Below are 56,098 nucleotides of genomic sequence, written 5' to 3' on the forward strand. Positions count from 1 at the left end.
TTCGAACAGTCCGCGTTCGACAAGAAGAACGTCCAGCCGTTCCTTTTCCGTTTTATCCGATGCCATGAACCTCTCCTACTCTGAACGTTACGCCCTTTGTCGTTTGCGGGGCACGAGCGCCGTCAATTCGGACACGAGACGTTCGGCGGTCAAACCGACTTCCTCCCGCTGTTGTCCGACCGAACCGTGCTCCACGAAGTAATCGGGAACGCCGATCGTCTTCACCCTCATACCGTAATGGTTATGGAGCGAATAATACTCAAGAACCCCGCTGCCGAAGCCGCCCATCACGGCACCTTCCTCGAGCGTAAGGACCGGGATATCTTCCTTGGCCAGCTGGTTCAGCATCGCTTCGTCCATCGGCTTGATAAACCGCGCGTTGACGACACGCACCTGTACGCCTTCCTTCGCCAGCGTCTCCGCCGCTTCGAGGGCGATCGGAATCATGGGGCCGACGGCTAAAATCGCCGCATCCTGCCCATGACGGAGCGTTTCCCATGTGCCGATTGGAATCGCCGTCAACTGCTCGTCGAGCGGTACGCCCAGTCCGTTAATGCGCGGATACCGGTATGCGATCGGGCCGTCTTCATAATCGAGCGCCGTCTTCATCATATGACGGAGCTCGTTCTCATCCTTCGGCATCATTACGACCATATTCGGGATGCTGCGCAAGTAAGCAATATCATACACCCCTTGATGCGTTTCGCCGTCGGGTCCGACGAAGCCGGCGCGATCTATGGCGAAAGTTACGTTCAGGTTGGCGCGGCATATATCGTGTACAACCTGGTCATAGGCCCGCTGCAGGAACGTGGAGTATACGGCAAACACCGGCTTCAAGCCTTCGGACGCCAAACCGGCGGAGAAGGTCGCCGCGTGCTGCTCGGCAATCCCTACGTCGAACATCCGTTCCGGGTAGGCCTTGGCAAACCCGAGCAGCCCGGATCCGCCCGGCATCGCCGGGGTAATGGCTACGACGCGCTTATCCTGCGCGGCGAGCTCGATCAGCGTACTGCCGAACACTTCCGTATACATCGGCGGACCGACCGGCTTCAAGACCTGACCGGATTCGATCTTGTAAGGACTGATGCCATGCCACTTGTGCGAATCGGCTTCCGCGGGCGAGTAGCCCTTGCCTTTCAGCGTAATGACATGGACGACGACCGGACCGTTCACCTTATCCGCTTGCTTCAGCGTTTCCATCAGCAGAGACAGATTGTGGCCGTCCACCGGACCGAAATACGTAAATCCGAGCTCTTCGAACCATACCCCCGGTACGACCAAATATTTGAAGGAGTCTTTCAACCGCTCGACCGTCTTGGCAAGCGTCCCGCCGATGGCCGGAATTTTCTTGAGCAATTGCTCGACCTCTTCTTTGGCCTTTACATAATGACGGTCGGAGCGGATGCGCGCCAAATAGTTGCTGAGCGCGCCAACGTTCGGAGCGATCGACATTTCGTTATCGTTAAGCACGACCATCAGCTTACGGCGCTCGTGTCCGATATGATTGAGCGCTTCGAGCGCCATGCCGCCCGTTAAGGCGCCGTCGCCGATCATAGCGATGACGCGGTTTGATTTCCCTTGCAGGTCGCGCGATACCGCCATGCCCATCGCCGCGGATAACGACGTGCTGCTGTGTCCGGCTTCCCAGACGTCATGTTCACTCTCGGACCGTTTCACAAATCCGCAAAGCCCTTTATATTTACGCAAAGTGTCGAATTGATTCATCCGGCCGGTTAAAATTTTATGAACGTAAGACTGATGCCCGACATCAAAAATAAATTTGTCTCTCGGACTGTCAAACAAGTAATGCAGCGCTAACGTTAACTCGACAACCCCAAGATTCGGCGCGAGGTGACCGCCGGTAACCGAAAGCTTCTCGACAAGAAACTGTCTGATTTCAGCCGCCAACGGCTCAAGTTGTTCGAAAGCGAGGCGCTTTAAGTCGTCTGGCTGTTGAATTTGTTCGAGCAGCATGCTTGTTCCCCCCGCTTTCCTTAGTGGATTTGTCGTGTGTTTCTATGTTGATGTCATTATAGCACAGCCGCTTTAGCCCACTCAATCGAACCGGACTCAATGATCCCTCTTCATGAGATAATCGGCCAGCTGCAAAAGCCGTTCCGGATAAGGAATCCCCGCCCCCGTTACCGCATCCCGCGCTTCACGGGTCAGCTGCTCGATCTTCGCTTGCGAAGCTTCGATCCCAATAAAGTACGGATAGGTTACCTTCTGCTGCTTCACGTCGCTTTGCACCGGTTTGCCGAGCTTCTGCTCGTCGCCGACAAGATCCAGAATATCGTCCTGAATTTGAAAAGCAAGCCCGATGCACGTGCCGAACCGATCCAGCGCAGCCAGCTGCTCCGCCGTAGCGCCCGCGATACGGGCGCCCGCCTTCAGCGAGAATACGATCAGATCGCTCGTCTTGTGCAGATGAATGTAATCAAGCTCTTCGAGCTTGGTTACGCCTTGTTCGCCCTGCATATCGGCCGCTTGTCCGCCGACCATGCCCGGCGCGCCGGAAAGCCTGGCCAGATCTTCGACGATATCGGCGATCGTGCCGCCGCTTACGCCTTGCTTCCTAGCTGCTTGAACGATCGTATAGAACGCGTGCGTGAGCAGCGCGTCTCCGGCCAAAATGGCCATCGCTTCCCCGTATACTTTATGATTGGTCGGTTTGCCGCGACGGAAATCGTCGTTGTCCATTGCCGGCAAATCGTCATGAATGAGTGAATACGTGTGGATCATCTCCACCGCAAGCGCGACCGGCATCGCGTCCTCGGCCCGGCCGCCCAGCGCCTCGGCCGAGGCGAGCACAAGAATCGGACGAAGCCGTTTGCCGCCGGCCATCAGCGAATACATCATCGATTCGCGCAGTGCGGCCGGAATGCTCCACTCCTGCGGAATGGAGCGCTCCAATTCATGCTCGACCCGCAGGGCCTGTGTTTGGATATAATCGCGAATGCTGCTTACGGCGCTCATCGGCTTTCTCCTTTATCGGCTTCGCCCGGATTGAAAGGCTTCCGCGTCAAGCCGCCTTCCTGCTCGAGCAGCACCTCGATCTTCCGTTCCACCTGTTCCAGCTTCTGGCCGCACAGCTGAGACAGCTTCATCCCTTCCTGAAACAGCTCGATCGCTTGCTCGAGCGGAACGTCGCCGCTTTCAAGCTTCGCGACAATACGTTCCAGCTGCTCCATCGCCTGTTCAAAGCTAGGCGTTGTTTGTTCCTGATTCGTCATCTCGTTTCTCCTCCATGGACCATACGTGACAATCAATCCGGCCGTCGGCCAGCCGCAGCTTAATAATATCTCCCAGCTGCACCTGCTGCACCGACTTGATCAGCTGCTTCTCCTTCTCGTCGTAAACGAGGCTGTAACCGCGCTGCATGACTTTCAGCGGACTAAGCGCATCGAGCTGACGGAGCGTCGACACCAGCTCCCGCTGCTTCGTCTTGAGCGCGGCCTGCATCGATTGCCGGAGCAGCCGGTCCGCTGCATCGAGCCGCTTACGGGAGTATACAACCTGTTCCTTCGGATTAAAAGCCGCGATTTTCCGATCCGACCGCATCAATCGCTCCTGCGATTTATTGACCCGGCCGCGCATTTTGTAGATGAGCTGCTCTTTTATCCGGTCCAGTCGCTCCGCCGGCTGCAGCATGAGCTGTCGGCGCGGATTCGTCAAATACGGCGAGCGCTGCAGCCGCTTCAATCGTTCGCGGCCGCCTTCCAGACGCGAGGTTAAGCCGCCGTACAGCCGCTGCTTCAGATGCGCGATCCGCTGCGCCAGCTCCAGATGATGCGGCACCGCAAGCTCGGCTGCCGCCGTCGGCGTAGCCGCCCGCAGATCCGCGACGAAGTCGGCTATCGTGAAATCCGTCTCGTGCCCGACCGCCGAAATAACCGGCAGGACCGAAGCGTATATCGCACGCGCGACGATTTCTTCGTTGAACGCCCAAAGTTCTTCCAAGGAGCCGCCCCCGCGTCCGACGATCAATACGTCCACTTCGTTTAATCGGTTCATCTCTTCGACCGCCCTTACGATCGAAGGTGCCGCCTGCTTCCCTTGCACAAGCACGGGATAGAGCAGCACCGGCACGGACGGATAACGCCGCTGCAGCGTAATGATAATGTCGCGCACCGCAGCACCGGTCGGCGACGTGATGACCCCGATCGCGTGCGGAAAAGCCGGGATCGGCTTTTTTCGTTCCGGTGCGAACAAGCCTTCGGCTTCCAGCTTTTTCTTGAGCTGCTCGTAGGCCAGATACAGGCTGCCGATGCCGTCGGGCTGCATCTGCGTCACGTAGAACTGATAAGCCCCGTCCCGTTCATATACGGATATATTACCGCAGGCGAGCACCTTCGTGCCTTCCTTGGGGATGAACCCGAGACGCTGGTTATACGACGCGAACATGATGCTCTTCAAGCGGCTGTCCGCATCCTTCAGCGTGAAGTACATGTGTCCGCTCGAATGATGCGTAAAATTGGAGATTTCCCCGCGCACCCATACGTTTTGCAGCGCGTCGTCGGCCTCCAATTTATTTTTAATAACCCGGTTAAGCTCCTTGATCGAGTAAATCGTTCGTCCGCTCATGGCTAATGCACTGCGCGCAAACCGGCCGCCCGCTGCGCCGCTTCCAGCGTATTGCGCAGAAGGATGGTGATCGTCATCGGTCCGACGACGCCCGGCACCGGCGTAATCACGCTTGCCGTATCGACCACATCGTCAAAGTCGACGTCTCCGGACAGCTTGCCCGTATCGAGCCGGTTCACACCTACGTCGATGACCACGGCGCCCGGCTTCACATGCCGGCGTTTGATCACCTTCGGCTTGCCGATAGCGGCAATCAGAATATCCGCTTGGCTCGTAATCTCTTCCAGGTTGCTCGTGCGGGAATGGCAGGTGGTAACCGTCGCATGCTCGCGAAGCAGCAGAATGCCCATCGGCTTGCCGACAATGTTGCTGCGGCCGATGACGACCGCATGCTTACCTGCGATGTCCACGCCGACCTTCTTCAAGATCTCGATCACGCCTGCTGGCGTACAAGGCGCCGGTCCCGGCTTGCCGATCATCAGGTTGCCGACGTTGACCGGATGGAAGCAGTCGACGTCCTTCTCGGGGGCAATCGCCTCAACTACCCGTTCTTCGTTGATTTGCTTCGGCAGCGGCGATTGCACCAGGATGCCGTGAATCGCCTTATCCGCATTCAGCTTGGCGATCAGTGCGAGCAGCTCGCTCTCTGACGTTGCTTCCGGCAGCTTGTACACTTCAGAGTGAATGCCCGCCTCTTCGCATGCGCGGTTCTTGTTGCGCACATAGACGTGAGAAGCCGGGTCTTCGCCGACGATGACGACGGCAAGACCGGGCTTCACCCCTTGGGCAATCAACCGGTCGACCTGATCTTTAATTTCGGTTCGGTAGGCGCCGACGAGCTCCTTACCGTTAATCACATGTGCAGACATCGCTTACGTTCCCCTTTCGTCTTCTCCGAACTTTCTTTACGATGAAGGCTTCGCTCTGAGTTGGCTCGAATCATATCAAGCTTCTGGCGATGACGATTGACCGCGAAGCGTATCCAAATCTTTGATCATTTTGCCCAGCACGCCGTTGACAAACTTCCCCGACTCTTCCGTTCCGAAATTTTTGGACATCTCGATCGCTTCGTTCACGACAACCTTCGGCGGCACATCGTCGCGGAACACCATCTCATAGGTGGCCAAGCGTAAAATTTCGCGGTCCACCTTCGACAGCCTGTCCATTTGCCAGCCTTTTAAATAGTCCACAAGCAGATGGTCGATTTGCGACTTGTGGCTAAGCGTCCCTTCGACCAGCTCCTTGACGTCTTGCTCGGAGATTCGATCCTTCTCCCGCGTCAGCTGTCCTTCGTCCTCGCCTCTCGCTTCCTCCACGACGTGATCGACGGCATCGCCCGTGCTCACTTCGTTCATGGCCATCTGGTATAAGCTTTGTAGGGCAAGTTCCCTTGCCAGTCTTCGTCTCATGTAATGAAAATCCTCCTGTTGGGTCGCTTGTCCCGGCTACAATCCTTCGCCCGACAAAAAATCCTTGGGCGTCTCCCAAGGATTTTAGCGGAACAGTCTCCATTTGTCCATTAGCCTACGCCAAGTGTCTTCTGCGGGAAACACCGGCTCGTTCCGGTCCAACTTTTTCCCTATGTAATATCCAGTATATACGATCAAGACAAAGATTAACATATGAAACAAGCCGAAGATCAAATAAATGATGCCCAGCACCACCCCGGCGATGACGCCGAAGGTCTTCCCTCTGTGCTGTTCGAGAAGCCGCTCCCAGATTTGCACCCACATGCGGGACACTCCCCTCTACTCCACCCGGCTTTTGAACGTGGGGGACGATTGCTGAATGTTCGCGATAAACACGGACACGAACGCCACGGGAATGCCGGTGATGTCTTCGATATGCCGTTTCACGTTCGCCTGCATTTCTTCCGTCAACGCCGGAATCGGGGTTTCTCCGTCCACAATCGCCCGAATGACGATCTCAAGGCCCGCTTGGTTCACTTTGACACGGGCACGCAGGTCTCGAACGCCGCGAGAGCGGGAAGCCGCCTTCAGGGACAAATTCTCAACCGTATCGAGCGAGATGCGAATATCCCCGAACTCCGTCCGCTGATCGATCGAAGGCACGGACGATTTGCCGCGCCGCGCCGACAAGTACAGAAAGCGAACGGCGAGCAGCAGAACGACAGCCGTGACAATAATGAAAGGAACGGCGACGTTAATCTCGTTGTATACGTCATGAACAAAATTTTGCGCATCGTTCAAAGGAATCAGCCCGAATGCCGCAATGAGCAGGACGAATGATGCAAGGAGTACGACGATACTAAAAATAAACAACAGCAGTTTGTCGAGTACTTTGGCCACGGGATCGGGCTCCTTTCGCAGGTATGGAGGAAACCCCCAGACGTGAACGTAAGGGGGTTCAACCTGACTATGATCGTTTATTTAACGCGCTGCGTGTTCGTTTCCGGCTCTTCCGGCGGCTTCTCCGCACCTTTAAAAATAACGTCATGGATATGCACGTTCACCTGAACGACACTTAAGCCGGTCATCGATTCGATCGCGTGTTTGACGTTCTGCTGCACGCCGCTCGCCACCTCCGGGATCCGGGTGCCGAATTCGATAACGACGGAAACATCGATCGCCGCTTCGCGCTGTCCGACTTCAACCTTTACGCCTTTGGACAAATTTTTGCGACCGAGCAGCTCCGCGATCCCGCCGGCGAAACCGCCGCTCATACCGGCAACGCCGGGAACCTCGATGGTCGCCATGCCGGCAATGATCTCAATCACTTCAGGAGCAATTTGAATCGTACCCATGTCGGTCTTTTCGTAATCGGCAGCAACTATACTCATGGTTAGGTCCTCCTCCAAGTTTTTGCTGAGGCAAAAACGGCTTCATTCACAACAATTTACATACGATCGTCGGTAGTCCTTCACTTTTGCCCGAATTAGCGACTGGTTCTGATGCCAGCCCGACCCTTGTCTGTATTGTATACTATACCATTTGGACAAAAATATGACAATGAACCGGCAATATTACGAGTTGGGGTCGTTCACGTCGTGCTCTTCCAGGAACTTAATGTCAAAATCGCCCGCCAAAAACTTCTTATGCTCCAGAAGCTTCAGGTGGAATGGAATTGTCGTATGTACGCCCTCAACGGCAAATTCGGCAAGCGCGCGCTTCATTCGCTGGATCGCCTCATCGCGATTTTTGCCCCAGACGATGAGCTTCGCGATCATCGAATCGTAGTGCGGCGGAATCGTGTAGCCCGGATAAGCGGCGCTGTCCACTCGAACGCCGAAGCCGCCCGGCGGCAAGTAAAACTTGATTTGCCCGGCCGACGGCATGAAATTGCGTTCCGAATCCTCCGCGTTAATGCGGCATTCGATCGCCCAACCGTCGATCTTCACGTCTTCCTGCGTAAACGAAAGCGGCTCGCCTTCGGCGACGCGGATCATTTCTTTTATAATATCGATTCCGGTGATAAGCTCCGTTACGGGATGCTCCACTTGAATCCGGGTGTTCATTTCCATGAAATAAAATTGGCCGTCCGCGCCGAGCAAAAACTCAAGCGTTCCTGCGCCGGAATAGTTAACCGCTTTCGCCGCACGCACCGCCGCTTCACCCATCGCCTCGCGAATTTCCGGCGTCAGGATCGGGCATGGCGCTTCCTCGACGAGCTTCTGGCGGCGTCGCTGCACCGAGCAGTCGCGCTCGCCCAGGTGGACAACGTTGCCGTGTTTATCGGCAAGCACTTGAATCTCGACGTGTTTCATGCCGGTCAAATATTTCTCCAAATAAACGCCGGCGTTGCCGAACGCCTTCTGCGCTTCCTGCTGGGCGGCCGTAATTTGCTGAATGAGCATTTCTTCATTGTCAGCTAAACGTATGCCCTTGCCCCCGCCGCCTGCGGTCGCTTTAATGATGATCGGGTATCCGATTTCCCGGCCGAGACGAATTGCTTCTTCCACATTCTCGACCAACCCGTCGGAGCCCGGAATGACCGGTACGCCGGCTTCTTTCATCGTTTGCTTGGCGACGGATTTGTCGCCCATCTTGCTGATCGCTTCCGGGGAAGGACCGATGAACGTTATATTGCAGCTTTCGCATATTTCTGCGAAATCGGCGTTCTCCGCGAGAAATCCGTAGCCCGGATGGATCGCGTCGGTTTCCGTCAGCGTCGCCACGCTCATGATGTTCGTGTAATTCAAATAGCTGTCCTTGGACAGCGTGGGTCCGATGCAATAGGCCTCGTCCGCCAAGCGGACATGCAGCGCGTCGCGGTCGGCTTCCGAGTAGACCGCAACCGACGTAATGCCGAGCTCGCGGCAAGCGCGAATGATGCGTACCGCAATTTCACCGCGGTTGGCAATCAAAATTTTATGAAACTTCAATGCGGCTCTCCTCCTACTTACTCCGGTTTCACCAGGAACAACGGCTGCCCGTACTCCACAAGCTGTCCGTTCTCCACGAGCACTTCTACGATCTCGCCCTTCACTTCGGCTTCGATCTCATTCATCAGCTTCATCGCTTCGATGATGCAAACGACGGTTTTCTCTTTTACCGCACTGCCCTTGGATACGAACGAAGCGGCGCCCGGCGATGGAGCGGCATAGAACGTGCCGACCATCGGGGACACGATTGTATGTAGACCTAAGTCGGCTGCCGCCGGTTTGGACGCGCTTGGCGCTTCCGCTGCAGGGGCTTGTACCGCCGCTTGAGGGGCAGGCACTTGCGCATACACAGGAGCGGCCGGAGCCGCGGTCACGACAACCTGTTCGGTTTTATTCGGTTTACGGATGAAAAGGCGCGAGCCTTCGCTTTCAATTTCCAGTTCTTGCAAAGAGCTTTGATCCACAAGCTTGATCAATTCTTTGATTTCGCTTAACTTAAACAAGTGCATTCACTCCTTTGGGCATCTGGCGCGCAGCAGGCGATCCATGGAAGGCAATCTTCGCCGCTGGCGATGTGAAACAAACGACGTTGTTATTATATCACAATATAATTTGAAGGGAAGAACTTATTAGTACTTGGTTCTACTTCATATTTTCAGCTGTCGAAATTCCTGATCCCTTTGCAATATCTACCATTTGTTTATGATTTATACTAAATATGGTCTTCCATCCAAAAAACATCAGATACATGATGTGTCATTTCAAAAGGATTAGCCATCCCCCTGCACCATGTTAGATATACGCACGCACTCTTAACTTGTACTTCATTCTGTTACTCCAAATAAATAAGAGTCCGCGGGAGCGGACTCTGTCACCGATGATTTAAGGCTTCATGACGACGGAAATTTGATCCGCCTGAACGCCGAGCTCCTGCATGGCTTTATCGACAATGCTGACGGCTTGGCTGCGTTCCAATTTATTCGACTGCACCGTAACTTTCCATTTGTTCGCGTCTTGCGTGACGACGACCTGCGGGAAGTCGCCGCCGAGGATATCTTCCAGACTGGTTACTTTCGCTTCCATGTCCTGGATCTTGTTGTATTCTTCCTGAGCTTTGGCCGCGGCTTCCGCCGTTTGTTTCGGATCGGTGATAATCGTCATCAAGCTTTCCACCTTCTTCGTCAGCTCTTCATTGCGCTTCATTTGGGCGCTGAGGAAGAAATCGGTGCCGGATGTCGCAGTCGCTTGCATTTTTTGTAAGATTTTAGCTTCTTCGCTCGAAGCGTCCGTTCCCGTATTCGATACGGGCTGCGCCGCTTTGTCGTCCGTTTTCGCAGTGTCGGAGGAAGGCGTATCGGTTTTCGTGCTGCTCTCTTTAGGATCGCCGGCTTTGGCGTTATCCGTTTTGGCGGCGTCCGCTTTCGTATCGGCGGCGGGAGCTGCGTCCGTTTTTGCATCGGCCGCTTCCGGCTGCTTCACATCCAATTGACCCGTGTTCACGACGATCTCGTTCGTTTTAACCCCGGTTGACGCCACTTCCAGCTCGTTCACGTCTTCCGTGAATAAATAGTAGGCGGAGAGGACGACCATCAAGCTCAGCATCGATACCAACCAAATCGTTTGTCTTCTGGAATTCATTTGTTCATTCCTCCTTGAGTTCATCGTTCGTATTTGAAAGACGTTTATTTATTGCTTGCGCGGCAGGATTGAGATCCGGTGCGCGGGAACATCGAGTCCACGCTCCACCGCTTCGACGATCATCTTTTTGACCGTAAGATTTTCCGCCCCCTTGGCAACGACGAGCACGCCTCGGATTTTCGGTTTAATCGTCTTGACGATCAGCGGCTGCTTGCCCCCGGATACTTCGTATAACACCACTTCGCCGTTCCGGGACACATTCGTGATATGCCGGGTTGCCCCATGCTGGTCTTTCTCGTTCGTTACCTGCTGCGTTTCGTTCGTGTTGCGCTCTACCTGGATCTCTTCGCTCGAGTCGATGGTGACCAGCACCTCAACCTCGCCGACCCCCACGATCTTGGTCAAAATGTCCCGCAGCTGCGATTGATACGCTTCTTCATATTCGCGAAAGCCCGTTTGCTCCTTGCTTCCGGAGCCGAACGCGGCTTCGGCCTGATCCGGCGGTGACCCGCGCCCTTCGTTGATCGGATCGACATCCTTCACCGTGATGAACGAATTCATGATCATCAGCGCCGCTCCGACGAGCCCAAGCAGCAGCAGCAGGCGAAACGTCTGCATCCGCTTCGGACCGCCGGGGCCTCCCTTGAACCAGGACAACCAACCTTTCTTGTCTTCTCCCACCGTTTCACCTCCCCGGGGCCGGTTCCAGCGTTAGTTCGATCTGTTCCTGCGTCAGCTGCCAATCTTGCTCCAGCATCCGGATAATTTGCGTCTTCGTTTGCAGCAATGCCGGGGATAGCGGCTCTTTATCGGGTCCGAACGAGGCGGATTGCGGCACTGATCTTGCTGCGGTTGCAGCCGAACCGTCCGAGATTCGAATGTCGGCCACAGGGACCACCGGTTCGATCGGCTTGACCGTTTCCATCGCAGCGACCGGCTTCGCCCGTGCCTGATTCGGGAGTTCGGCCGGACGCCCCTCCGCCACCTGCAGCGTGACCTTCCGGATCACCGGCTGTCCGGTCTCGTCGGGCGCCGTCACGACTTGAACGTTCCGTACGTCCACATCGGCCGATTGTTCAATCTTGCGTTTCATCAATTCTTCCACTTGGTTCTCAACGAGCGCCGACGTTTGCTCGAACTGTCTCGCTTGCAGGGCATTGGCGCGCTGCCGGATGGCCGTGAGCGAGTCCATCTCGCCGCCTGACACCGCCGCCAGGTCGGGCGACAGCGCTGCCGCCAGCCGTTCGTCCAGCGCCGCATCGGAGCGAAGCAGGCTTAGCAGGGGCTGGAGCAGCGTCAAGAGCAGGAACATGCTGATCACGGTCTTCACATAGCGCTGCATCGATTGATTCGGCAGCAGCAAGTCGACGAAGGTGGCGATCAGGATGACCAGCACGACCGACTTCAGCCAACCGCTCAAAAAGTCCAAGCGTTCTCCCTCCTTCGCTGGGCTCCGGATCAGCGCATCATGACCGAGACGTTGCCGGCGCCGATGATGATCGATATCGCGAGAAAAAACATCAGTCCGACGACGGCTAAAGCGGCGAATACATACATCATGCTTTTGCCAATGGTCTCCAGGCAGGTAATCATCGGGTTATCGCCGAGCGGCTGCATGACGGCGGCCGAGATGTTATATATGAAGGCTAACGCCATTATTTTCAGCGCCGGGAAAGCGCACAGCACCAAGATGACGACGACGCCGGCCAAACCGACGGCGTTCTTCACCAGCAGCGAAGCGCCGATGACCGTCTCCGAAGCGTCGGAGAACAGACGGCCGACAACCGGTACGAAGTTGCCTGCGATATACTTGGCCGTACGGATCGTCACGCCGTCCGCCACGGCTCCGGTTGCGCCCTGTACCGAAATGACACCCAGAAATACGGTGATGAATAAACCTAAGCAGCCCAGGCTGATCGTTCGCAGCAAGTTCGCCAGCTGTGTGACCTTGTATTTGTCAGACAACGAGCTGACGATGTGCAGCACGGCGGAGAAGAATAGCAGCGGAAACACCAGAAAGTAGATGGCCGTGCCGACCGCGTGCACCATAAACACGATCAGCGGGTGAAGCACCGTTACGGATACCGCGTTGCCCATCGACGCCAGCAGGGTCAACAGCAGCGGCACGACGGCGATCATGAAGTGTATCATGTCGGATATGGCCGATTTGGCGTAACCGATCGCTACGTTAAAGCTGTTCACCGCCATAATCATCAGGACGAGAAACGAAATCGCGTAAGCGATTTTACTGACCGCGTTCCGCTCAAACGAGCTTTGCAGCGTCTCGAGCAGCATGCTGAAAATCGTGAGAATGACGATGGAGACGAGCAGCTTGCCGTTATACAGCAATTCATGAAAAAAGTAGCGAAACAGGGCGGAGAAAACGCTGTCTATACTGAAGTTTTTGGCGCCGAGCAGCAGCTCCATGAACGTCGGGGCTTTGCTGTCGGGAAAATAACCGCCGTACTGCTTCATCAAGCCGCTCCAAAACTGTTCCACTTGATCGAGCGGCAGCCGTTCCGCCTGCTGGCGCACCAGTTCATCGGCGGGCGTGGCGGCCTGTACCTGCGCTCCGCAGCCGGTCAGGTCCGAGCAGCCGTACCCGACGCCTCCCGACAACAGGAGCACCGTCAGCACCGCGACGACAACGAGCCATCGCTTCATCTCGGCGGCGGAAGGGCGGCGCTGCAGCGGCAGCTCGCTTCTTGGCGGCGAAAGGCGACGATTAGGCAGCAGCATGAGCTTCATCTCCTGGTTGGTTTTGCTCGGGTAACGCTCGCTTAAGCCGGCAGCAGCTTGACGACCGTTTCGATGATGACGGATACGATCGGAATGGCCATGACCATGATCAGCACTTTACCGGCCAGCTCAATCTTGGAAGCGACCGCTTCCTGGCCGGCATCCCGCACGATTTGCGCGCCGAATTCGGCGATGTAGGCGATGCCGATAATTTTCAGAATCGTTTTCAGAAAAATCGTATTAATTTCCGCTTTATTCGCAAGCTCCTCCAGCACGCTGATCACGGTTGAAATTTTCCCGATGAGGAACAGAAAGATCGTAATGCCCGTGAACGCCGTGAGCAAAAACGCGAACATCGGCTTCTGCTCTTTGATGATCAGCACCAGCACTGTCGTGATGAGCGCAAGTCCCACCACTTGAATGATTTCCATGGCCGCACCCGCCTATTGGAACAAAAAAATCGTCTTGATTTCTTTAAACAGGTTGTCGAGCAGACTGACGACCATGAACAACACGACGACAAACCCGATGACCGTGACCCAGTGGGCCATATCCTCTTTACCCATCTGCTTCAGCACAGTATGAATCATCGCGATAATGATGCCGATGCCGGCGATCTGAAATATCGCATTAACGTCCACGTTCATGTGCGGCACCTCATTCTTGAACCTATCCCTTCACTGGCCAAATCGGAGCTAGTACATCAATATGACGACGAGCGCCCCCATCAACAAGCCGAGACTCTTCCACATCCGCTCGTATCGCTGCTGTTCGTCTTTGGCCAGCTCCTCTTCTCCGCGCAGTTGGTTGACGGCCAGACGCAAATGCTTCACTTGATCGTCCCGGTCGGTTAGGCCGAGCGTAGCGCCTAGCTGCTGCATGATCTCCTTCTCCCCCCGGCCCAGCGACAGCTCGCGCCAACCGGCGGTTAGCGTCTCCCCCCAGAGCTGCTGAACCGGTCGTCCCGCGGTGTGTCCCAGCTCCGCCGACATCCGGACGAATAACGCGCCGACGGCGGTCGCGCAAGCTTGCCCCGTGCAGCGCAGTGCCTCGGGCAGCGGGGTGAAGCCGTACAGGATCTCCGTTTCGAGCCGCTGCAGCATCCTGATCAGGTCGGCGATTTGACGGGGCCGCTTCGCCAGCTGTGAAGCTTGAAAGAACCCGAGCAGCGTGCCCGCGAGCAAGATCAACATCGCGCCGAGCAGCTTCAGCATGGCGGGCTTCCCCGCTTCCGCCTGTGCAGCGTACCGGCCCGTCTCATAGGCTGACGCCTCCACGCAGCGCAAGCCGCTCGTCCAGCCGCTTGCCCTGGGCGTCGTACACCGCCGTGCCCGGAGCTCCCGCGCCAGCGTTGGCTGCCGGTGCGCGCGACAGCACCACGAAGCGTTCGAAGACGCCGTCCGCCACCAGCTCCTTCAGAATCGGCCGCCCCTTGACATCCTGGGCGTCCCTTCCGTGTGCGGTGGCGATGACCGCGATCCCGGCGTGCAGCGCCTCGTGTACGGCCGCCGCATCTTCGGCCCGGCCGATCTCGTCGGCGATCAGCACCTCCGGCGACATCGAGCGGATCATCATCATCATCCCCTCCGCCTTCGGGCAGCCGTCCAGCACGTCGGTGCGCGGGCCGACGTCAAAGGTCGGAACGCCCCGCACGCAGGCGGCGATCTCCGACCGCTCATCGACGATGCCGACTTTGAACGCTCTGGACGGCGTCGACCCTTCGCCGCTTGCGAAGCCCTCGCTGAGCTGCCGCGCGATATCGCGCACCAGCGTTGTCTTGCCCTGCTGCGGCGGCGATACGATCAAGGTCCGCAGCACTTGTCCGGTCCGCGGTTCAAGCAGGAAGGGCAGCACCCGTTGGGCCGCGTTCTTCCATTCCCGAGCAAGACGGATGTTGAAGCCGCTGACGTCCTTGATGTATTTCACATGTCCATGCTCGACCACCGTTCTGCCGGATAAGCCGACCCGATGACCGCCTTGAATCGTTATGTAACCGCGCTTGAGCTCCTCCTCGAACGTATACATGGAGTGCTGCGTTAACAGCTCCAGCAGCAAAGCGCAATCTTGACGGGTCGGATGATAAGCTTGTTCCGTCCGGGAGCACGTCGCACCTTCCGCGGTGACGAAGGCATGGCCTGGTCCCCAGACGACCTCCAGCGGCCGATTTTCACGGATGCGAATTTCCTGAAGCGTCCGGCCAGGCGGCAGCCCCGTTGCTAGAGTTGCTAGAATGTGCCGCAGCGGAGCGGAGAAGAAAGGCAATATCGATTGCATCTTTGAGCCTCCCTGTCCATCTTTTACAATCATGTGTATGCCATATCTACTGAATTATGACAGATTTACTTTTTTAAGATTCCGATAAAAATGCAGCTCACCCCGGCAAGCACCCACAGCAGCTTTCCGGCCGAAAGTTTGTCGGCCATCCCGACCAACCCAATCGTAGTTGTCGTCAGCAGCACGAGCGGTCCGACGAGCGCCAGCCCCGAGTTGACCAGCAGCGCCTTCTCAATTTGGTTGAAGCGCAGCATAAGAAGCGCCGCCAAAATTTCGATACTGCCGGATAATACGCGGATCGTCGCCATGCTGAGCACAATTTTATTGATCATTGACACGGAATTCACCCCATCCCCTGGTTTCCTTATCACTGTATGCAAGCTCGTCTGCTTTTAGGCTATCCGGGCACAACCCCAGCAGGAAATGCATACGATGTTTCATGAATTTTATTATTTATACAGCGAGGCGATAAGTAATGGAGGTTAGAACACCGCTGCAATGGCATTTTCAGCTTTGCGACCCGACCGGTCAGCGTACGAGCAAACCGCGCATTGCGGGCAAAACGATGGTAATCGACAAAGGGCTCGGACTCCATGCGATCGAAGATCTGCTGCAGACGGCAGGCGACTACATGGATATGCTGAAAATCGGTTTCGGCACTTCTCCGCTTTATAAAACGGCATTGCTGAAGAAAAAAATCGAGATGGCCAAAGCGCACAACATTCTCGTGTACCCCGGCGGCACGTTCCTCGAAGTCGCGATCGTCCAACAAAACATCGATCATTTCTTTGATATGATTGCCTATCTGGGCTTTAACGGGATAGAAATTTCCGACGGTACGATCCATGTTCCGCGCGGGGTCAGAAGCGATTTGATTCGGCGCGGTGTAGATGCGGGGCTGACGGTTATTACGGAATACGGGAAGAAAGGCTGGGGCTCCGCTATTGAACTGGAGGAGCTGGTTGAGACCGTGACGATCGACTCCGAGCTCGGGGCGGCGCTCATTACGATCGAAGGCCGGGAATCCGGCAAAGGAATAGGGATATACAACGAAGACGGCAGCTGTAAGGATGAGGAAATCGAGCTCGTGCTCAGCGGGGTGCCCAGTCCGGAACTGTTGTTGTGGGAAGCGCCCCACAAAGACCAGCAGGTTCATTTATTGAAGCGGCTCGGCAGCGGCATTCATCTCGGAAATATCGCGCCGGCCGATCTGTTCTCGCTTGAAGCGCTGCGCCGCGGACTTCGCTCCGATACGCTGGCCGGGGAGGCTGACGTATCGGATGCTGCGCCGGTGGCGGCCGAAGCTAACGTTGAGGCTGCGCCTGTGGTGAGCTGGTATTACCAAATTTAGGCAAGGAGTGACAACAGGCCGTGCACATTCATGTCATATCCAGCGTAAACGAAGCGCGCACCGAAGAGCTGCAGCACAAAACCGTCATCGTCATCGACGTGCTGCGCGCGACCTCCACGATGCTGACCGCGCTTGCGAACGGATGCCGGACCATCGTCCCCGTTGAGACGGTCAATCAAGCCAAGAGCATGCAGGGGAAAGACGAGCTGCTCGGCGGCGAACGATTTTGCAAAAAAATACCGGGCTTCGATCTGGGGAACTCCCCGCTGGAGTATACCCCCGAGCTTGTCACCGGCAAAACGGTCATCATGACGACGACAAACGGCACACGGGCGATTCAGAAGGCGGCGAAAGCGAGTCATATTTTGATCGGCTGTATGCTGAATGCCGCCGCCTGTGCGCGCAAAGCGGCCAACCTGACGGGCGACATCGTCATCGTTTGTGCCGGCACGCAGGATGTCTTTGCGCTGGAGGACGGCTTGTGCGCGGGTCTGCTGATCGATGAGCTGCTGCGGCTCCATGCGGCAGGAGCGATCCGCGGAAACTTGACGGGGCCGAACGCACCTGCCTACGTGGACGACTTCGGTTTAGCCATGCTGCAGGCGTACCGGAACGTGCAGGACCGGCTATTAGACGCGCTACTGACGTGCGCGAACGGCAAACGGCTGACCAAGATCGGTTTCCATGACGATGTGGTCCACTGTGCCCAAACCCATGTGCTGGACCTTGCCCCCATGGTACGGCATGGCCGCCTGGAGGCTTAGTTAACGGTTCCCCGCCAAGCTTGTTCTAAAAAGGCCCTGCGCTCATACACATAAATGAAGACACTTCCGGACAAGGGGCCTGCATATGAACGGGGATATTCTCTTGGTTGCGCTTATCATTATCGGACTGCTGGGCCGGTCCCACATTATTACGACGGCCGCTTGCGTGCTGTTGATTGTGAAGCTGATCAGTCTGGAGCGATACCTCCCGACGATTGAACGGAGAGGGCTGGAGCTGGGGCTGTTGTTTTTGACCATGGGGGTTCTTGTGCCGTTCGCAAGCGAGAAAATATCCATCAAGGACGTCACCTCGATGTTTACGACTTGGCCCGGCATACTCGCCCTGCTGGGGGGAGCCGTTGCGACTTATATGAACAGCAAAGGATTGGAGTTATTAAAAATAGACCCGCAAATGATTGTGGGTCTTGTAATCGGTTCGATTATCGGTATCGTGTTCTTAAAAGGAATCCCGGTCGGCCCGTTAATGGCCGCCGGGATTACCGCCTTTTTGCTCAAGGCGTTCACGTTCTTATTCGATAAGTTCCGTTAGTGCAGCCGGTGTTAACGGCGTTCCGAAGGACCGCCGACGAATACGGTCGTATCGGTGTCAAGGCCGTAAGCCGTGTGCAGGGCTTGGACAACCTCGTTCAGGCGGCCGTTCTCAATGACGCAGGACGTCTTAATTTCGGACGTGCTGACCATCAGGATGCTGATGCCGAGATCGGAGATCGTCTCGAACATTTTGGCGGCGACGCCCGGCGTACTGACCATGCCTGCGCCCACGATCGAAACCTTCACCAGGTTGTTCTCGGACGTCACTTCGCGGAAGCCGACGGTGCTGCGAATGCCTTCGATCGTTTGCAGCGCTTTCTCCAGATCGGAGAGCGATACGGTGAAGGAAAAGTCAGCCGCTCCTTGAGCAACGCCGCTTTGTACGATGATATCCACATCGATTTGCGCTTGCGCCAGCGCCGTGAACACCTTCGCCAGCTGCCCCGGTTTCTCTTCCACGCCCAAAATGCTGATGCGTGCGACATTCTTGTCGTAAGCGATGCCGCGTACTACGATTCCTTGTTCCATTGTCGCTTCCTCCTTGACGTTCGTGCCTTCATTATGGTTGAAGCTGGATCTTACGACCAGCTGCACATTGTAATTTTTCGCGTATTCCACCGCGCGCGGATGCAAGACCGCCGCTCCGAGGTTCGCAAGCTCGAGCATTTCGTCATACGAAATTTCGTTCAGCTTGCGCGCGCATTTAACAATCCGCGGGTCGGTCGAGTAAACGCCGTCCACGTCTGTGAAAATTTCGCACACATCCGCTTGAATCCCTGCTGCGAGCGCCACTGCCGTCGTGTCGGAGCCTCCGCGGCCAAGCGTCGTAATTTCGCCTTCCTCGGTCATGCCCTGGAACCCTGCGACAATGACGATATTGCCGGCATCCAGCGCCTTACGGACACGTTCCGGCTTCATATCGGTGATTCTTGCCTTGCCGTGTACGTCTTCGGTAATCATCCCGGCCTGCCATCCGGTAAAGGATACGGCCGATTCGCCCAAACTATGTATCGCCATCGACAAAAGCGCGATCGATACTTGCTCGCCCGTGGACAGGAGCATATCCATCTCCCGCGCCGGCGGTGCGCCCGTATAAATTTGCTTTGTCAGGTCGATCAAATCGTCCGTCGTATCGCCCATAGCGGATACGACGACGACGCATTGGTGTCCTTCGCGGTGCCGTTCCACAATACGACCGGCAACCCGTTTCATCCGTTCGGCGTCCCCAACCGAGCTTCCGCCGAATTTCATTACTATCAGAGCCAAGCTGCTCACTCCCTACACAAACTTTTGCATAACTAAAATAGAATTATATCATAAGGGCGCCGCTCTGCGAAATACATAGTTGTCGAAAATTTTGCACCAGCGCCGGATAACAAAAATAGAGCGATCCGATGAGTATCGAATCGCTCTTCCATCCATCGTTACGCCAACGCTTCCGCCAGCTTCCGGCCAAAAGCACGGCACACTTCCTTCTCGTCGCCGGACGGGTTTAGCTCGACCTTCAAGCCTTCCTGAACGACATCGGCTCCTTGTTCCTTCAGCTTCGCGATCAACGTATCGACGGCAGCCCCGTACTGAGAGTACGAAGAGTCCGCCGAGCCGAACACGGCTGCTTTCCGGCCTGCTAGTTGAATGTCATCCATTTCCTCGTAGAAATCAAGAAACTCGTCCGGGAGATCGCCGTCTCCCCACGTATATGCACCCAGCAAGACGCCGTCGTACTTCTCCAGCTCCGAGGCGTTCGCGTCCACGACTGATTTCAAGACGGGCTCGATTCCCGCAGCCCTTACGCCATCGGCGACAAGCTCGGCCATTTCTTCCGTGTTCCCGGTCATGCTGGCAAAAACAATGATTACTGAACTCAAGATGGTTCCCTCCAATAGCGGGAATGATCGCTTCCCATATTTCTTGTTGTCTAACATTTGCAGATTGCGAAGGTTTCCGGAAACTAACAGCGCTACATTGATAATAAGTGATAATGATTATCATTGTCAATTATTTTTTCATATTTTTTGACATGCAAAAAAGGCAGCCGTTTTCCCTGTTAGAGAGAACGGATGCCTTGTAACCGTTATTGGATTTCCTTGTCAGAGGTCAAGCTTGATATCGATGTAATGTTCAACCGTCGGATAGGGATCGTAATAAGGATGCAGCAAGCTTTTCCATTGTTCATATTCAGGGGATTGACGGAAGCTGACCGTATGATCCTTCAGCGTTTGCCAGCGTACCAGCAAGACGTACTTGTTGTCGGTCTCCAGGCATTTATGCAGCTCATGGTGAATATAGCCTCTCATGCCGGTTATGATTTTCGACGCTTGACGAAAGCTTGATTCGAACTCGCTTGCCAAGCCGGGCTTCACCTGCAACGTCGCCACTTCCATTATCATACGCACCCCACCCGATTCCCAAGTATTGTTTCCGCGCCGCTTACCCGCGATTCGGAAGTTGACCGCCGTCTTTCTCTCAATTGCCTCGGAATCCCGTTCATACCGTCCTCCTTCTGGATGATCGATCTACTTGAATATTATACCATTTCGCCCACTGCTTGGCATACATGTGATGCTATTGTGTCGATCTTCGGAAAGTTAAACTCAAAAAAACTGACGCCTGATAACATCCAGACGCCAGCTTTCGGCTAAGTCGTTTTTCCATGTTCGCTTACAGGGGTTAGAACCGCGGTTCTGCTTTACGTGTCCAAAAAATAATCAATCAATTTGCAAAAGGATTCCGTTTTTTCAATTTGCGTCCAATGGCCGCAATTCGAGAACGTATGGAGCTCCGCATTCGGCAGCAGTTGAGACAGCCGCCAGCTCGTCTCCTCAATCGGAATGATCTGATCCTCGCGGCCGTGAAACAGCAGAACCGGGACCTCGATGCTCCTTAGCTGCTCCTCGCTTAAAGCCAGAGCGTTGACATGACGCTGCCTCGGGGCAGGGAACATGGAGGCGAAAGCAGCCTGGTTTTCTTCATTTAACGTGGACTTGTACCGCATCTGAACCAAATCGTCATTTTCGGCAAAACGTTTGTCGTAAGAAAACAAATGAATGAGCTTTTTCATCGTTTCAAGGCTCGGGGTGTATCCCCAAACCTGGTCCAGACCTTCCGTCAATTGAAATTGAATGCCTGCGCTTCCCATTAACACCAGTTTTTTAACCAGATCCGGCCGGCGGTAGGCGAGATGCAAGGCGATGCCTCCGCCCAACGAATTGCCGACAATCGATAGGGGACCGAGCTTCTTCGTTTCGATAAAGGCGATCATCTGCTCGACCCAAACGTCCACGCCGTATTGAATCGATTTCGGCTTATCCGACGATCCGAAGCCGATCAGATCGGGCGCGTATAACCGGTGCTTCTTGGACAGGATGGGATAGACGGGGCGCCAATTGGCCCAAGCCGATACTCCCGGTCCGGAACCATGGATCAAGAGCAGCGGCTCCCCTTCTCCACCCTCGTGGAAATAAACTTGATGACCTCCGATTTTTTCGAAATACCCTTGTTCTGACATCTGATTTCCTCCTCTATTTTCATATCCTTACCTGCATTATTGCACGCGGAATTGGATCGTCCCGAGCCGGTCCCAGATCGCCGTCACCGTATCGCTGTACGCAATTCGATGAGTGCCGGTCATTCCGCCCGTAATTCCGGGGCCTTGAAGATCCTGGGCGAGAATAAACGCAATTTCCGCTTCCACTTTCGGATGAATCAACTCATCGATGCGCAGCACGTCCCCGTCTACGACCATATAGTCGAATATGTATCCGTAGATCGGCTCTTGATAGGCGCTTGAGTTCATGGCTCTCCCCCTAAACCGAGGATAGTGGATAGTTCGACTTTGCAAGTTCGGCGGCAACGTTCATAATCATATCCTCCTGACCGCCGACCGCTTTCCTTCTTCCCAATTCGATCAGAATGTCCCTGGCATCAAGCCCGAATTTCAAGGCGGCTCGCTGCGCGTGGAGGAGGAAGCTCGAATATACGCCTGCATAACCGAGCACCAGGCTTCCCTTCGTAATTTCCTGCGGTTTTTGTAAAATCGGAGCGACAATCTCTTCGGCTACATCCATGAGCTTATACACATCCACACCGGTCTCAATGCCCAGCTTCTCCAGCACCGCGACCAATACCTCCGTTTGCGTATTGCCGGCCCCCGCGCCGAGACAGCGTACGCTTCCGTCGATCCAGGTCGCGCCTTCCTGAATGGCTGCAAGCGTGTTGGCCATGGCCAGCGATAAATTGTTGTGGCCGTGAAACCCGATATGAGCGGAAAGCGATTGCTTGAGCGCGCGAATTCTTTCCTCCACCTGAAACGGCAGCAGCGCGCCCGCGGAATCGACCACATACACGGTATCCGCTCCGTAACTTTCCATCAATTTCGCTTGCTCCACTAACGTTTCGACCGGCGCCATATGCGACATCATCAAAAAACCGACGGTAACAAGACCCAGCTCCTTGGATCTGGCGATGTGCTGTGCGGAAATATCCGCTTCCGTCACGTGCGTAGCAATGCGAGCCATGCCGACGCCCAACTTCGCGGCTTCATTTAATTGTTGAATCGTTCCGACGCCCGGGAGCAGAAGCACCCCGATTTGGGATGTGGCGCACACGGATACGGCGGCTTCGATTAACTCCATTTCATTCGTCCGCGACAATCCATACTGCAGAGATGAGCCTGCAAGTCCATCCCCGTGTGAAACTTCAATATATGGAACATTCGCATCATCCAACGCCTTGGCCACGCTTATGACTTGTTCCAGCGTATACTGATGATTGATGGCGTGGCTTCCGTCACGAAGCGCGACCTCCGTTATCGTTAACTTTTGAGCGGGTTTCAATGTCGTTCTCCCCTTTCTTGTCCGTTACACGGCGGATCGGGAAGATCGGCTCTTCGCAAATTCTTCCGCAACCTTCACGGCCGCAGCCGTCATAATGTCGAGATTTCCGGAGTACTTGGGCAAATAATCGCCCGCCCCTTCGACCTCAATGAATACGGTAACTTTGTTGTCGTCAAAGATCGGCTCGGTGCGAAGCCGGTATCCGGGCACATAGGACTGAATGGAGGCCACCGTTTCCTGAATGGAGGCCGTTATTGCGGCTTCGTCCACTTGACCTTCCACCAGCGCATATACGGTGTCCCTCATCATGATCGGCGGTTCAGCAGGGTTTAAAATAATGATGGCTTTGCCTTTCTTCGCTCCGCCGATTTGTACGATCCCGTGAGAGGTCGTCTCCGTAAATTCGTCGATATTCGCCCTTGTGCCCGGTCCCGCGCTTTTGGATGCGATAGTAGCCACAATTTCCCCATAGCTCACCGGCGCAACTTTATGGATGGCATGGATGATCGGAATGGTCGCTTGTCCCCCGCACGTGATCAAATTAATATTGTCTGCATCCAGATGCTCTCCCAAATTGACGGACGGGACCACATAAGGTCCCACGGCGGCCGGCGTTAAATCGATGGCCATCTTGCCTTTTTCTTTGAGCATTTTCGCGTGACGAATATGCGCTTTGGCCGAGGTGGCATCAAACACAATATCCGCCAGGTCGGGAGCCTCATCCAAAAATGACTTCAAACCTCCGTCGAACGTGGCGTAACCTAAATTTCTCGCCCTCGTTAGTCCGTCTGACAAAGGGTCGATCCCGATCATCGCGGTTAGCTCCAAGAACGGTGACCTCGCAAGCTTAATCAACAAATCCGTACCGATATTTCCAGAGCCTAATATGGCCGCTTTCACTTTCCGCATGTCCTGTGCCCCCGATCCCGCATTAGTTTGTAAACGCACGCGCCCGCCTCGCCGAGAATGCTCCATTTCAACGGGTAACCTCCATCCGTATCCACGCGACCGCGTCTTCCCGGTTCGCGTCTGAAATTTCGTGCGCGGCGGCGTACGTTTGGTACCGAATAGAACCGACTCTCTCTTTGAGATATTGATAGCTTTCCTCCCCGATATGAGGGGGGAAGATAGGATCGTCCTGGCCGTCCGACAGGAATACGGACAGATGATCCGTCGATTGAATCGGGTACTCTTCTTTCACGAAGGATGGGATGTAGCCGTTCATGGCAAGGACGCCCTTTATTTTTTTTCCAAGCCGCAATGCCAAGGTCAGGCTCAAGATCGCGCCTTGACTAAAGCCGAGCAAATACATGCGTTCCCGGTCGATCGGGTACCGGTTCGCCGCATAGTCGATGAAACGATCCAGCATGCCCACGCTTTCGTCAAACTGCTCGCGTTCGGGGTTTCCGTAGCCTTTCAGATAATAATAGGCATACCCGTTCTCATAGGGGCGCTGTCCCCTGACACCGATTACAATGAGCTCTTCATTCAACTCCTCGATGACGGATATCATGTCTTTCTCCGTATAACCGATGCCGTGCAGGGCAAAGACTACTGGATAGGTGATTCCCGGTTTCATGGATGCCGGGGTATGAATCGTATATGCGAACGGACTGGTCATATCCTTCCTCCCTAAAGTTTGTTGCAAGTTACCGAACCCGGTCACCCGGAAAATCGGCATCCGCGTTGTAATCGCTTGCAAAACCATCGCCGGAATAACCGCCGGGCCGACCCTTCTCCAGCTTCTTCATCCGAAGCGTCCGGCGAAAAATGAACTCGGAAACGGGCTTCACCCATTTCAACGAAACGGGACTGTGACAAACGATATCCTGCACAGGCTTCAGCTTTAATTCAATAACGTCCGACCCTTCTTTCCTGCGGGCAATGCCGTGACTGACTGCACCCCCGATTTCGGCGAGCACTTCATACAAGCCGCTAGCGGGGAGTGTAAAATAGGGCATCGTGACCACTTGAACGATAACCTGTCCCCGTTGTCCTACCGTCCGTACTTCGCTAATCCGACCTGCCGTCTCATAATATTTACCCAAGCAAGCTGTGACAAGCTGGACGTTTCCTTGAAGAAGCGACTCCCGAATAAGCGTCGAACTGATTTTTTGACCGAACAATTCCGCTTTCGGTATTTCCGTCACTTCGAAGCAGCCTTTACCATCTTGAGCGATGGTCTGCATGTTTCCGCTGCCCCGGTAGCCGTAAGTAAAATCGAAACCTGCAACGACGTGCTCGGCTCCCGCCGCTACAACATAGTTCCGGATAAATTCGGCTTGGCTCATCTTCGCCAAAGCGAGATCGAATTTGACAAGGTAGAGCGTATCGACGCCCATCGAACCAAAAATGCTCTCTTTTACATTTGCCGGCGTTAAATAGGAAACCGTCTTGCCTTCCAAAACCTCTTTCGGATGAGGGAAGAAAGACATGACCGAAAGCTTCAGTCTCTTCTCTGTGGCAATTTGCTTCGCCGTTTGAATTACGCGCTGATGACCGATATGCACACCGTCAAAAAAGCCTAACGCCATGACCGACGGCTCTTTGCCTTGGCGGGAAGGCGGTTGACAGGAAGTGAGCTCCACCGTTTTCAATGGAAATTTCCTCAGGACGAAAGCCTTTGTTCGTTGATGGATGCAAGCTCCCGGTACTTGCCCTGAAAGTAAATAAGCGGTTCTCCCTCATTCAACTGAATATCGGAGACTTCCCCTACAAACAACGTATGATCGCCGACGACATGCTCCGAAACGACACGGCAGGTCAAATGCCCCAAAGCGCCTTTAATGACCGGCATTCGGTCAAACCATTCAAAATCCAACGTACGTCCGTCTTTGATTTGTCCCGCAAACAACATGGAGGTTTCCTGCTGGTCCGCTGCCAGGAAGCTTACGGCATACCGGCCGGATTCCTTGATTTTGTCCAGCATTTTGGCTTTCTCCCCAATCGAGATCAGAACGAGTCTGGGGTTTAGAGAAACGGACAAGAATGCATTCGCTGTCATACCGTGCACTTCTTCCCCCGCGCCCGTCGTGATGACCGTAACTCCTGTTACGAATTTACCCATGGCATTACGAAATGTGCGATCGTCCATGCGTGTTCAACTCCCTTGTCAGTATTGTAATCATCATAGGACAATGCGGGTTCTTATCCTACAACGGTACCGTCGCAACTTGAGATGATTTAATGAACAATCTTCGTACGAATCGTGTTATAGTTCGGATCCCTCTTCCACTTCAACGTCGATGTCCAGCTCGCCCAGAGCAATCAACGAGTGAAGCGCCAAATAGATCTGATACGTCACGTTCGGCCGATTAATGTCCGATTGCAAAATTTCATTGACGCGCTGTAACCGGTAGCGCAAGCCGCTGATGGAGAAATTCATCACCCTGGCCGTTTTATGGACATTGCATCCGTTGTTCAAATAGTGAAATAACGTTTTCGTTAATTCCATGTCTTTATTTTTATCTTCCCGGATTAAATTTCCTAGTTTCTTATAAACGAATTTTTCGATCGTATCCGCATTTTTCGCCTGGAACAGCACGCCCTCGATTCCAAGCGAGTCGAAGTGCACGATGTTGGAATTGCGTTTCATGATCTTTAAAGAGGCTACGCTTTCTTCGTGAAGCTGCGTGATATCCTCCATGAGCTGGGCCGTGGAGCTTACTCCTAATTTAAAATCATCGTTTGGATATTTGCGTGACAAGAAATCGGCTATTTTCCGGCATACTTCTTTTTTGAAAACACTGATCTTCGATAAATCGCCTCCGGATAGAAGCATGATAATGATTCCCGATTTTTGTCCGGTGAGCGCATTAATCTGGCGATCCTTGCAGAAGATGGACAGCGAATTAACCACATCGTCAATGACGCTAAGATCTTTGTTCAGCGTCTTCTTGATCGTTTCGGAATGGATGGCTACCATAAAGTGAGGGGGTTTTAAGTCAAATCCGAGATAGTGGGCCCGTCTCATCAATTCTTCCGTACAAATTTGTCTGGCAAGCACATCCTCCAAAAAACTGCCTCTCATCCTCTGCTCGGCGGAAAACCTCGTGTGTTCGTTTAGCATATAGGTGGAACAAGCTAATGCGGCACGTTCCAATATCATCGAATCGACTTCCTGCGGTTGTTCCACATTATATAGAAAGGAGCAATAGCCGGCAATTTTACGCTGGAAAAAGATTGGAGTTACTAAATTATGGCCTGCGGGCGCTTTCATAAGCTCGGTTTTTGTAACGACTTTCAAGTCATGAATTTGACGCTGCTTCGCTTCCTCCTCGGATATCCCCGAGACGGCGAGTATTTTTTGCTGCGTATCTTCAATCATGACCGGAAGACCCGCGGTTTGAGACAACACGCCCGCGATTGAGGATAAGTCGTTCTCACGCAGCACCTCGTTCATTAACCGGGTATGAACCTGATACGATTTATTTAAGTTGTCTCTCTCGATCTTCAGCTTCTCGAACGTTTGATTCAGTTCGTTGATCAGGCTGTTCGGTTCATAATATTTTAAAATATCGTCGACTTCGCCGTTCCACTTCTTGACGGTCTTGCATACCGAGTAACAACACTCGTCGCCCATCGCATGACAGCCTTGTTCAATGACGATTACTTTCTCCCCGATAATGGTGGAGAGGTATCCGCTGGCATAGCCGACTAACGTATGACAAACGGCATGATCGCTTTTACCGAAAAGCTTCAGGTGTTCTTTGGCTTCGTAAGAGTTTCTCCAGATCGCTTCCATATGGATCGTTTTCTCATCAAAGTCGAAATCGTTTTGCAATATAATGACTTCTTCCAAATGACCGTGTAAAATATGCATCTTGGGTCCGGCGTACAGAGCCTCTTCATTGTTGTCCCAATCCAATTTTTTCATTTTTAAAGCGTCGCTGACCCCGCAATGCCAGCCGTGACGAAGCAGGAATCCTTTCGTTTGTTCAGGACCCAATGTTTCAATCAGTTCTTTGCGCAAGGTGCCTAACGCCGAGGTAGGAATCGTAATCATTTTTTCAAACTGGGAATCTTCCGTCCCGAAAGCAGTTTTGTAAAATTGAGATAGCTTTAAATCCGCAGCTTTCATAACTCCGCTCCCTAAGTAAGATTATTAAATCCAGATCATCCAACGTAGCATCAGAAGAGACTGTACACTTATGGCTTGGGAGAGAACTTGCCGCTGCACATCATAACGGTCGGACATGACAAACACGATATGATGTAAGCGCATTCAATAGTGATGTTATAAAATTCCGCTTAATCCTATTATACCTAATTTTTGAAACTAACAATACAAATATTTGAACCGTTATAGGAACAAAAACCGTATTTTTTTCGTACGAATCGTACGAAAAAAGCAGGCAAGCCAAAAAGCATTACCTATTTCAGCCTGGCAGCGCTGAGATCTGTAATGCTCTTTAGCATGAATCGGACGATTAGCCTATATTGGCAGCCTTTTTATGATCGATAACCGGGGTGCCGTACATAAAGAATTCTTGAGGCAGCGGAGAACCATACCAGATGATGCCTTTCTCAAGATCCTCTTCCTTCCAGGTAACCGGCTTCCAAGCCGGATCAAAAATCAAATACCCTGCATCTCCAAACAACTCGACGCGGTTGCCTCCCGGCTCGAATACGTACAAGAAGTTGGCTTGGCTAATCCCATGCTTGCCTGGGCCTGCGTCAAATTTAATACCGTTCTCTGTGAAAATATCGGAAATGTCCGACAGGTGCTGCGGATATCCATACCAGTAGCAAATGTGATGCATGCGGGCCTTCCCGCCCAGCGGATCGCCCATCATCGCAATCTCATGAACGAGCGGACTTACGCTAAGCCATGCCGCTGCATCCGTTCCATTATTTAATCTTACGTGCTCACGCAGATTAAAGCCAAGTTGATTCATCATAAAGTCGACATTGGGCTTCATTTCGCTTGCCATCAAGTTTACATGATCCAGTCGGCGAACCGGAACTCCGCGCGTCGGACGCTTCTGCGGACGGTTCAACAAGGGGGTCTTCTTCTCTTCCGGCGCCTGGTAGTATTCGACCTCCCACAGCAGTTCCATCTTATGTCCGTCCGGGGTCGTGAACTGATACGCAGCCCCGTGACCGTCTTCGTCGTCAAACCATCCTTTGCCAAGACCGGTCTCCTTCACGGCGTTGACACGACGTTCCAGAGCCTGCTTGGAAGACGTACGCCAAGCGACGTGACCCAATCCCGCTTCCTTCGCTTCCGTCACCTTCAGTGTATGGTGGTAGAAATCTTCATACCCTCTCAGATATACGGACTGTCCTCTTCTGCCGGTCTCCTCCATGCCTAACAGCTCTTTAAAAAACCACAACGTTTCATCCGGTTTCGGGGAATAAATCTCTACGTGTGCAAGCTGAGCCACATCAAAAATCGGTTCTTTTTCCATTTTGATACCCTCCCTGATTTTTTCTTTGTCGTATTGAGGATTTCGCTAACTTCCTTAACATTAGGATTGAACCACGTGGAATGCGTCCGGCACACCACCCCCTTATCGCGGAAGGTCATTACCGCTTCTTACCATACCGGGTCGCCCGGCATACCGAACATCGTCCGTCCGTAAGCGGCCATGGAATCCTCGTATAATTGGTTCGGGTGAGATGCCGCCGCGATAAGATCCCGCACAACCAATTCCACTGGGTCTCCTTTAAAGATGGAAGTGCCGCCAAGCGTTAACAGCGCTTTCAAAGCAAGTTCGGCCGAAGATCTCGCAACATAACCCCGCATGGCGAACAACCGCTCACGTTCCTCGTCGCTTACGGCGATTTTACCTTCCTGCTGCCATTCATTCAGCTGGTCGACATAACAGTTAACGACGCCTTCCAACGCATGAAGCTGTATTTTCATCTCGGCCATCACGCGCTGGCTGCTGGCAGCTTCCTTTTCCTTGGCCCCCATTTTGAACACGCGGACGCGTTTCTCCGTGCGCTCCTGGAACAACGACACGATTTTATCGACGCCGCCCAATACGACCGGAAGAAAACCTAGCAGGAAGAGGGGCATGAACGGCATGCGGTAAACGGGATCGTTCGGGTCGTAGTCTTTTCCCGCAGGCAGCCCCGTGGCCAGCGCGCGACCTGCAGGGAAGACCCGATGCAGCGGCACAAAGGCGCCGTCTACGACTACCCCGTTGCTTCCCGAAGCGCGAAGTCCGATCGTATCCCAGTTTTCCACGATCTTGAAGTCGGACTTCGGCACCGCCATCAAGCAATATTCAGGGCCTTGACCGTCCGGCAGCTCCACGAGAGCGCCAAGCCCGACCCAATCGCTCCACAGAACTCCGCTGCAGAAATTCCAATGCCCGTAGAGACGATAACCGTCCCCCTCCTTCTCCACACGGCCGATCGGAGCGACAACGTCGGCGAGCAGTCCGCCCTTCTTGAATATTTCGTCGCTGCCCTTCGTTGGCAGATAAGCCACCCACAATTCGTGCATGGAGTAGAAATAGACGAGCCAACCGGCAGCAACGCTGTGCCTTGCCACCGTGCGGACGATGTCAACGTACGTCCCCAAGTCTACCTGCAGTCCGCCGTATTTTTTGGGACGCATCAGCTTGTGGAACCCGGCCTCCTCGATGGCTTGGGCCACTCGTTCGGAGAATCGTGCATTCTTGTCGGCTTCTACGGCCTCGGCTTCGGCAAGCTTGCCGATCGCTTCCGCTCTGGCAAGCAGATCTTCAATCTCCGAATGCGCTTCTGGCTTGAGCTTGTTAATTGCCATTTTCACATGCCTCCTTTAGTTAAACGCTTTCATTTTGTTGGGATTCAACCCGCTACCGCTCTTCCCCCATCACTCCTTGGTTTTTCTTATGAACTAATCATAAACAATTTTCGATTTACAATATGCAGACAATTATGCGGATTCAAGAGTCAATTTTCCGCCGTATTCATATGAATCGTATGAAACGAAAAACCCGAGCGACATTCATCGCTCGGGTCATCTTCAAGGACTTTTTTGTTTTCGGCTAGGTCAGATGAGTGTTCTTTTTTATTTGAAGGGAGGATTGGATGGACTCTTTGCGAAGCAGCTCACGTACCGTATGGGCATCGGCAACAAAAAATAAATCGCACTTTATCAGGTTGCACAGCGCCTTTTGGGCTGCTTCCAAAGCTGTCTGTTCACATTGTAAGAGATAATAGCAGATGCTGTAACAGTCAGTTTCATGCTTTTTTAAAGTGGATAAGCGTTCCATAGTTTCCAAGTGAACTCATCCCTCGCGTTTACTTTTGAAGCATGCGAACTTCAACTTATTTGCTTATCCCCTATTTTAAAGCGTTTTTCCTTGTTGGATAGTACTATATTGTTCTAGTACCTTGGAGAGACGGTCTGCCGCAGTAAATTTTGTATATACTCATTGCAATTCGCACAGCTTATATAGATAAAGGAGGGATTCGCTTGGTGTTTATTTTGGGGCTGTATCTCATAAATACACTCTTGATGTTAATCGTTGCGGTACGCGAAGCACGCAAGCCGGCCAAGGCTTTGTTCTGGCTAACCATCAGTCTTATTATACCTGTCATCGGATTTGGACTGTATCTCTGCACATCCAATCCTGTGCGTATACGTGGAGAAAGACTGACCTCTCCGCATAATGAGACGGACACGCTGCCTGGTTCATTTAGCCGCTCAGCCTCGGCTATCGCCCATGCTTTACGCCATTTGACCGTGCATGGGCTTCGGACCGGCCGTGTTCAGGTGCTGATTAACGGCATCGAAACCTATGAGAAACTTATCGAATCCTTACAGAACGTACAAAGAACAATTGATATCGAGTATTTCATATACCGCGATGATCAGATAGGCAGGCGCATCACCGACCTGCTGATCGAACGGTCCGCAGCCGGCGTGCGGGTCCGCTTTATTCGAGACGGTTGGGGAAGCCGGAAATTTCCGCGGGCTCAAATTCTTCGAATGATGGATGCGGGGATTGAGTGCCGCACGTTTTTTCCGATGCGCTTCCCATGGGTACTGTCCAATTGGAATTACCGGGATCATTGCAAGATCGTTGTCATTGACGGAGCGGAAGCCTTTACAGGCGGTATCAATGTCGGGTATGAGTATACCGGGATGAAGCCAAACGTAGGGTTCTGGCGCGACACCCATCTGTTCATCGCAGGTGAGGCTGCCGTGGACTTACTGGCCGTTTTCGATTCCCACTGGGGGATCGCTTCTCCGGAACAGAGCCGGACGAAGACACGTTCGAACGCCAACATTGCGCCTACACGTAAGCCCATTCAGCAGCCAAGTCCATTTTCGAAAAATATCGACCCTTCCGGCAGGGCCGCAATTTCCGGCTGGTTGACCGAATGGAGCGTCGAACCTGGCACCACAGCTGGCAGCGGTACTGACACCGGTCAGCAGAAAGAAGCGCTGCATGAAGCTTACGTGCAGACGCTGGAAGGCAACCCCGGAATTCCTACTCCAGTTATCCGGGAAGCGTACTTCATTTGTCTGACCCAAGCGGACCGGACACTTGATATCACAACCCCCTATTTTGTGCCCGATGCAGATATTATGATGGCCATCAAGACAGCCGCGGCGCGTGGAGTACGGGTAAGAATGCTGGTTCCCCGCCAATCGGATCAAAAAATCGTTGATCTTGCAAGCCTCACTTACTACGGAGAATTGTTGGAAGCCGGGGTTCATATTTACCAATACGACAAAGGGATGCTGCACGCGAAGGTGATGATCATCGATGGCGAAATTGCCGAAGTCGGCGCCGCCAATTATGATCTGAGAAGTTTCCGCCTTGATTACGAGGTATGCGAAATCTTGTACAGTGTCGGCGTGGCGCGTGAACTTACCGAGCAATTCGAGCGCGATCTCCTTGATTCCGTACAGCTGCGCATCGAAGATTTGGTTCAGCGTTCCCTTCCGCGCCGAACGCTGGAGCAAGCGGCGCGCCTGCTTGCTCCGCTGCTGTAGCCTGCAGGACAGACATGGATTGGTTTGCCGCACAAGGTCAACTGGCATACACGCGAATATGCTTCATAAACTAATAAAATAAATGATGACCCTCATTTTTTTATTAAAATACAAAGGAGCATGTTTGATGGATAGACTTCCTCCGGATCATGCAGCGCCGCTGCATATACCGCAGCCCATAAGGGATGACGGTGCAGGCGCAACCGATACCGGTCCGCGTGACGTCATGCGGGATCTTGAGAATCCCGATATGTTGGTTCCACCGGCTACTGACTCCGGTACGGTCCCCAATCTGAAGTTTTCATTCTCCGACACCCATATGCGCTTAGAGCACGGCGGCTGGGCGCGGGAGGTGACGGTAAGAGAGCTGCCGGTCGCGACTACGCTTTCCGGTGTGAATATGCGGCTGACGCCGGGCGGCGTACGGGAGTTACACTGGCACAAACAAGCGGAGTGGGCTTTCATGATCAGCGGCCGGGCGCGCATTACTGCAGTTGATCAGGACGGGCGAAACTTTATCGATGATATGGGCGTAGGCGACCTGTGGTATTTTCCACCCGGCATCCCGCATTCGATTCAAGGCTTGGAGGAAGGCTGCGAGTTTCTGCTGGTCTTCGACGACGGCCGTTTTTCCGAGAATGATACCTTCACCATCTCCGACTGGTTCGCTCACACGCCGAAGGACGTACTGGCTGCGAACTTCGGCGTGCCGGAAAGCGCCTTTTCCCATATCCCGTCGAAGCAGCGATATTTGTTTCAGAGCAAGGTGCCCGGTGCGCTTGAAACCCAAAAGGTCGCGGATCCGTACGGCACTGTGCCGAAAAGCTTCAAACACCGGCTGCTCGCTCAGGAACCGATCCGCACTCCCGGCGGTACGGTGCGTATCGTAGATTCCTCCAACTTCCCCATCTCGATTACCATTGCCGGAGCGCTGGTGGAAATCGAGCCGGGCGGGATGCGAGAGATGCACTGGCACCCGAACAACGACGAATGGCAATACTATCTATCGGGCAAGGGACGTATGACGGTATTCGCGGCCGACGGCACGGCCCGCACCTTCAACTACAGAGCCGGAGACGTCGGCTACGTGCCGTTTGCCTGCGGGCATTACATTCAAAATACCGGCGACCGGACGCTCTGGTTTCTAGAGATGTTCAAGAGCGACCGCTTCGCCGATATTTCCTTGAACCAGTGGATGGCGCTAACCCCGCACGAGCTTGTACAGGATACCTTGCATGTTGGACCTGAATTCTTGGAGGTGCTGCGCAAAGAAAAATGGCCTGTTGTCAAGTACATGAACAGCTCCAACTAACGCCAAGAACCGTACCCCGATATAGAGGGTACGGTTCTTTAGGCGTGAGAAGGACGTCTTTACGCCCGCGAAATGTATTGACCTTCGCGAGTATCGATCAGCAGCACATCGCCTTCATTAATGAAGAGCGGCACTTGAACGTTGAGGCCGGTTTCGACTTTGGCGTTTTTGGTCGCGCCTTGCGCAGTGTTGCCTTTGATGCCCGGCTCGGTTTCGACGACTTTCAGCTCGACGCTGTTCGGCAGGTTGATCCCCAGGATCTCGCCTTGATAGCTCAAGATGTTGATCATCATGTTTTCTTTAAGGAAATTCAATTCCCATTCGATTTGCTTTTGATCGAGGTTGATTTGGTCGAACGTTTCCGTGTCCATGAACGTATGCTCTTTACCGCTCGCATACAGGTACTGCATCTGGCGGTTCTCAATATGAGCGCGGCTAACGTTCTCGCCGGCGCGGAATGTACGCTCGACGGTGTTGCCGTTGCGCAGGTTTTTCAGCTTGGAACGGACGAAGGCCGCGCCTTTACCCGGTTTTACGTGCTGGAAATCGATAACCGTGAACAAATCGTGGTCCACTTCAATGGTTAAGCCTGTTTTAAAATCGTTAACTGAAATCACTTTAAAAAACCTCCCTAAAAATGTGAGCAGACGGCGTACCGCCGCTACCAGGTGTAAGCTTTATGGAATCACAATCAAGTCTTTGCTTGATTGCGTCAACCTGCGGTTACCGTTCTCTGTAATGACGATGTCGTCTTCAATGCGTACTCCGCCGAAGCCGGGTAAATAAATGCCAGGCTCGACCGTTACAACCATCCCCGGCTCCAGCACGATATCTCCCTGTACGGAGAGCCGCGGCGCTTCGTGAATTTCCATCCCGAGCCCGTGGCCGGTGCCGTGTCCGAAGAAATCGCCGTAGCCGTGCCGCTTGATGACGTCGCGGGCGACGGCATCCGCTTCCCGTCCGGTCATGCCCGGACGAATGCGGCTCAACGCTTCAAGCTGCGCTTCCAGCACAATACCGTAGATCTCACGGTGCTTGTCCGCAGGCTTACCGAGTACGACGGTACGCGTAATGTCGGAGCAGTATCCTTGATAGTACGCGCCGAAATCGAGCTTGACAAATTCGTCGGTGCCGATGACCCGGTCGCTTGCTTTACCGTGCGGCAGTGCGGAGCGTTCGCCCGATGCGACGATCGTTTCGAACGAAGTCGAAGCCGCTCCGTGCTTGCGTACGAACATCTCGATCTCGAGCGCGATGTCCTTCTCCTTCAACCCCGGCTTCAATAAGCCTAAGATATGGGAGAACGTGCGATCCGCCAGATCAGCCGCCGCTTGCATAATTGCGATTTCCGTGTCGTCCTTGATCAAGCGCAGCGTTTCGACGAGCTTATCCGTAGGAACCAGGTCGATGCCGTTCAGTGCTTTGCCGTACGAAACGTAGGAGGCGTAAGTCAGATCCTGCTGCTCGAACCCGAGCTTGCGGAGCCCTGCGCCCGTCAATATGTCCAGAATCGTTACCATCGGGTTCGGAGCGTGCTCCACCACTTCGTAGCCTATCGCTTGCTGCGGGGCCTGCGTCATATAACGGAAATCCGTTAACAGCACCGCCCGCTGGCCTGTGATCAGCACATAGCCGGCCGATCCGGTAAACCCGGTCATGTACATCCGGTTCGTGGCGTTCGTAATCAGCAAAGCTTGCAGCCCTTGCTGTTCCATGATCGACCGAAGCCGGTTTATTCGCTGCTGCTGCATCGTTATCCCTCCGAACGTTCAAAATGTAGAACGAGCGCTCGCAAGCCGAGCTCGTAGCTGTCCGCGCCAAAACCGGCGATCTGTCCGAGAGCGACCGGAGCCAGCACCGAAACGTGTCGAAACGATTCCCTTTTATGAATATTCGAGAGATGAACTTCAACGGTCGGAATCGCTACCGTACTGATCGCATCGCGCAGCGCGTAGCTATAATGGGTGAAAGCGCCCGGATTAATAAGAATGCCATCCTTCGTGCCGTAAGCGCTATGTATGCGGTCGATCAATTCGCCTTCGTGGTTCGATTGGAAGCTCTCAAGTCCGACACCTAAAGCACCGGCCACTTTGCCCAGCTTCTCTACGATTGTTTGCAGCGTTAGCGTTCCGTAAACACCCGGCTCACGAACACCGAGCATGTTCAAATTCGGCCCGTTCAACAACAAGATTTGTTTCACCGAATGTCCTCCTTACCGTGAAAAACAGCACAACCTTTGCTATTTTACCATATGTTTCATCGGTTTGAGAACTTTTTTTTACACAGCCTCCGGCGTTCCCGGCTTTTTACGGTAGGGCTCGCGGCTTCGCTCATCCGTAAATTCGAAGGAAATCGAGTATCCGATGAACAATCCCCAAATCAAGAACAGGCAAGCGTCGGTCAAGATCGTATTCAAATCCATACGGATCATCCACGGCATCATTCCCGTGACCGGTCCGATGAACATAAAAATGGCCGCCCACCATGCGGCGCCGTAAAAGAGACCGAACCAGGAGCCTCGTGCTTTTGCCAGAATGAGGGCATACAATAAAGCGGCGGCGACGGACATCACAATAAAGGCGCCCCAACCGAGTAAATATCCCGGCCAGGAGGACAGAAAGGAATGCAAGAAAAACGGCTCCAATAAAAATCCGGGCGACAGCGAGGTGAAATGAAAATAATGTTCAATGATTTTCAATCCGCCCCAGATCAGGCCGGCAAATAACCCGATATAGAACGCGAACGTCCATTTATTTGTCTTGGCTTGTTCATGACGTTGTTGCTGCTGCATAAGCTTCGTCCCTCCTCCATTTCCGATCATGCCTAGTATGACCAAAACTGCGGCCGATAAACAAGTAGCATTATGCGCGCCGATTCGTTACAATAAATACACGGTATCCTCATCGCTAACCATTCATTCCAAAAAGTAGGTGCATCGTTGTGTCGAACAATCAGCAACAAGCGATATACGGCGGACAAGCCGTCATTGAAGGTGTCATGTTTGCCGGTCAGAAGGTCCATGTGACCGCCGTTAGACGTAAAGACCAGACCATTCAGTATTTGGAAGTGCCGAAAAAAGAAATACCCTGGGTGCAAACGCTCAAAAAAATCCCTTTTATCCGCGGTATCGTCGGGATCGTGGAAGCGAGCGCGAAGGGCGCCCAGCATTTGAATTTTGCCGCTGAAGTGTTTGCGGAAGAGGATAACGACGCGAAGCAAGAAAAGAAAGAATCCGTCGCGGCCAAAATATCGATGTACCTCGGCGTCGCATTCATCGGAATCTTATCGTTCTTGTTCGGAAAATTCGTCTTTACCCTCGTTCCCACGGCGGTCGAGCAAGTGGTATTCGGAAACATGTTCGAGAATCAAATCGGCCACAATTTAATTGAAGGCTTAATCAAAATCGTTCTGCTCGTCGGCTATATTTACGCCATATCGCTCACCCCGATGATCAAACGATTGTTCCAATACCATGGCGCCGAGCATAAGGTGATCAGCGCTTATGAAGCCGGCGTCGAGCTGACCGTGAAGAACGTGCAGCAGTTCAATACGCTGCATTATCGCTGCGGCAGCAGCTTTATCGTCTTCACGGTGCTGATTGGCGTTGTGATCTACTCGTTCTTCGAATATAACTCGTTCATCGAACGTATCGTGCAGCGGATCGTGCTGCTGCCGGTCGTTATCGGCGTTTCGTATGAAGCGCTGCGGTTTACGAACAACTTAAGAGAAGTGCCTGTGCTTCGCTATCTCGGGTATCCGGGGCTATGGCTGCAGCTGCTGACTACGAAAGAACCTGACGATTCGCAGGTGGAAGTATCCATCGCTTCCTTCAACCGCATGCGGGAAATCGACCGGCAGATGCAAAATCAATAACTTCGATTCTGTAAAGGGGGCTCCTCACATGAGAAATCGAAATAACACGATAGCTTACATTCTCTTCGGCTTGCTGGCGATCGGCATCTTGGCCACCGTATTTTCTAATCCGGGAGCCGTGCTGCTGCCTGTACTCGTATTCGGCGTTATCTTCTTCCTGTATAGATATCCGCCGAATACCTGGAAACGCCCGAATCGCTCGGCGCCGACCGGTCGATTCCAGCGGGGCAAACGAAAGAAAGCCAACTTCCGCGTCATTCCCGGCAGTAAGGACAGCAACGACGACGAACCTCCGAAATATCATTAATAAGATCAGCCGGCCCTGAGGGCCGGCTGTTCTCATTTTACGTTAAACTTTTCTTCTGAGGGGGTTCTTCCGGCTTGGGCGTGACCCGGCACACATGCGTCAAGTAATGATGCTTATAATCGGTAAACTTCCACTTCCCGAAGAAAGCCATCGTCGATTTCATCCCTGATTCAAACAGCTCCACGCTTTGCTCGGGCGTCAAATCGAAATCGGTGACACCAATGCCATGCGTCGGAATTTTGACGGAACGAAAGCGGTTATGCTCTTGAATGTAATAGTCGTCATGCGCATCCAGCATCGTCGAGAATAACGCCCGCAGCATCGAGACGGGACCGAAAATCGTATTGGGCTTTCCCGTGCCGCGGCCTACCAGCTGAAATCCGATCGTCGGCGTGAGACTATCCACCTTCGTTGGGTCGTCGTTGTCGAACAACCATAACGGAAAGTTGCTAAGCAGTCCGCCGTCGACGATGTAAACGAATTGATCCGCAAACTTCTCTCCTCGCTTGCGAGGCAAGTTTGTTTTCTTGCGGATCACAACGGGATCGAAGAAATAAGGGATACTCGTACTCATCCGCACCGCTTTCGCGATGAGAAACCGCTTCGGATCGACCCCATACTGCGCAATGTCGTCCGGCAGTACGAGCAGCTTCCGCCCGGATATATCCGAAGCGACAATCCGCAATTGATTCGATTTCAGATCGCCGAACGTCCGAATACCCTTGGCCAGCAGCAGCTGATAAATCCAATGCTCCAGCGCTTCGCCGGAGTACAGTCCTTTTTTGAGAAAAAGTCTGGATAAAGGCCCGATCACTTTGGTATTGAATATAGGCGCGCGCTGCAAAAACTCCGTAAACGGCGTTCCTTCAATAATAGTTCTCATTTCATCCGCCCGATAACCGGCCGCAACCAGCGAAGCGACGATGGCTCCCGAGGAAGTCCCCGCCACCTGGTGAATGCCGTAGCCTAGCCGCTCGATGGCTGATACGGCACCGGCCAACGCAATACCTTTGACGCCTCCGCCCTGGAAAACCGCATTGATGTTCACACAGGCATCCCCTCTTCCCATTAAGCGCTACCGTGGGTCTCACAGTCTATGTATGAGGGAAAGGATTGTACATATGCTCTTTTTGTTGCGAAAATACAAAAAAGCTTAAACCCGAAGGCCTAAGCTTCTAAAATGATGACGAACAGGCAGATGCCCGAGTTACGATTCTTCCAACTCCGTCTTCAGCTTGATCAAATCTTCGCCGCGCGAAGTGTCCCGCCTGAAATATTCCACGAGCGCCTCGATGCATGTAATCGAATCCCAGCTTAAATGGTGCTCGATCCCTTCCACATCTTTATATATGTTATCCTCCGAAACGCCGATTGTCGTCAAAAATTGCTCGAGCAGCTGATGGCGGTCGACAAGCCGTTTACCGACTTTCTGTCCCTTGGTCGTCAGAACCAACCCGCGGTATTTCTCATAAATCAAGTAGTTATCTTTATCCAGCTTCTGAATCATCTTTGTTACTGAAGATGGATGAACTTCGAGACCTTCGGCAATGTCAGACACGCGCGCGTAGCCTTTCTCATCGATCAATTTGTATATTTTCTCCAAATAATCTTCCATACTCGGCGTTGCCATGCGCGTTCCTCCTGTATTCCCATGACGAGATGTGACCCATCAAATTACCACGAGTCGAAAAGCTGAACCTGATGCAATCTAATAAGGTCGAATTAGCGTTACTAACTATATCATAAGCTTAATGCCATAGGCAAGTCTACTACTCCAAAGGAGGAAATGTATGTCGACCGAGCTGCTCGCCCCTCCGATCCGGCAAACGCAAGTATTCGTGCCGGAACTCGTTTATTTCGAGCCGGATGCACTGGAGTACCCGAAGGGGCAACGTATCCATGAATGGGCAACGCGCGAAGGCTTGCCGATTCGGATGACGACGTCGCACAACCGGATTACGAATTTACCCGGCGACAGCGAACTCGAGAAGTATCGGATCGCCAAGCGGACGCTCGTGGTCGGGATCCGCAAGACACTGAAGTTTGACACTTCCAAGCCTTCCGCCGAGTACGCCATACCGGTGGCTACCGGCTGTATGGCCCATTGCCATTACTGTTATTTGCAAACGACGCTCGGAGCGAAGCCTTATATTCGCGTCTATGTTAATACTGATGATATTTTGGCGCAAGCCCAAACATACATCGAAGAGCGGGCTCCTGAAATCACCCGTTTCGAAGCGGCCTGTACGTCCGATCCCGTCGGCCTGGAGCATATTTCCGGATCGCTCAAGGAATATATCGAGTTTATGGGGAAACAGCCGCTAGGACGTCTGCGCTTCGTGACGAAGTTTCACCACGTCGAACCGCTGCTCGATGCCAAGCACAACGGCCATACGCGTTTCCGCTTCAGCGTGAATGCCGACTATGTGATCAAAAACTTTGAGCCGGCCACGTCCAGCTTCCACGAGCGGATTGCCGCGGCCTCCAAAGTGGCGAGGGCCGGCTATCCGCTCGGGTTCATCATTGCCCCCATCATTTGGCACGAAGGGTGGGAGGAAGGGTACGCCGAGCTGCTGCACCAACTAAAAGAGGCGCTCCCCCGGGAAGCGACCTCGAATTTAACCTTTGAGCTGATTCAGCACCGGTTCACGAAAACCGCCAAAACGGTCATCGAACGTCGCTATCCGAAGACGAAGCTGGAAATGGACGAAGCGAAGCGTAAATACAAATGGGGCCGCTGGGGCCAAGGCAAGTACGTATATCCGGACGAACAGGCTAATGCGCTGCGCGAGTTTATTACGGAACGTATCTTTACTCATTTTCCCGAGTCGAAGATCGAATATTTCACCTGAACGCGGGAGCGGAAATTAGCCGATCCAAGCGGGCGTTATGCGCTGCAGCCAGATCGTGATACGCGTCATTTGATCGGTATAGAGCAGTACGGAAATGATCAGCATCACGCTGCCTCCGACTTTCATCATGACCGCGGAATATTTGAGTATCCACTTCGTCGAGCCGATGAAAAAAGCAAGGACGATAAACGGAATGGCAAAGCCAAGCGAATAGGCGGTGATGAGCGGCAGCCACGAATTCGGCTCGCTGGCGGCCAGCACCAGCATCGCCGACAAAATCGGTCCGATACAAGGCGACCATCCGGCTGCGAAGCCTATGCCGATCAATAGCGATCCGAGGTAACCGGCCGGTTTCGTCTTGATTTGCAGCTTGCGCTCCCTCATCAGCCATTGCGGACGGAAAATACCAAGCAAGAACAGTCCCATGACGAAGATGAAGATGGCCGACAACTGCCGGAGTAAATCGCGGTTATCGAAGAAAGCCGTCGCCACGGCGTTCGCTCCAAGCCCCAGGCTGTAAAAGATAACGGAAAAACCGACGACAAAGCTGAGCGTATGCGTAACCAGCTTAAACCGGATCTCGCCGGACTTTTGACCGTCCTTCAGCTGACCGACGGAAACGCCGGTAATGTAAGATAAGAACGAAGGATACAGCGGCAGCACACAGGGAGAGATGAAGGAGATCAGCCCGGCCCAAAGCGCGATCCATACATTCAGTTCCACGATATTTGTCTCCTTTCTACGAGCGCAATCCCCGTTTGACGAATAAAATGCCGATGAGCAGCGCGATCAATACGAGCACGACCGATGCACCCGGCGCCAAGTCCCACAAGCCTGCGCTAATCAATCCGATCAATACCGCCGCTTCCGCGAACAATATCGACCAAAAAATCGAACGCTTAAAGCTGCGGGCCACAAGCAGGCTGCAAGCGACCGGAATCGTCAGCAGCGACGAAACAAGCAGCGCGCCGACGATTTTGATCGACACGCTAATGACAAGCGCGGTAAGCATCGTAATCATGATGTTATAAAAGCGCAGCGGCAGTCCGCTGACTCCGGCAGCGTCCTCGTCGAAAAACAGCAGGAACATCTCTTTATAATTGATGGCTACAAAAGCAATCACGATGACTGCGACGCCGCCAACGACCCACAGATCGGTGTTGTCCAGCGTATAGATGCTGCCGAAGAAGTAACTCATTACATTAATATTAAACCCTTTGCCCAGCGTAAACAGCATCGTCGCCAGCGCCACGCCGCCGGACATAATAATCGCGATGGACAGCTCCGCATAGGTCTTGTACGCTTTGCGCAGACGTTCGATCGCGAATGAAGCGATTAGTGCGAACAACAGGCCAACCCCGATCGGGTATACATTGATCAGAAAACCGAGCGCCACGCCCGCAATGGACACGTGAGCCAGCGTATCTCCGATCATCGAGAGACGGCGCAGCACTAGAAATACGCCCATCAACGGGGCGACCAGGCCGATCAGCAAGCCGCCCAGCAGGGCACGTTGAAAAAAGTATTCGGTAAATATGTCCAAGTTGCTCTCTCCTATTTCCCGCTTTCGAACCGGTGGCATAGCCTTCCGGACAAAGCTACGTCAATACTTCCACCGTTTCGCGAAGCTGGTGCATGGAATGGACCAGATCGGTCTCCCCGCAGTTCTCGGGCGCATGCGTATGTTTCACATAAAAGGATAATCCGCCGCGCCGCTGCTTCGGCTCCGAGCCGATATACGACTGAAGCATATCCATGTCGTGGGACACCATGATGAACGTAATATGGTGATGCTCATGCATATGCCGGATCATACGGAAGAAAGCCCCCTGCGTCTCGGCGTCGATGCCGACCGTCGGCTCGTCCAGAATGAGCAGCTCCGGGTTATTGACGAGCGCTCTGGCGAGAAACACCCGCTGCTGCTGGCCTCCGGACAACTGGCCGATGCGTCGGTCGGCTAAATCCTCAATGCGCATCGCATACAGCGCATCGTCGCATTTGCTGCGCTGGGCTGCGGTTAAACGGCGGAACATGCTTTTCTTGTTAAACAAGCCGGATGTGACCACTTCCCTCACGGTTGCCGGGAACAGCGGGTTAAGCGCATTCTTCTGCGGCACGTAACCGATTCGCTCCCAGTCGCGAAACGAACCGACCGGTTCGCCGAATAGCCTGATTTCGCCGCGGGTCGGCTTCAGCAAGCCGACGATCATTTTCAGCAGCGTCGTCTTGCCTGCGCCGTTCGAGCCGACCAGCCCGACGAAATCGCGTTCAAGCACGGAAAAGCTGAGCCCGTCGATGACGGTTTTGTTCTCATAAGAAAAAAAGATGTCATCGATCGTGACGATCTGTTGATGACATCCGGAACGAGCATTCGTATCCATAAGCAAAGCTCCTTAAGCGGAAGGTCTCCCCTCTATTGTAATGCTTTTATTAAATTATTCAAATTGTTTTCCATAATGGACAAATAATCGGCTCCCTGCTTCGCCTGTTCTTCGGTCAGCCCCTCGAGGGGATTGAGCACCAGCGTTTCAACCCCGGCGTCTTTGGCAAGCGTCTTGGCCAGTTTATCGGACACAAGCTCCTCGAAGAAAATGTATTTCACTTGATTGTCTTTCACGAACTGCATCATTTGCTGGATGTCCTTGGACGTCGGTTCGGCGTCCGGCGACAGCCCCATAAGCGCCTTCTGCGTAAGTCCGTACTCTTTGGCCAAATAGCCGAAGGAATGGTGCGTAACGACGATTTCCTTCTTGGGCAGCTGGGCGAGCTGGGTTTTGTATTTATTGTGAAGCTCGTCAAGCTGGTCCGCGAATCGCTTGAAATTAGCTTCGTAGTCGGCTTGATGCGCGCTATCGACCTTCACCAGCGCCTCCTTGATGTTCAGCGCGATCTGTTTGGCGTTGACCGGCGACAGCCAGACGTGAGGATCGGTCGAGCCGTGAGCGTGTTCGTCTTTCGCCTGCTCGTCTTTCGCCTGCTCGTCTTTCGCATGCTCGTCTTCGTGGCCGTGCTCCTCTTCCTCGGTACCGGGCAGCAGCTGGATGCCCTGGCTCGTCTCGACGACTGTTACCTTGGAGTCCTTCTTCATACTGTCAAGCGTATCGTGGACCCAGCCTTCGAAGCCTGCGCCTAAATATAAGAACAGGTCGGAGCTGGACAAATTTTGCATATCGCGGCTCTTCGGCGACCAATCGTGCGGCTCGACGCCCGCAGGCACCAGATTGATGACGTTGACATGCTCGCCGCCTATTTTGCTTGCGAAATCATAGAGCGGATAAAAGCTCGTGACGATGTTCATTTTGCCGTCAACAAGCTTGGGCTGCGGTGAACCGCATGCGGCCGTCAGCATGGAAAAGAGCAGAATCAATGTCAGGGGAATAAGGAATGACCGGGTCCGTACGTACTGGAACATGAATAATATACCTCCGCCATGTAAATCGTAATATTTTTTATTAACTATGGTGATTATACGACCCGCTTCCCCGGATGTCAACGCTAAATGTAGATTTTACGAACAAGAAAAAAAGACCCTCTACCTGCGCAATTATTCATGCGTTTGGCAGAGGGTTCACACTTATTTGACGATGGCACCGTTCGGCAGATCCTCCGCAACGGTCGCCAGGGTAAGCTGGTCGCCATGAGAGGCAGCCAAAATCATGCCTTGCGATAGTTCGCCGCGCAGCTTAACCGGCTTCAGGTTGACAACGCAGATGACTTTGCGGCCAACCATTTGTTCGGGCGTGTAAAATTTGGCGATGCCGGAGACGACCTGACGCTGCTCATAGCCAAGGTCGAGCTGCAGCTTCAGCAGCTTGTCGGCTTTCTTCACCGGCTCGGCGGCGATGACTTGAGCGACGCGGAGCTCGACTTTGAAGAAATCGTCGATCTCGATTTCGGGAGTCTTCTCCGCATCGTCCGGTCCGGGCGCGGCGGGTTCAGGCTGCGCCGCCGTTTCGGCCGGTGCTGCGGCTTTGCCCCCGCCCATCGACTCGGCGATGAAGGCGATTTCCTTGTCCGCCTCCAGACGCGGGAACATCACTTCGCCTTTGTGGACGCGCGTGCCGGACGGCAGCGTGCCGAAGGCGTGGACGGTATCCCAGGCCGTGAGCGCCCCCTCCTCGATACCGAGCTGCTGCCACATTTTACGAGGCGTCTGGGTCAGGAACGGCTGCAGCAGCACGGAGGAAATGCGCAAGCTCTCCGCCAGCACGTACAGCACGGAGCCCAGCGTCGGGCGCTTCTCCTCGTCTTTGACAAGGTTCCAGGGCTGCGTCTCGTCGATATATTTATTCGTTCGGCTGATCAGCTGCCAGATGGCGGTGAGCGCTAACGAGAACTCGAGCTTCTCCATCGCCTCCTCCACCTTATGCACCGTTGTTTCAAGCGTATCGAGCAGGCTGGCGTCAAACTCCGTCGCATTCGGAAGGTAAGGCTGCACAACGCCGTTAAAATACTTGTCGATCATGACGACTGTACGGCTGAGCAGGTTGCCCAGATCGTTCGCGAGGTCGAAGTTAATGCGCTCCACGAAGCTTTCCGGCGTGAATGTGCCGTCGGAGCCGAAGGGCACTTCGCGCATCAAGTAATAACGCAGCGCATCGAGACCGTAACGGTCGATCAGGGTCACCGGGTCGACCACGTTGCCTTTGGATTTGGACATTTTGCCGTCCTTCATCAGCAGCCAGCCGTGGCTGAATACTTTTTTCGGGAGCGGCTGGTCCAGCGCCATCAGCATGATCGGCCAAATGATCGTATGGAAGCGGACGATCTCCTTGCTCATCAGGTGCACATCCGCCGGCCAGTAGGTTTGGTAACGGCTATCGTCATCGCTGCCGTAGCCGAGCGCCGTGATGTAGTTCGAGAGCGCATCGATCCACACATAGATGACGTGCTTCGGGTTGCCCGGCACGCGGATTCCCCAGTCGAACGTCGTACGGGAGACGGCCAGGTCTTCGAGACCGGGCTTGATGAAGTTGTTGATCATCTCATTGCGGCGCGACTCGGGTTGAATGAAATCGGGGTTCGCGTCGTAGAACTCGATTAAGCGGTCCGCATATTTGCTCAAGCGGAAAAAGTAACTTTCTTCCTTCACCCATTCCACCGGGCGCCCACAGTCCGGACAATTGCCGTCTACAAGCTTGTTCTCCAGGAAAAACGATTCACACGGCGTGCAGTACCAGCCTTCGTAATGGCCGAGGTAGATGTCGTCCTGCTCCATCAGCCGGGTGAAAATTTTTTCGACCGCCTGCTTATGGCGCGGTTCGGTCGTGCGGATGAAATCGTCGTACGAAATGTCGAGCTTCTTCCATAGATCCTTAATGCCCGCGACGATATCGTCGACGAACTGCTGGGGCGTTTTGCCCGCTTCCTGGGCTTTGCGTTCGATTTTTTGACCGTGCTCGTCGGTGCCGGTCAAGTACATGACGTTGTACCCGCGCAGACGCTTGTAACGGGCCGTTACGTCGCCTGCGACGGTCGAGTAGGCGTGTCCGATGTGGAGCTTGTCGCTCGGGTAATAGATCGGCGTGGTGAGGTAGAAGCTTTTCGGCTTCGTATTGTCGGTCATGAATAATCGTCCTCCTTCTGGTGATGGGAATTGCGGATGGAAGCTTGGTTTTACCGCAGAACGCGCATCTTGCTTGCGCTATTGGCGTCAGGCAAGAGGCTCTCAAGCGGCGGCGCTGCAGGCGAAGCGGCCGACCGTGCAACAAAAAGAGCCCTCATCCCTTTGGGACGAGAGCTCGCGCTCACGTGGTACCACCCAACTTCCCCTGCGTCCGGGCATCCATGCCCTCGTAAACTACGAAAGCAGGAGCTTTGCAAGGCTCAGCGGTCTCATTCGACCTTCCGATAACGCCGGAACCGCGATGAAAGCTTACTGTCTGAAGCGCTGACGACCGGCTCACCCTGCGACCCGATTCGCGCTCTTCCTGCAGCTCACCTTCATAATCCTCCGGGACCATCTTCCTTCGCATGCGCCAACCGGTTCGCAGCTCCTCCGGCTCTCTGTGTGGCGAAACGTTCGAAGTACTTATCCGTTCACGGGATATTAAGCCAAATATATCGAAAAACAGGGGGTTATGTCAAGGCACATGGTCGATTCCTCCCGGGTGGAACGGGTGGCATTTGCAGATGCGCTTGACGGCGAGCCAGCTTCCCCGGGCCGCGCCGTATTTATCGAGCGCTTGCAGCGCATAGTCGGAGCAGGTTGGATAAAATCGGCAGGTCGGCGGCTTTAACGGCGAAATAAACTTGCGGTAGAACAGAACGCCGCCTCTTAACACTTGCTTCATCGTTCGTTCGCCCCCATCGATTGCACTAACGACTCTCCTCCCCTCATCTTGCCGGATTTGCCGATCTGTGTCAAACGCCCCCTGTTTAATTCGGCACCGGCACGTTTAATAAGTTGAATCCAGACAAAACCGCAAAAATCGCCAAATTCGCCCAGAAAACGATAATCCGATCCGAAACGTATGAACGTACACCTAGCGATCCGCCATTTACTAAAGCTTTGGAAGGTGAAGGACATGAGCAGTTCGAAAGATTTCATGCAAAGTCAATTGAAAAAATGGAAAAGTGCCGCCACCCAGTTCATCTCGGCCGAGGAAAATCAAACGCACGAAGAAGCGACTCTCATCGAGCTTGAGCCCGAGTACGCAGAGAAATGCCGTCAGCTGGCCGAAATTCAGCATACGACTGTTGCGTCCGTTGTACATTATATTTTGGAACAGCACTTTGCGCTGAGAAGCCATGAGCGGGTGTTCCAGGCGAGCCCCCTTCAGCTCGAGAAAAACCCGCTGCTGGCCCTCGACGGTTTGACCGTCAGCAGACAAACAAGCGCTTCGAGGGAGGTAGCGGCCGATGACTTCTTATGAGCAGACGAATCTGTCGCAAGCGGTTTTCCTGGAGCAGTCCGCCTGGATGGCGTTTATGAACCCCGAGGACCCGTATTACTTAAAAGCGCGCTCGCTTTTTTACGACCTCAGCGATTTGGACCGCCCTCTGGCAACGACGAATTACGTCGTGTTCGAAACCCACCAGTGGCTGCGCAATCATTTTGATTACACCGACGCGCAGGTGTTCCTCAATACGGTGGACAAAGCCGTCCAGCAGGGCGTGCTGACCATCATTCCCGGCGGTTCGGAGCTCGAACACGAGTCCAGACGACTGCTGATGGAATACCCGGATTACCGGTTTTCCCTGAATGAAGCGCTAACCGCCGTCGTACTGCTGCATTACCGCATGAAACGGATCTTCACGTTTAATCCGAACTACGCGTTCCTCTCCAGGCTCGATCGCGAAATTAAAGTGATTCCGAGCGTTTGGTAGCGCCTCCGCTTCCAACGCAAACAACCCGACCTTCCTACTGGAATGGTCGGGTTGTTTGTATGCGTAAAGATTATCCCAGGACGACGCGATCGTCGGCGAACTTCGCCCCGCGGATGTTTTCAAACTGCTGAAGCAGCCCTTCAACGGTCAAGCCCTGTTTCTCATGTGCAGGCACATCGAGAATGATGCCGCCCTTGTCCATCATAATGAGACGGTTGCCGAGCCGGATCGCCTGCTCCATGTTGTGCGTGACCATCAGCGTCGTCAGCTTCAACTCCGCCACGATCTGCTCGGTCAGCGATGTGATCAATTCCGCGCGCGACGGGTCGAGCGCGGCCGTATGCTCGTCCAGCAGCAGAATGCGCGGCTCCGTGAACGTTGCCATCAGAAGGCTGAGCGCCTGGCGCTCCCCGCCCGACAACAGCCCGACCTTGGCGTTCAGCCGATCCTCCAGCCCGATGCCGAGACGGCTGAGCTGTTCGCGGTACCACTGGCGTTTGCGCGACGTGACGCCGATCGAGAGGCCCCTCCGCTTGCTCCGCATGGCCGCCATGGCCAAATTTTCCTGAATCGTCATCGTTGGGGCAGTCCCCGCCATCGGGTCCTGAAAGACGCGGCCGATCCAAGCGCTGCGGCGAAATTCCGGCAGCGTGTCGACCTGTTTGCCGTCGATTTGAACTTTACCCGCATCCGGCGCCATCACGCCGGAGATAATGTTCATCAGCGTCGATTTGCCGGCGCCGTTACTGCCGATAACCGTAACGAAATCCCCTTCGGCCAGATGCAGATTGATCCGCGCGAGCGCCACCTTCTCATCCGGTGTGCCCGGGTTGAACAACTTGGATACTTGCTCGATCCGTAACATCAGCGTTTCCCCTCCTGTCTGCCCTTTCTGCCAACGCCCACAACGTTCTCCGCTTCCAGTTCAAGCGCCCGGCGGCGCATAACGGCTTTCTGGCGAAGTGACTTGCGCACCATCGGCAGGGTCAAGGCGCCGATGACGATCAGCGCGGTCATCAGCTTCATATCGGTCGGCTCCAAGCCGACACGCAGCGCCAGCGCCACGATCAACCGGTACACGATCGAGCCTAGAACGACCGCGAGCGTAGCGCGAAAGACGGTTCGGGCGCCAAACAACGCCTCGCCGATAATGACGGAGGCAAGCCCGATCACGATCATCCCGACACCCATTGTAATTTCGGCGAACGCCGAATACTGCGCAATCAGCGCTCCGGACAAGGCGACAAGTCCGTTCGATAAACTGAGGCCGACAATGATCGTGTTGTCCGTGTTCACCCCGAAGCTGCGGATCATCCGCGGATTGTCTCCGGTCGCCCGTAAAGCGAGCCCCAAATCCGTATGCAAAAACCAGTCAAGCGCCAGCTTGACAATCAGAATCGCAAACGGCATCACCCACAGCACCGACAGGTTGGTGATCAGCGTATCCACACCGAGCAGCGGAATATTCGCCTTGCCCATGATCCGCAAGTTGATCGAATATAAAGCGATCATCATCAAGATACCGGAAAGGAGCGCGTTGACCTTTCCCTTCGTGTGCAGCAGGCCGGTGAGCGCGCCCGCCGCCAATCCGCCGACGAATGCGACGAACGTCGAGACGAGCGGCGAAGAGCCGCCCGCAATCATAACGGCCGCTATGGCGGCGCCGGTCGTGAAGCTGCCGTCCACCGTCAAGTCGGGAAAGTCCAAAATCCGGAACGTCAAATAAACGCCCAGCGCCATAATTGCATAAAACAACCCGAGCTCCAGCGAACCTTTTAACGCAAACATTGTACTTGCGAGCATTGCTAATTCCCTCCAGTAAAGCAGGAAGAGTGACCTTCTCTAACCAAGAGAGAGGTCACCCCCCAGCACAAATTCGAATCCTTCGTTCCTGAATCTTATTTCGCTGCGTTCAACAGATTGTTTTTATCCTGCATTTTGGCTTTCATGGAATCGGTGATTTCCACACCCTGCGCCTTAGCCGCAGCGGCATTGATGATCAGGTCGAGCTTGTCCGGATAGCTGACTTTCATATCGCCCGGTTTGGCACCTTTCAAAATTTCGACCGCCATTTTGCCTGCTTGGTATCCGTGATCGTAATATTTAAAGCCGTAGGTCGCGATCGCGCCCTTTTCCACCGTATCGCGGTCGCTGGAGAAGAACGGAATTTTCTTGTCGGTTGCTACTTTGATGATCGATTCAACCCCGCTCACGACCGTATTATCGAGCGTGATGTAGATCGCATCGGCGCGCCCGACGAGCGATTCGGCCGCTTGCTTCACATCGGACGGATTCGCCACCGACGCTTTCACAACTTTAACATTGTGCTTGGCTAAAGCGGCTTCCGCCGTTTTCACCATGAATGCGGCGTTCGGCTCGCCTTCGTTGACGACGACACCGACGGTTTTCACCTTCGGAAACTCGGACGCAATGAAGTCCATCAGCTTCGGTACGGCATCGGGATGCGTATCGGCTGCGCCGGTTACGTTGCCGCCCGGCTTGTCCAGGCTCGTGACGAGCTTCGCGCTAAGCGGATCGGTAACGGCGCCGAACAGGACCGGCGTATCTTTGACGTTCTGCACAACCGCTTGAGCCGAAGGCGTAGCGATCGCGAAGACAAGATCCTTCTTGTCGGCGGCGAATTTTTGCCCGATCGTCAAGTTGTTCGTGGAATCGCCCTGCGCATTCTGATAGTCGACCTGCAGGTTTTCTTTGTCGACGAATCCGCCGTCCTTCAATGCCGCCAGAAACCCTTCTCTTGTCGCATTCAAGGAAGGATGCTCGACGATCTGCGAAATTCCGACTTTAACTGTCTTTTTCGCTTCCGGAGCATTGGAAGCGCTTCCTGCACTTTGGCCTTCAGTAGATGGTTTCGTTCCACAGCCTGCCAGAACCAGCGGTACTGCAATCAGCAACGAAACAATTTTTAATGAAGTTTTCAATTTACGATGACCCCCCGTTTGGTGTAACGTGAACATGCTTTAAAGTAATAATGTTATAATAGTATGGACGTATTGATTCCGTCAATATAGAATAGACTGTTGTTCAGTTGGCTTTCGGCGTCATTATCAATATTTTTGCCTGATCAGTCATGAATACTATCCATAAATTGGTCATTATTTTCGGAACAGCTCACCCGAATTACCGGAGGCCCTTCATGAAAATCGCCGTTTTCGTCCTGCTGCTCATGCTTTACCCGCTATTTCTGCGCTTGATTCATATCTCCGATCTGCGGGCGATCCCGCTGGTCGTTCCATACGCGCTCGCCTCGCTGTCATTTCTTATCATCGGCTCCGAGCTTTTGTCCTGGTTGTTCAAAAAGAAAAAATAAGGCGCCGCCCTTCGTCCGCCGAAGGTAGGACAAGGTCTGCTCTGCTGATCGGCAAGCAAGCCGTTCTTGCGGGAAGGTGAAGATGCTCGTCCGCAGCCTGAACAAAGCCGTCGAGGCGTTCTCGGCCGCTTTGTGTTCGGTCGGTTTACACATTCTCACGCTGCGTCGCTTCCCCATCCCGTACCCGCCGAAGGATCGGCGCTAACGGGAGCCGTAACCATCCGCAGGCCAATTTCCGCCTTCGGGGGAATTCCTCCATAAATCGTTACGATCCAATAATACCGAGCGCGCCGCAGCCTATGCCAAGGACAACTACAGCCCACGGCGGCATTCTCCAAAATTGCAGCAATCCGAACATGACGACGGCGAAGGCCGCGTCGGTCCTGTGCGTCACCGCCGACGTCCAAATCGGATCATACAGCGCGGCGCCCAGAATTCCGACAACCGCCGCATTTACGCCCGCTATAACGCCTTGTAAGCGGGGCTTCCCGCGCAGTTCGTTCCAGAATGGCAGTGCCCCCCATACGAGCAGAAACGCCGGCAAAAAAATTGCGGCCGTCGCAACGACGGCACCGACGACGCCGTATGCCGTCATGCCCAGGTAAGAGGCAAACGTGAACATCGGACCCGGAACCGCTTGAACGGCGCCGTAACCGGCCAAAAAGTCGGCATCCCCGACCCAGCCGGCGGGGACGACCTCCCGCTCGAGCAGCGGCAGCACGACATGTCCGCTGCCGAACACGAGCGAGCCGGCGCGGTAAAACACTTCGAACATCGCCAGCAGCGGATGCGCGAAGAAGTGGCGGCCTATCGGCAGCAGCGTGAACAGCGCGGCGAACAGAACAAGGAAGAGGGCACCGGTTCGCTTGCTTATCGTCAGCTTCAACTGTGCCGGATCGCCCTCTGTTTCATGCCGCAGGCGCCAATACCCGAACAGCCCGGCAGCCAGCAGCAGCGCGATTTGCGCGTAGGCGCTCTCGACGAGCAGCACACCGGCGAACGCGCCGAAGGCGATCGAAGCCCGTACGCGGCCGGCCGCCAGCTTTTGCCCCATGCCGATAACCGCTTGTGCGACTATAGCTACGGCAACAAGCTTAAGGCCGTGAATCCATCCGCTTTGTGCCGCATCCGTCCCCTGCAGCAGAACAGCAAACCATACGAGCGCCAGCACCGACGGTCCCGTGAAGCCAAGCCAAGCCGCCACCCCGCCGAGCCAACCGGCGCGCAGCGTTCCGATGCCGATGCCGACCTGACTGCTCGCAGGTCCGGGCAAAAATTGGCACAGTGCCACCAAATCGGCGTAGCTCCGGTCATCCATCCATCGTCTGCGATTCACGTATTCACTGCGAAAATAACCCAAATGTGCGATCGGACCGCCGAAGGAGGTCAATCCCAGCTTCAGGGATACGATAAAAATTTCAAATAAAACGGAGAAACGGGACCGTTTCCTTGCTTCGTCGACATTCGGCTTGGAAGCGGCACTTCCTGCTTTTCCCACAATGGTCATAAGCTTACCTGCACTCCTTCAGCGCTTCGATTCTCTATATCCATGACCAAGCCCCCGATACGTACAACCCTAACCCAAGTAACGCTCCGCCGAGCAAAGCCGCAAACGCCTCACCCCAAGCCACCGAACGCTTGACCAGCTGGACCATTGCTAAATTAAACAGGCTGTGCAGCGGAATCAGGATAAACACCGTCCAGGGGATCGACGCTACAATCAATGTCGCGCCAATATGAAACGCGCTAGCGGACAGGCGCTCGACGATCCCCCATAACGGATGTGATTGGGTTAAGCCCTGCGACTCCAGTATAGCTTTCGCCTGAAGCGCTTGCTCATCCTGTCGGTGAGCAAGCGCTGAAATCGCGACGACCTGGATCATCACATAAACGACCTCGACCGCCGCCCAGCCTTGCCCGAGCGAAGCCGCCCAGCTCACCTGAACCGACGTAAGCGCCAGCAAGCCATAGCGAACGCCTTCCTCCAGCGGACCGGAGGATGCGTATAGGACGGTCTTGCCGAAACCGGGCTTCTTCATCGCCAGCACGGATAATGGACCTCGCAGCATGAAAGCGACGACCCAGCCGGCCGCTCCCAAGCCGAACGCCGTCCATATGAGCGGGAACCCGCTATAGGCGAAAGCTCCGGCAAACAGAACCGGAACGAGCAAGTATAGCGGAACCAACCGCTTGGCGATACGGGCATTATTCAAGAACGGATCTGTACTCATGGCGACTCCTCCTGTTTCCTCTTTGGCTCGGGAATAACGATGTTCGTAAATGCCCTTCTCCGTCGATCAGGCGCAGGTCCGTTATCCATCCGGCGTATAAGCGACGCCTTGATTTCTTCAAACAACTCGCGATATTCGTCATCGCTTAAATAAAGCGTCGTTTGCCTCATTGAAATGCCGTCCCGCTGCATATCATATTCGTCCTGAGCCACATACCGTCCGAAATCGCCGATCAGCCCCGAAACAAACTTCATGAATAGCTCCATGTGTTCCTCCGCGCTCATCGCCGTCAGTTCTTCGTTCGGCACGCTTTCAGCATGCTCCCCGATCGCATACCATTTCTCCATCGCGCCGCGCTGCTTACGCTGCTCGACGACGACGATCAATCCGGCTTGTTCCAGTTTGTTCAGATGGCGATACATCGTCGCTTGGGGAATGTCCGGGAATAAGGCGCTTAGCTGCTGCCTGGTGAGCTTGCGTCCTTGTATAAGCGCTTGAATGATTTTCAAACGAACGGGATGCAAAATAAGATCCGCTTTAGATTCCGTCATAACCGTACACCTCCTATAACTTTATTATTATTGATAATGATAATAATGTCAAGACCAATCTGATCGAATATAAGAGTACTCCAATAAAAAATAAAGCAGCGCCAATCTCCTTTTTGCCGTTTCTAATCAACCGTCCCGTCTCCCTTCGTTCTCCATGCCTGATCTCCCCATCAACAGCAGATCGCTTCGTTCAGTATACCCTTTATTTGGAAGCGTGCTGAACAGGCAATAGTCCAGCGCGTTCAGTGGACTTAGGTCGGGATGAAGCCATGTCGATACTAGTGGATACAGCACGTCTTCCAAGCTAACGGTTATGATGGCCGTTTTTGCAGCATCCTACTTCTGACCTACCAACAATTCGTGAAGGAGGCGAACAATCGATGGAGCCTGACAACAGAGAGGGTATAGACGGGCTTGACGCACAGCAGACCGAAGAACTGGAGGCTACCCGGACGGTACAAGCCAACGAGGCGATGGACGATGCTTTTTACGGAAACCAAGCGCAGAACGAACGTGATATGCTGAATGCGGCAGAAGTCAACCGCAACCAATCGTAATGCTTTAACGCCCTTCAAGAAGCGTAAGCCGCATCCTGAAGGGCGTTATGTTTTCGCTCTATATGCGGCGATATCCGTCAAGAATCGCCGCGAGCTCCCGCTGACCGTCGCCTAATCTCGCGCCGTACTGCCGGGGCGACCTCCGTGGCCAAAAGCTCGATGGCGGCTGCTACCCTGGCGAAGGGCTGCCCGCCGATATCGATTTGCGCAACGAAGCGGTTATGTCCGAACATCTCATACTGGTACATGATTTTGTCGATGATTTGCTCCGGGCTGCCGACGGCCAGACCTTCTTCAGGGCGGACGAACCGCTCGAAATCGGATCGCGTTATCGTGAAGCTGCGCCCTCTCTCCCGCATCAGGGGGCCCCAGTAATTGGCATAATACGGGTAAAATTCATCCAGAGCCTGCCGGGATGTCTTCGCGATATACCCGTGGCTGTTCACAGACACTTTGAGGTTCGCAGGAGGATGACCTGCTTCCAGATAGGTTCGCCTGTAGATGTCGACCCGCGGCTTGAAGAAGGACGGATCGCCGCTGAGCAGCGCCATCGCCATCCCTTTCCCCAACAGACCGGCTCTCGCCGCACTCTCCAGGGTTCCCCCGACGCCGATCCAGATCGGCAGCGGTTCCTGTATGGGGCGGGGCGAGATTTCGGCATCCTGCAAGGCCGAGCGGAATCGGCCGTCCCAGGTGACGCGTTCCTTGGCGCTCAGCTCAAGCAACAGCG

At 54.0% G+C, this 56,098-nt stretch carries 66 protein-coding genes (2 of these 66 only partly in view); 12 read left to right on the plus strand and 54 right to left on the minus strand.

Annotated features, from left to right (window positions below; genetic code table 11):
* From JMF85_RS20240 to JMF85_RS20340, 21 genes are all read right to left on the minus strand, one after another.
* Positions 1-66, minus strand: the 5' portion of a protein-coding gene (locus JMF85_RS20240; protein WP_127605491.1) for a TlyA family RNA methyltransferase. 777 nt of this gene lie to the left of the window's left edge; only the first 66 of its 843 coding nucleotides appear in the window; the start codon lies at positions 64-66; its stop codon lies off the left edge, out of view.
* Positions 67-87: 21 nt separating this feature from the next.
* Positions 88-1,974, minus strand: coding sequence for a 1-deoxy-D-xylulose-5-phosphate synthase (gene dxs, locus JMF85_RS20245; RefSeq protein ID WP_127605493.1), 1,887 nt, complete (start codon positions 1,972-1,974; stop codon positions 88-90).
* 96 nt (positions 1,975-2,070) lie between these two features.
* The gene (locus JMF85_RS20250; RefSeq protein ID WP_141333984.1) at positions 2,071-2,976 is read right to left on the minus strand and encodes a polyprenyl synthetase family protein; all 906 of its coding nucleotides are present in this window, start codon (positions 2,974-2,976) and stop codon (positions 2,071-2,073) included.
* Entirely contained in the window at positions 2,973-3,233 is a 261-nt protein-coding gene (gene xseB, locus JMF85_RS20255) for an exodeoxyribonuclease VII small subunit (RefSeq protein ID WP_054795195.1), read from the minus strand. The genes JMF85_RS20250 and xseB overlap by 4 nt, the downstream gene beginning before the upstream one ends.
* Positions 3,205-4,584, minus strand: a complete 1,380-nt coding sequence (gene xseA, locus JMF85_RS20260) for an exodeoxyribonuclease VII large subunit (protein ID WP_201318808.1) — start codon at positions 4,582-4,584, stop codon at positions 3,205-3,207. The genes xseB and xseA overlap by 29 nt, the downstream gene beginning before the upstream one ends.
* A 2-nt stretch (positions 4,585-4,586) precedes the next feature.
* Positions 4,587-5,453, minus strand: a complete 867-nt coding sequence (gene folD / locus JMF85_RS20265; RefSeq protein ID WP_127605499.1) for a bifunctional methylenetetrahydrofolate dehydrogenase/methenyltetrahydrofolate cyclohydrolase FolD — start codon at positions 5,451-5,453, stop codon at positions 4,587-4,589.
* A gap of 75 nt (positions 5,454-5,528) precedes the next feature.
* A complete protein-coding gene (gene nusB / locus JMF85_RS20270; protein WP_054795197.1) occupies positions 5,529-5,993 on the minus strand; it encodes a transcription antitermination factor NusB in 465 nt (154 codons plus the stop codon).
* An 84-nt stretch (positions 5,994-6,077) separates the two neighbouring features.
* A complete protein-coding gene (locus JMF85_RS20275; protein WP_054795198.1) occupies positions 6,078-6,317 on the minus strand; it encodes a DUF2273 domain-containing protein in 240 nt (79 codons plus the stop codon).
* 15 nt (positions 6,318-6,332) lie between these two features.
* Positions 6,333-6,893, minus strand: a complete 561-nt coding sequence (amaP, locus tag JMF85_RS20280) for an alkaline shock response membrane anchor protein AmaP (RefSeq protein WP_054795199.1) — start codon at positions 6,891-6,893, stop codon at positions 6,333-6,335.
* A 77-nt stretch (positions 6,894-6,970) separates the two neighbouring features.
* A complete protein-coding gene (locus JMF85_RS20285) occupies positions 6,971-7,384 on the minus strand; it encodes an Asp23/Gls24 family envelope stress response protein (protein ID WP_127605501.1) in 414 nt (137 codons plus the stop codon).
* Positions 7,385-7,567: 183 nt separating this feature from the next.
* Positions 7,568-8,926, minus strand: a complete 1,359-nt coding sequence (gene accC / locus JMF85_RS20290; RefSeq protein ID WP_127605503.1) for an acetyl-CoA carboxylase biotin carboxylase subunit — start codon at positions 8,924-8,926, stop codon at positions 7,568-7,570.
* 17 nt (positions 8,927-8,943) lie between these two features.
* Positions 8,944-9,429, minus strand: a complete 486-nt coding sequence (accB, locus tag JMF85_RS20295) for an acetyl-CoA carboxylase biotin carboxyl carrier protein (protein ID WP_054799649.1) — start codon at positions 9,427-9,429, stop codon at positions 8,944-8,946.
* Positions 9,430-9,808: 379 nt separating this feature from the next.
* A complete protein-coding gene (locus JMF85_RS20300) occupies positions 9,809-10,564 on the minus strand; it encodes a SpoIIIAH-like family protein (protein WP_141333987.1) in 756 nt (251 codons plus the stop codon).
* A 48-nt stretch (positions 10,565-10,612) separates the two neighbouring features.
* Positions 10,613-11,245: a stage III sporulation protein AG gene (gene spoIIIAG / locus JMF85_RS20305; protein ID WP_054795202.1), complete on the minus strand. Its 633-nt coding sequence runs from the start codon at positions 11,243-11,245 to the stop codon at positions 10,613-10,615.
* A gap of 4 nt (positions 11,246-11,249) precedes the next feature.
* Entirely contained in the window at positions 11,250-11,993 is a 744-nt protein-coding gene (gene spoIIIAF, locus JMF85_RS20310; protein WP_181410039.1) for a stage III sporulation protein AF, read from the minus strand.
* Positions 11,994-12,022: 29 nt separating this feature from the next.
* Positions 12,023-13,228, minus strand: a complete 1,206-nt coding sequence (gene spoIIIAE, locus JMF85_RS20315) for a stage III sporulation protein AE (RefSeq protein ID WP_141334062.1) — start codon at positions 13,226-13,228, stop codon at positions 12,023-12,025.
* Between the two features lie 116 nt (positions 13,229-13,344).
* Positions 13,345-13,734, minus strand: a complete 390-nt coding sequence (gene spoIIIAD / locus JMF85_RS20320; RefSeq protein WP_054799647.1) for a stage III sporulation protein AD — start codon at positions 13,732-13,734, stop codon at positions 13,345-13,347.
* 12 nt (positions 13,735-13,746) lie between these two features.
* Entirely contained in the window at positions 13,747-13,950 is a 204-nt protein-coding gene (gene spoIIIAC, locus JMF85_RS20325; RefSeq protein WP_127605509.1) for a stage III sporulation protein AC, read from the minus strand.
* Between the two features lie 48 nt (positions 13,951-13,998).
* Positions 13,999-14,517: a stage III sporulation protein SpoIIIAB gene (gene spoIIIAB, locus JMF85_RS20330; protein ID WP_201318841.1), complete on the minus strand. Its 519-nt coding sequence runs from the start codon at positions 14,515-14,517 to the stop codon at positions 13,999-14,001.
* A 43-nt stretch (positions 14,518-14,560) separates the two neighbouring features.
* Positions 14,561-15,577, minus strand: coding sequence for a stage III sporulation protein AA (spoIIIAA, locus tag JMF85_RS20335; protein ID WP_141333989.1), 1,017 nt, complete (start codon positions 15,575-15,577; stop codon positions 14,561-14,563).
* A 65-nt stretch (positions 15,578-15,642) separates the two neighbouring features.
* Positions 15,643-15,909 (minus strand): YqhV family protein, encoded by a 267-nt coding sequence (locus tag JMF85_RS20340; RefSeq protein ID WP_127605511.1) that lies wholly within the window; start codon positions 15,907-15,909, stop codon positions 15,643-15,645.
* Between the two features lie 143 nt (positions 15,910-16,052).
* Here JMF85_RS20340 and comA point away from each other — a divergent pair, with 143 nt between their 5' ends.
* The 3 genes from comA (at position 16,053) to JMF85_RS20355 (ending at position 18,242) form a co-directional block, all read left to right on the plus strand.
* Positions 16,053-16,928, plus strand: a complete 876-nt coding sequence (comA, locus tag JMF85_RS20345) for a phosphosulfolactate synthase (protein WP_141333990.1) — start codon at positions 16,053-16,055, stop codon at positions 16,926-16,928.
* A 20-nt stretch (positions 16,929-16,948) separates the two neighbouring features.
* Complete coding sequence (locus JMF85_RS20350; protein ID WP_141333991.1) at positions 16,949-17,692, plus strand: 2-phosphosulfolactate phosphatase; 744 nt, start codon at positions 16,949-16,951, stop codon at positions 17,690-17,692.
* Between the two features lie 85 nt (positions 17,693-17,777).
* On the plus strand, positions 17,778-18,242 hold the full coding sequence (locus tag JMF85_RS20355; protein WP_054795206.1) for a DUF441 domain-containing protein: 465 nt from the start codon (positions 17,778-17,780) through the stop codon (positions 18,240-18,242).
* A gap of 11 nt (positions 18,243-18,253) precedes the next feature.
* On the opposite strand, the gene JMF85_RS20360 is transcribed toward JMF85_RS20355, so the two are convergent.
* The 14 genes from JMF85_RS20360 to JMF85_RS20425 form a co-directional block, all read right to left on the minus strand.
* Positions 18,254-19,510, minus strand: coding sequence for an aspartate kinase (locus tag JMF85_RS20360; RefSeq protein WP_141333992.1), 1,257 nt, complete (start codon positions 19,508-19,510; stop codon positions 18,254-18,256).
* 158 nt (positions 19,511-19,668) lie between these two features.
* Positions 19,669-20,112 (minus strand): flavodoxin, encoded by a 444-nt coding sequence (locus JMF85_RS20365; RefSeq protein ID WP_054795208.1) that lies wholly within the window; start codon positions 20,110-20,112, stop codon positions 19,669-19,671.
* Positions 20,113-20,334: 222 nt separating this feature from the next.
* Positions 20,335-20,634 carry an antibiotic biosynthesis monooxygenase family protein gene (locus JMF85_RS20370; RefSeq protein WP_127605517.1) on the minus strand — a complete coding sequence of 100 codons (300 nt, stop codon included), beginning with the start codon at positions 20,632-20,634 and terminating at the stop codon, positions 20,335-20,337.
* A 299-nt stretch (positions 20,635-20,933) separates the two neighbouring features.
* Positions 20,934-21,752, minus strand: coding sequence for an alpha/beta fold hydrolase (locus JMF85_RS20375; RefSeq protein WP_127605518.1), 819 nt, complete (start codon positions 21,750-21,752; stop codon positions 20,934-20,936).
* Positions 21,753-21,788: 36 nt separating this feature from the next.
* Positions 21,789-22,040, minus strand: a complete 252-nt coding sequence (locus tag JMF85_RS28690) for a hypothetical protein (protein WP_397376000.1) — start codon at positions 22,038-22,040, stop codon at positions 21,789-21,791.
* 10 nt (positions 22,041-22,050) lie between these two features.
* The gene (dmpG, locus tag JMF85_RS20385) at positions 22,051-23,079 is read right to left on the minus strand and encodes a 4-hydroxy-2-oxovalerate aldolase (RefSeq protein WP_127605520.1); all 1,029 of its coding nucleotides are present in this window, start codon (positions 23,077-23,079) and stop codon (positions 22,051-22,053) included.
* Between the two features lie 24 nt (positions 23,080-23,103).
* On the minus strand, positions 23,104-23,988 hold the full coding sequence (locus tag JMF85_RS20390) for an acetaldehyde dehydrogenase (acetylating) (RefSeq protein ID WP_127605522.1): 885 nt from the start codon (positions 23,986-23,988) through the stop codon (positions 23,104-23,106).
* Between the two features lie 67 nt (positions 23,989-24,055).
* On the minus strand, positions 24,056-24,700 hold the full coding sequence (locus JMF85_RS20395) for an alpha/beta hydrolase (protein WP_127605524.1): 645 nt from the start codon (positions 24,698-24,700) through the stop codon (positions 24,056-24,058).
* Between the two features lie 28 nt (positions 24,701-24,728).
* Complete coding sequence (locus tag JMF85_RS20400; RefSeq protein WP_236595942.1) at positions 24,729-25,667, minus strand: FAD synthetase family protein; 939 nt, start codon at positions 25,665-25,667, stop codon at positions 24,729-24,731.
* A 20-nt stretch (positions 25,668-25,687) separates the two neighbouring features.
* Complete coding sequence (locus tag JMF85_RS20405) at positions 25,688-26,173, minus strand: flavin reductase family protein (RefSeq protein ID WP_054795213.1); 486 nt, start codon at positions 26,171-26,173, stop codon at positions 25,688-25,690.
* Positions 26,174-26,290: 117 nt separating this feature from the next.
* On the minus strand, positions 26,291-28,159 hold the full coding sequence (locus JMF85_RS20410; protein WP_201318810.1) for a XylR N-terminal domain-containing protein: 1,869 nt from the start codon (positions 28,157-28,159) through the stop codon (positions 26,291-26,293).
* A gap of 349 nt (positions 28,160-28,508) precedes the next feature.
* Positions 28,509-29,489 carry a catechol 2,3-dioxygenase gene (locus JMF85_RS20415; protein WP_054799086.1) on the minus strand — a complete coding sequence of 327 codons (981 nt, stop codon included), beginning with the start codon at positions 29,487-29,489 and terminating at the stop codon, positions 28,509-28,511.
* A gap of 128 nt (positions 29,490-29,617) precedes the next feature.
* Positions 29,618-30,820, minus strand: a complete 1,203-nt coding sequence (locus JMF85_RS20420) for an acyl-CoA dehydrogenase family protein (protein WP_127605530.1) — start codon at positions 30,818-30,820, stop codon at positions 29,618-29,620.
* 244 nt (positions 30,821-31,064) lie between these two features.
* Positions 31,065-31,301 (minus strand): hypothetical protein, encoded by a 237-nt coding sequence (locus tag JMF85_RS20425; RefSeq protein WP_141333997.1) that lies wholly within the window; start codon positions 31,299-31,301, stop codon positions 31,065-31,067.
* A gap of 236 nt (positions 31,302-31,537) precedes the next feature.
* Between JMF85_RS20425 and JMF85_RS20430 the strand changes: the two genes are divergently transcribed.
* Positions 31,538-33,025: a phospholipase D-like domain-containing protein gene (locus JMF85_RS20430; protein WP_397376002.1), complete on the plus strand. Its 1,488-nt coding sequence runs from the start codon at positions 31,538-31,540 to the stop codon at positions 33,023-33,025.
* A 127-nt stretch (positions 33,026-33,152) separates the two neighbouring features.
* Positions 33,153-34,337: an oxalate decarboxylase family bicupin gene (locus tag JMF85_RS20435; protein WP_201318812.1), complete on the plus strand. Its 1,185-nt coding sequence runs from the start codon at positions 33,153-33,155 to the stop codon at positions 34,335-34,337.
* Between the two features lie 59 nt (positions 34,338-34,396).
* On the opposite strand, the gene efp is transcribed toward JMF85_RS20435, so the two are convergent.
* From efp to JMF85_RS20455, 4 genes are all read right to left on the minus strand, one after another.
* On the minus strand, positions 34,397-34,954 hold the full coding sequence (gene efp, locus JMF85_RS20440; protein WP_054795217.1) for an elongation factor P: 558 nt from the start codon (positions 34,952-34,954) through the stop codon (positions 34,397-34,399).
* 60 nt (positions 34,955-35,014) lie between these two features.
* Positions 35,015-36,088 carry a M24 family metallopeptidase gene (locus JMF85_RS20445; protein WP_054795218.1) on the minus strand — a complete coding sequence of 358 codons (1,074 nt, stop codon included), beginning with the start codon at positions 36,086-36,088 and terminating at the stop codon, positions 35,015-35,017.
* Positions 36,089-36,090: 2 nt separating this feature from the next.
* On the minus strand, positions 36,091-36,537 hold the full coding sequence (gene aroQ, locus JMF85_RS20450; RefSeq protein WP_054795219.1) for a type II 3-dehydroquinate dehydratase: 447 nt from the start codon (positions 36,535-36,537) through the stop codon (positions 36,091-36,093).
* Between the two features lie 78 nt (positions 36,538-36,615).
* Complete coding sequence (locus JMF85_RS20455) at positions 36,616-37,128, minus strand: YqhR family membrane protein (RefSeq protein WP_141334000.1); 513 nt, start codon at positions 37,126-37,128, stop codon at positions 36,616-36,618.
* A gap of 206 nt (positions 37,129-37,334) precedes the next feature.
* Between JMF85_RS20455 and JMF85_RS20460 the strand changes: the two genes are divergently transcribed.
* Both JMF85_RS20460 and JMF85_RS20465 read left to right on the plus strand, forming a co-directional pair.
* The gene (locus JMF85_RS20460) at positions 37,335-38,210 is read left to right on the plus strand and encodes a DUF1385 domain-containing protein (protein ID WP_155614860.1); all 876 of its coding nucleotides are present in this window, start codon (positions 37,335-37,337) and stop codon (positions 38,208-38,210) included.
* A 28-nt stretch (positions 38,211-38,238) separates the two neighbouring features.
* A complete protein-coding gene (locus tag JMF85_RS20465) occupies positions 38,239-38,517 on the plus strand; it encodes a hypothetical protein (protein WP_054795221.1) in 279 nt (92 codons plus the stop codon).
* Between the two features lie 37 nt (positions 38,518-38,554).
* On the opposite strand, the gene JMF85_RS20470 is transcribed toward JMF85_RS20465, so the two are convergent.
* Positions 38,555-39,565: a patatin-like phospholipase family protein gene (locus JMF85_RS20470; protein WP_141334002.1), complete on the minus strand. Its 1,011-nt coding sequence runs from the start codon at positions 39,563-39,565 to the stop codon at positions 38,555-38,557.
* Between the two features lie 159 nt (positions 39,566-39,724).
* Positions 39,725-40,147 carry a transcriptional regulator MntR gene (mntR, locus tag JMF85_RS20475; protein ID WP_054795222.1) on the minus strand — a complete coding sequence of 141 codons (423 nt, stop codon included), beginning with the start codon at positions 40,145-40,147 and terminating at the stop codon, positions 39,725-39,727.
* Positions 40,148-40,307: 160 nt separating this feature from the next.
* Here mntR and splB point away from each other — a divergent pair, with 160 nt between their 5' ends.
* The gene (splB, locus tag JMF85_RS20480; RefSeq protein ID WP_141334003.1) at positions 40,308-41,369 is read left to right on the plus strand and encodes a spore photoproduct lyase; all 1,062 of its coding nucleotides are present in this window, start codon (positions 40,308-40,310) and stop codon (positions 41,367-41,369) included.
* A gap of 15 nt (positions 41,370-41,384) precedes the next feature.
* On the opposite strand, the gene JMF85_RS20485 is transcribed toward splB, so the two are convergent.
* The 6 genes from JMF85_RS20485 to yidD all read right to left on the minus strand — a co-directional run bounded on the left by JMF85_RS20485 (position 41,385) and on the right by yidD (position 47,662).
* Complete coding sequence (locus tag JMF85_RS20485; RefSeq protein WP_201318842.1) at positions 41,385-42,095, minus strand: cytochrome c biogenesis CcdA family protein; 711 nt, start codon at positions 42,093-42,095, stop codon at positions 41,385-41,387.
* 13 nt (positions 42,096-42,108) lie between these two features.
* Positions 42,109-42,912 (minus strand): metal ABC transporter permease, encoded by an 804-nt coding sequence (locus JMF85_RS20490; protein WP_127605546.1) that lies wholly within the window; start codon positions 42,910-42,912, stop codon positions 42,109-42,111.
* Between the two features lie 55 nt (positions 42,913-42,967).
* The gene (locus JMF85_RS20495) at positions 42,968-43,750 is read right to left on the minus strand and encodes a metal ABC transporter ATP-binding protein (protein WP_127605548.1); all 783 of its coding nucleotides are present in this window, start codon (positions 43,748-43,750) and stop codon (positions 42,968-42,970) included.
* A gap of 32 nt (positions 43,751-43,782) precedes the next feature.
* Positions 43,783-44,781 (minus strand): metal ABC transporter substrate-binding protein, encoded by a 999-nt coding sequence (locus JMF85_RS20500; RefSeq protein WP_201318813.1) that lies wholly within the window; start codon positions 44,779-44,781, stop codon positions 43,783-43,785.
* A gap of 162 nt (positions 44,782-44,943) precedes the next feature.
* The gene (gene metG, locus JMF85_RS20505) at positions 44,944-46,935 is read right to left on the minus strand and encodes a methionine--tRNA ligase (protein ID WP_141334006.1); all 1,992 of its coding nucleotides are present in this window, start codon (positions 46,933-46,935) and stop codon (positions 44,944-44,946) included.
* 517 nt (positions 46,936-47,452) lie between these two features.
* The gene (yidD, locus tag JMF85_RS20510; protein WP_127605554.1) at positions 47,453-47,662 is read right to left on the minus strand and encodes a membrane protein insertion efficiency factor YidD; all 210 of its coding nucleotides are present in this window, start codon (positions 47,660-47,662) and stop codon (positions 47,453-47,455) included.
* A gap of 234 nt (positions 47,663-47,896) precedes the next feature.
* Between yidD and JMF85_RS20515 the strand changes: the two genes are divergently transcribed.
* Positions 47,897-48,244 carry a hypothetical protein gene (locus tag JMF85_RS20515; RefSeq protein ID WP_127605556.1) on the plus strand — a complete coding sequence of 116 codons (348 nt, stop codon included), beginning with the start codon at positions 47,897-47,899 and terminating at the stop codon, positions 48,242-48,244.
* Positions 48,231-48,698 carry a type II toxin-antitoxin system VapC family toxin gene (locus tag JMF85_RS20520; protein WP_127605558.1) on the plus strand — a complete coding sequence of 156 codons (468 nt, stop codon included), beginning with the start codon at positions 48,231-48,233 and terminating at the stop codon, positions 48,696-48,698. The genes JMF85_RS20515 and JMF85_RS20520 overlap by 14 nt, the downstream gene beginning before the upstream one ends.
* A 70-nt stretch (positions 48,699-48,768) precedes the next feature.
* On the opposite strand, the gene JMF85_RS20525 is transcribed toward JMF85_RS20520, so the two are convergent.
* The 3 genes from JMF85_RS20525 to JMF85_RS20535 all read right to left on the minus strand — a co-directional run bounded on the left by JMF85_RS20525 (position 48,769) and on the right by JMF85_RS20535 (position 51,676).
* The gene (locus JMF85_RS20525; RefSeq protein ID WP_054795228.1) at positions 48,769-49,563 is read right to left on the minus strand and encodes an ABC transporter ATP-binding protein; all 795 of its coding nucleotides are present in this window, start codon (positions 49,561-49,563) and stop codon (positions 48,769-48,771) included.
* Positions 49,563-50,501, minus strand: coding sequence for an ABC transporter permease (locus JMF85_RS20530; protein WP_236595935.1), 939 nt, complete (start codon positions 50,499-50,501; stop codon positions 49,563-49,565). The genes JMF85_RS20525 and JMF85_RS20530 overlap by 1 nt, the downstream gene beginning before the upstream one ends.
* Before the next feature lie 95 nt (positions 50,502-50,596).
* Positions 50,597-51,676 (minus strand): ABC transporter substrate-binding protein, encoded by a 1,080-nt coding sequence (locus JMF85_RS20535; RefSeq protein WP_127605560.1) that lies wholly within the window; start codon positions 51,674-51,676, stop codon positions 50,597-50,599.
* A gap of 179 nt (positions 51,677-51,855) precedes the next feature.
* On the opposite strand from JMF85_RS20535, the gene JMF85_RS20540 reads away from it, so the two are divergent.
* Complete coding sequence (locus tag JMF85_RS20540) at positions 51,856-52,029, plus strand: hypothetical protein (protein ID WP_164751730.1); 174 nt, start codon at positions 51,856-51,858, stop codon at positions 52,027-52,029.
* A gap of 265 nt (positions 52,030-52,294) precedes the next feature.
* Here JMF85_RS20540 and chrA read toward each other — a convergent pair whose 3' ends face one another.
* The 3 genes from chrA to JMF85_RS20555 are packed head-to-tail and all read right to left on the minus strand — an operon-like array spanning position 52,295 to position 54,811.
* The gene (gene chrA, locus JMF85_RS20545; protein ID WP_201318814.1) at positions 52,295-53,536 is read right to left on the minus strand and encodes a chromate efflux transporter; all 1,242 of its coding nucleotides are present in this window, start codon (positions 53,534-53,536) and stop codon (positions 52,295-52,297) included.
* A gap of 34 nt (positions 53,537-53,570) precedes the next feature.
* Positions 53,571-54,260 carry a hypothetical protein gene (locus JMF85_RS20550; RefSeq protein ID WP_201318815.1) on the minus strand — a complete coding sequence of 230 codons (690 nt, stop codon included), beginning with the start codon at positions 54,258-54,260 and terminating at the stop codon, positions 53,571-53,573.
* The gene (locus JMF85_RS20555) at positions 54,257-54,811 is read right to left on the minus strand and encodes a helix-turn-helix domain-containing protein (protein WP_201318816.1); all 555 of its coding nucleotides are present in this window, start codon (positions 54,809-54,811) and stop codon (positions 54,257-54,259) included. The genes JMF85_RS20550 and JMF85_RS20555 overlap by 4 nt, the downstream gene beginning before the upstream one ends.
* Positions 54,812-55,191: 380 nt before the next feature.
* Between JMF85_RS20555 and JMF85_RS20560 the strand changes: the two genes are divergently transcribed.
* Positions 55,192-55,368, plus strand: coding sequence for a hypothetical protein (locus JMF85_RS20560; RefSeq protein WP_155614264.1), 177 nt, complete (start codon positions 55,192-55,194; stop codon positions 55,366-55,368).
* 77 nt (positions 55,369-55,445) lie between these two features.
* Here JMF85_RS20560 and JMF85_RS20565 read toward each other — a convergent pair whose 3' ends face one another.
* Positions 55,446-56,098: the 3' portion of an LLM class flavin-dependent oxidoreductase gene (locus JMF85_RS20565; RefSeq protein ID WP_127605567.1), read on the minus strand. The gene runs 448 nt beyond the window's last position; the window shows 653 of its 1,101 coding nt (coding positions 449-1,101); its start codon lies off the right edge, out of view; the stop codon is at positions 55,446-55,448.

Origin of the sequence: Paenibacillus sp. EPM92 (genome assembly GCF_016586185.1) — a bacterium.
Lineage (GTDB): Bacteria > Bacillota > Bacilli > Paenibacillales > NBRC-103111 > Paenibacillus_G > Paenibacillus_G validus.

Bases quoted from the DNA above. Each gene is read 5' to 3' on its own strand.
- dxs (WP_127605493.1), bottom strand. From the start codon at position 1,974: ATGCTGCTCGAACAAATTCAACAGCCAGACGACTTAAAGCGCCTCGCT.
- JMF85_RS20250 (WP_141333984.1), bottom strand. From the start codon at position 2,976: ATGAGCGCCGTAAGCAGCATTCGCGATTATATCCAAACACAGGCCCTG.
- xseB (WP_054795195.1), bottom strand. From the start codon at position 3,233: ATGACGAATCAGGAACAAACAACGCCTAGCTTTGAACAGGCGATGGAG.
- xseA (WP_201318808.1), bottom strand. From the start codon at position 4,584: ATGAGCGGACGAACGATTTACTCGATCAAGGAGCTTAACCGGGTTATT.
- folD (WP_127605499.1), bottom strand. From the start codon at position 5,453: ATGTCTGCACATGTGATTAACGGTAAGGAGCTCGTCGGCGCCTACCGA.
- nusB (WP_054795197.1), bottom strand. From the start codon at position 5,993: ATGAGACGAAGACTGGCAAGGGAACTTGCCCTACAAAGCTTATACCAG.
- JMF85_RS20275 (WP_054795198.1), bottom strand. From the start codon at position 6,317: ATGTGGGTGCAAATCTGGGAGCGGCTTCTCGAACAGCACAGAGGGAAG.
- JMF85_RS20285 (WP_127605501.1), bottom strand. From the start codon at position 7,384: ATGAGTATAGTTGCTGCCGATTACGAAAAGACCGACATGGGTACGATT.
- JMF85_RS20300 (WP_141333987.1), bottom strand. From the start codon at position 10,564: ATGAATTCCAGAAGACAAACGATTTGGTTGGTATCGATGCTGAGCTTG.
- spoIIIAE (WP_141334062.1), bottom strand. From the start codon at position 13,228: ATGAAGCGATGGCTCGTTGTCGTCGCGGTGCTGACGGTGCTCCTGTTG.
- spoIIIAD (WP_054799647.1), bottom strand. From the start codon at position 13,734: ATGGAAATCATTCAAGTGGTGGGACTTGCGCTCATCACGACAGTGCTG.
- spoIIIAC (WP_127605509.1), bottom strand. From the start codon at position 13,950: ATGAACGTGGACGTTAATGCGATATTTCAGATCGCCGGCATCGGCATC.
- spoIIIAB (WP_201318841.1), bottom strand. From the start codon at position 14,517: ATGCTGAAGCTGCTCGGCGCGATGTTGATCTTGCTCGCGGGCACGCTG.
- spoIIIAA (WP_141333989.1), bottom strand. From the start codon at position 15,577: ATGCAATCGATATTGCCTTTCTTCTCCGCTCCGCTGCGGCACATTCTA.
- JMF85_RS20340 (WP_127605511.1), bottom strand. From the start codon at position 15,909: ATGATCAATAAAATTGTGCTCAGCATGGCGACGATCCGCGTATTATCC.
- comA (WP_141333990.1), top strand. From the start codon at position 16,053: ATGGAGGTTAGAACACCGCTGCAATGGCATTTTCAGCTTTGCGACCCG.
- JMF85_RS20355 (WP_054795206.1), top strand. From the start codon at position 17,778: ATGAACGGGGATATTCTCTTGGTTGCGCTTATCATTATCGGACTGCTG.
- JMF85_RS20370 (WP_127605517.1), bottom strand. From the start codon at position 20,634: ATGATAATGGAAGTGGCGACGTTGCAGGTGAAGCCCGGCTTGGCAAGC.
- JMF85_RS20375 (WP_127605518.1), bottom strand. From the start codon at position 21,752: ATGTCAGAACAAGGGTATTTCGAAAAAATCGGAGGTCATCAAGTTTAT.
- JMF85_RS28690 (WP_397376000.1), bottom strand. From the start codon at position 22,040: ATGAACTCAAGCGCCTATCAAGAGCCGATCTACGGATACATATTCGAC.
- JMF85_RS20390 (WP_127605522.1), bottom strand. From the start codon at position 23,988: ATGCGGAAAGTGAAAGCGGCCATATTAGGCTCTGGAAATATCGGTACG.
- JMF85_RS20395 (WP_127605524.1), bottom strand. From the start codon at position 24,700: ATGACCAGTCCGTTCGCATATACGATTCATACCCCGGCATCCATGAAA.
- JMF85_RS20405 (WP_054795213.1), bottom strand. From the start codon at position 26,173: ATGGACGATCGCACATTTCGTAATGCCATGGGTAAATTCGTAACAGGA.
- JMF85_RS20410 (WP_201318810.1), bottom strand. From the start codon at position 28,159: ATGAAAGCTGCGGATTTAAAGCTATCTCAATTTTACAAAACTGCTTTC.
- JMF85_RS20415 (WP_054799086.1), bottom strand. From the start codon at position 29,489: ATGGAAAAAGAACCGATTTTTGATGTGGCTCAGCTTGCACACGTAGAG.
- JMF85_RS20420 (WP_127605530.1), bottom strand. From the start codon at position 30,820: ATGGCAATTAACAAGCTCAAGCCAGAAGCGCATTCGGAGATTGAAGAT.
- JMF85_RS20430 (WP_397376002.1), top strand. From the start codon at position 31,538: ATGTTAATCGTTGCGGTACGCGAAGCACGCAAGCCGGCCAAGGCTTTG.
- JMF85_RS20435 (WP_201318812.1), top strand. From the start codon at position 33,153: ATGGATAGACTTCCTCCGGATCATGCAGCGCCGCTGCATATACCGCAG.
- JMF85_RS20445 (WP_054795218.1), bottom strand. From the start codon at position 36,088: ATGCAGCAGCAGCGAATAAACCGGCTTCGGTCGATCATGGAACAGCAA.
- JMF85_RS20455 (WP_141334000.1), bottom strand. From the start codon at position 37,128: ATGCAGCAGCAACAACGTCATGAACAAGCCAAGACAAATAAATGGACG.
- JMF85_RS20460 (WP_155614860.1), top strand. From the start codon at position 37,335: ATGTTTGCCGGTCAGAAGGTCCATGTGACCGCCGTTAGACGTAAAGAC.
- JMF85_RS20465 (WP_054795221.1), top strand. From the start codon at position 38,239: ATGAGAAATCGAAATAACACGATAGCTTACATTCTCTTCGGCTTGCTG.
- mntR (WP_054795222.1), bottom strand. From the start codon at position 40,147: ATGGCAACGCCGAGTATGGAAGATTATTTGGAGAAAATATACAAATTG.
- splB (WP_141334003.1), top strand. From the start codon at position 40,308: ATGTCGACCGAGCTGCTCGCCCCTCCGATCCGGCAAACGCAAGTATTC.
- JMF85_RS20495 (WP_127605548.1), bottom strand. From the start codon at position 43,750: ATGGATACGAATGCTCGTTCCGGATGTCATCAACAGATCGTCACGATC.
- JMF85_RS20500 (WP_201318813.1), bottom strand. From the start codon at position 44,781: ATGTTCCAGTACGTACGGACCCGGTCATTCCTTATTCCCCTGACATTG.
- metG (WP_141334006.1), bottom strand. From the start codon at position 46,935: ATGACCGACAATACGAAGCCGAAAAGCTTCTACCTCACCACGCCGATC.
- yidD (WP_127605554.1), bottom strand. From the start codon at position 47,662: ATGAAGCAAGTGTTAAGAGGCGGCGTTCTGTTCTACCGCAAGTTTATT.
- JMF85_RS20515 (WP_127605556.1), top strand. From the start codon at position 47,897: ATGAGCAGTTCGAAAGATTTCATGCAAAGTCAATTGAAAAAATGGAAA.
- JMF85_RS20520 (WP_127605558.1), top strand. From the start codon at position 48,231: ATGACTTCTTATGAGCAGACGAATCTGTCGCAAGCGGTTTTCCTGGAG.
- JMF85_RS20525 (WP_054795228.1), bottom strand. From the start codon at position 49,563: ATGTTACGGATCGAGCAAGTATCCAAGTTGTTCAACCCGGGCACACCG.
- JMF85_RS20530 (WP_236595935.1), bottom strand. From the start codon at position 50,501: ATGCTCGCAAGTACAATGTTTGCGTTAAAAGGTTCGCTGGAGCTCGGG.
- JMF85_RS20535 (WP_127605560.1), bottom strand. From the start codon at position 51,676: ATGTTCACGTTACACCAAACGGGGGGTCATCGTAAATTGAAAACTTCA.
- JMF85_RS20540 (WP_164751730.1), top strand. From the start codon at position 51,856: ATGAAAATCGCCGTTTTCGTCCTGCTGCTCATGCTTTACCCGCTATTT.
- chrA (WP_201318814.1), bottom strand. From the start codon at position 53,536: ATGACCATTGTGGGAAAAGCAGGAAGTGCCGCTTCCAAGCCGAATGTC.
- JMF85_RS20550 (WP_201318815.1), bottom strand. From the start codon at position 54,260: ATGAGTACAGATCCGTTCTTGAATAATGCCCGTATCGCCAAGCGGTTG.
- JMF85_RS20555 (WP_201318816.1), bottom strand. From the start codon at position 54,811: ATGACGGAATCTAAAGCGGATCTTATTTTGCATCCCGTTCGTTTGAAA.
- JMF85_RS20560 (WP_155614264.1), top strand. From the start codon at position 55,192: ATGGAGCCTGACAACAGAGAGGGTATAGACGGGCTTGACGCACAGCAG.